Annotated in this window: 51 protein-coding genes (1 of these 51 only partly in view); 21 read left to right on the forward strand and 30 right to left on the reverse strand. The window is 66.8% G+C overall.

Annotated elements, in window-relative coordinates; genetic code table 11:
• Positions 1-190 precede the first annotated feature (190 nt).
• Positions 191-1,807, forward strand: coding sequence for an exonuclease domain-containing protein (locus CYJ10_RS23130; protein WP_101683942.1), 1,617 nt, complete (start codon positions 191-193; stop codon positions 1,805-1,807).
• Between the two features lie 137 nt (positions 1,808-1,944).
• Positions 1,945-2,361: a hypothetical protein gene (locus CYJ10_RS23135; RefSeq protein WP_101683800.1), complete on the forward strand. Its 417-nt coding sequence runs from the start codon at positions 1,945-1,947 to the stop codon at positions 2,359-2,361.
• Positions 2,362-2,422: 61 nt separating this feature from the next.
• Here the strand turns inward: CYJ10_RS23135 and CYJ10_RS23140 are convergent, their stop codons facing one another.
• The 7 genes from CYJ10_RS23140 to CYJ10_RS23170 all read right to left on the reverse strand — a co-directional run bounded on the left by CYJ10_RS23140 (position 2,423) and on the right by CYJ10_RS23170 (position 11,333).
• On the reverse strand, positions 2,423-3,412 hold the full coding sequence (locus tag CYJ10_RS23140; protein WP_101683801.1) for a Bug family tripartite tricarboxylate transporter substrate binding protein: 990 nt from the start codon (positions 3,410-3,412) through the stop codon (positions 2,423-2,425).
• A 140-nt stretch (positions 3,413-3,552) separates the two neighbouring features.
• Positions 3,553-4,539 (reverse strand): Bug family tripartite tricarboxylate transporter substrate binding protein, encoded by a 987-nt coding sequence (locus CYJ10_RS23145; protein ID WP_101683802.1) that lies wholly within the window; start codon positions 4,537-4,539, stop codon positions 3,553-3,555.
• Positions 4,536-5,861 (reverse strand): DUF1254 domain-containing protein, encoded by a 1,326-nt coding sequence (locus CYJ10_RS23150; RefSeq protein WP_101683803.1) that lies wholly within the window; start codon positions 5,859-5,861, stop codon positions 4,536-4,538. Before CYJ10_RS23150 ends, CYJ10_RS23145 begins: the two co-directional genes overlap by 4 nt.
• Positions 5,862-5,917: 56 nt before the next feature.
• Positions 5,918-7,249, reverse strand: coding sequence for a DUF1254 domain-containing protein (locus tag CYJ10_RS23155; protein ID WP_101683943.1), 1,332 nt, complete (start codon positions 7,247-7,249; stop codon positions 5,918-5,920).
• 32 nt (positions 7,250-7,281) lie between these two features.
• Positions 7,282-8,277: a Bug family tripartite tricarboxylate transporter substrate binding protein gene (locus tag CYJ10_RS23160; RefSeq protein ID WP_101683804.1), complete on the reverse strand. Its 996-nt coding sequence runs from the start codon at positions 8,275-8,277 to the stop codon at positions 7,282-7,284.
• A 34-nt stretch (positions 8,278-8,311) separates the two neighbouring features.
• Positions 8,312-10,450 (reverse strand): acetate--CoA ligase family protein, encoded by a 2,139-nt coding sequence (locus CYJ10_RS23165; protein ID WP_101683805.1) that lies wholly within the window; start codon positions 10,448-10,450, stop codon positions 8,312-8,314.
• Positions 10,451-10,526: 76 nt separating this feature from the next.
• Positions 10,527-11,333, reverse strand: a complete 807-nt coding sequence (locus CYJ10_RS23170) for an IclR family transcriptional regulator (RefSeq protein ID WP_101683944.1) — start codon at positions 11,331-11,333, stop codon at positions 10,527-10,529.
• 170 nt (positions 11,334-11,503) lie between these two features.
• Here CYJ10_RS23170 and CYJ10_RS23175 point away from each other — a divergent pair, with 170 nt between their 5' ends.
• The 3 genes from CYJ10_RS23175 to CYJ10_RS23185 all read left to right on the forward strand — a co-directional run bounded on the left by CYJ10_RS23175 (position 11,504) and on the right by CYJ10_RS23185 (position 14,120).
• Complete coding sequence (locus tag CYJ10_RS23175; RefSeq protein WP_101683806.1) at positions 11,504-12,187, forward strand: TetR/AcrR family transcriptional regulator; 684 nt, start codon at positions 11,504-11,506, stop codon at positions 12,185-12,187.
• 116 nt (positions 12,188-12,303) lie between these two features.
• A complete protein-coding gene (locus CYJ10_RS23180) occupies positions 12,304-13,302 on the forward strand; it encodes a Bug family tripartite tricarboxylate transporter substrate binding protein (RefSeq protein WP_101683807.1) in 999 nt (332 codons plus the stop codon).
• Between the two features lie 143 nt (positions 13,303-13,445).
• Positions 13,446-14,120, forward strand: a complete 675-nt coding sequence (locus CYJ10_RS23185) for a histidine phosphatase family protein (RefSeq protein ID WP_101683808.1) — start codon at positions 13,446-13,448, stop codon at positions 14,118-14,120.
• 12 nt (positions 14,121-14,132) lie between these two features.
• Here the strand turns inward: CYJ10_RS23185 and CYJ10_RS23190 are convergent, their stop codons facing one another.
• The gene (locus CYJ10_RS23190) at positions 14,133-14,759 is read right to left on the reverse strand and encodes a LysE family translocator (protein ID WP_101683809.1); all 627 of its coding nucleotides are present in this window, start codon (positions 14,757-14,759) and stop codon (positions 14,133-14,135) included.
• Positions 14,760-14,950: 191 nt separating this feature from the next.
• Here CYJ10_RS23190 and CYJ10_RS23195 point away from each other — a divergent pair, with 191 nt between their 5' ends.
• Complete coding sequence (locus CYJ10_RS23195) at positions 14,951-17,119, forward strand: alpha/beta hydrolase domain-containing protein (RefSeq protein WP_101683810.1); 2,169 nt, start codon at positions 14,951-14,953, stop codon at positions 17,117-17,119.
• Positions 17,120-17,153: 34 nt separating this feature from the next.
• Here the strand turns inward: CYJ10_RS23195 and CYJ10_RS23200 are convergent, their stop codons facing one another.
• Both CYJ10_RS23200 and CYJ10_RS23205 read right to left on the reverse strand, forming a co-directional pair.
• On the reverse strand, positions 17,154-17,435 hold the full coding sequence (locus CYJ10_RS23200; protein ID WP_101683811.1) for a DUF7696 family protein: 282 nt from the start codon (positions 17,433-17,435) through the stop codon (positions 17,154-17,156).
• 277 nt (positions 17,436-17,712) lie between these two features.
• Entirely contained in the window at positions 17,713-18,339 is a 627-nt protein-coding gene (locus tag CYJ10_RS23205) for a copper resistance protein CopQ (protein ID WP_101683812.1), read from the reverse strand.
• A 301-nt stretch (positions 18,340-18,640) separates the two neighbouring features.
• Between CYJ10_RS23205 and CYJ10_RS23210 the strand changes: the two genes are divergently transcribed.
• Together CYJ10_RS23210 and CYJ10_RS23215 are read left to right on the forward strand one after the other, a co-directional pair.
• The gene (locus CYJ10_RS23210; RefSeq protein ID WP_101683813.1) at positions 18,641-20,932 is read left to right on the forward strand and encodes a mechanosensitive ion channel family protein; all 2,292 of its coding nucleotides are present in this window, start codon (positions 18,641-18,643) and stop codon (positions 20,930-20,932) included.
• Positions 20,933-21,317: 385 nt separating this feature from the next.
• Complete coding sequence (locus tag CYJ10_RS23215; protein WP_101683814.1) at positions 21,318-22,469, forward strand: helix-turn-helix transcriptional regulator; 1,152 nt, start codon at positions 21,318-21,320, stop codon at positions 22,467-22,469.
• A 54-nt stretch (positions 22,470-22,523) separates the two neighbouring features.
• Here the strand turns inward: CYJ10_RS23215 and CYJ10_RS23220 are convergent, their stop codons facing one another.
• The 4 genes from CYJ10_RS23220 to CYJ10_RS23235 all read right to left on the reverse strand — a co-directional run bounded on the left by CYJ10_RS23220 (position 22,524) and on the right by CYJ10_RS23235 (position 29,196).
• A complete protein-coding gene (locus tag CYJ10_RS23220) occupies positions 22,524-24,062 on the reverse strand; it encodes a SpoVR family protein (RefSeq protein WP_101683945.1) in 1,539 nt (512 codons plus the stop codon).
• Positions 24,063-24,126: 64 nt separating this feature from the next.
• Positions 24,127-25,404 (reverse strand): YeaH/YhbH family protein, encoded by a 1,278-nt coding sequence (locus CYJ10_RS23225; RefSeq protein WP_101683815.1) that lies wholly within the window; start codon positions 25,402-25,404, stop codon positions 24,127-24,129.
• Between the two features lie 72 nt (positions 25,405-25,476).
• Entirely contained in the window at positions 25,477-27,399 is a 1,923-nt protein-coding gene (locus CYJ10_RS23230) for a PrkA family serine protein kinase (protein ID WP_101683816.1), read from the reverse strand.
• A gap of 882 nt (positions 27,400-28,281) precedes the next feature.
• Positions 28,282-29,196: an SDR family NAD(P)-dependent oxidoreductase gene (locus CYJ10_RS23235; protein WP_101683817.1), complete on the reverse strand. Its 915-nt coding sequence runs from the start codon at positions 29,194-29,196 to the stop codon at positions 28,282-28,284.
• Between the two features lie 135 nt (positions 29,197-29,331).
• Here CYJ10_RS23235 and CYJ10_RS23240 point away from each other — a divergent pair, with 135 nt between their 5' ends.
• Positions 29,332-30,234: a LysR substrate-binding domain-containing protein gene (locus tag CYJ10_RS23240; RefSeq protein WP_101683818.1), complete on the forward strand. Its 903-nt coding sequence runs from the start codon at positions 29,332-29,334 to the stop codon at positions 30,232-30,234.
• A gap of 65 nt (positions 30,235-30,299) precedes the next feature.
• Here CYJ10_RS23240 and CYJ10_RS23245 read toward each other — a convergent pair whose 3' ends face one another.
• Positions 30,300-31,304 (reverse strand): tripartite tricarboxylate transporter substrate-binding protein, encoded by a 1,005-nt coding sequence (locus CYJ10_RS23245; protein WP_101683819.1) that lies wholly within the window; start codon positions 31,302-31,304, stop codon positions 30,300-30,302.
• Between the two features lie 265 nt (positions 31,305-31,569).
• Between CYJ10_RS23245 and CYJ10_RS23250 the strand changes: the two genes are divergently transcribed.
• Genes CYJ10_RS23250 through CYJ10_RS23260 form a run of 3 tightly spaced genes read left to right on the forward strand, consistent with a single transcriptional unit; the run spans position 31,570 to position 35,038 of the window.
• Complete coding sequence (locus tag CYJ10_RS23250) at positions 31,570-32,739, forward strand: acyl-CoA dehydrogenase family protein (protein WP_101683820.1); 1,170 nt, start codon at positions 31,570-31,572, stop codon at positions 32,737-32,739.
• 22 nt (positions 32,740-32,761) lie between these two features.
• Complete coding sequence (locus CYJ10_RS23255) at positions 32,762-34,135, forward strand: MmgE/PrpD family protein (protein WP_101683821.1); 1,374 nt, start codon at positions 32,762-32,764, stop codon at positions 34,133-34,135.
• A gap of 42 nt (positions 34,136-34,177) precedes the next feature.
• Positions 34,178-35,038, forward strand: a complete 861-nt coding sequence (locus CYJ10_RS23260) for an FAS1-like dehydratase domain-containing protein (RefSeq protein ID WP_101683822.1) — start codon at positions 34,178-34,180, stop codon at positions 35,036-35,038.
• 7 nt (positions 35,039-35,045) lie between these two features.
• On the opposite strand, the gene CYJ10_RS23265 is transcribed toward CYJ10_RS23260, so the two are convergent.
• From CYJ10_RS23265 to CYJ10_RS23295, 7 genes are all read right to left on the reverse strand, one after another.
• Complete coding sequence (locus CYJ10_RS23265; protein ID WP_101683823.1) at positions 35,046-36,452, reverse strand: DUF1996 domain-containing protein; 1,407 nt, start codon at positions 36,450-36,452, stop codon at positions 35,046-35,048.
• Positions 36,453-36,577: 125 nt separating this feature from the next.
• Positions 36,578-38,119: an acetolactate synthase large subunit gene (locus CYJ10_RS23270; protein ID WP_101683946.1), complete on the reverse strand. Its 1,542-nt coding sequence runs from the start codon at positions 38,117-38,119 to the stop codon at positions 36,578-36,580.
• A gap of 45 nt (positions 38,120-38,164) precedes the next feature.
• On the reverse strand, positions 38,165-38,914 hold the full coding sequence (locus tag CYJ10_RS23275) for a GntR family transcriptional regulator (protein ID WP_101683824.1): 750 nt from the start codon (positions 38,912-38,914) through the stop codon (positions 38,165-38,167).
• 159 nt (positions 38,915-39,073) lie between these two features.
• Positions 39,074-40,033: a VirK/YbjX family protein gene (locus tag CYJ10_RS23280; protein WP_257993484.1), complete on the reverse strand. Its 960-nt coding sequence runs from the start codon at positions 40,031-40,033 to the stop codon at positions 39,074-39,076.
• Positions 40,034-40,424: 391 nt separating this feature from the next.
• Positions 40,425-40,628 carry a CsbD family protein gene (locus CYJ10_RS23285; RefSeq protein WP_061956917.1) on the reverse strand — a complete coding sequence of 68 codons (204 nt, stop codon included), beginning with the start codon at positions 40,626-40,628 and terminating at the stop codon, positions 40,425-40,427.
• A gap of 117 nt (positions 40,629-40,745) precedes the next feature.
• Positions 40,746-41,318 carry a hypothetical protein gene (locus CYJ10_RS23290; protein WP_101683947.1) on the reverse strand — a complete coding sequence of 191 codons (573 nt, stop codon included), beginning with the start codon at positions 41,316-41,318 and terminating at the stop codon, positions 40,746-40,748.
• A gap of 290 nt (positions 41,319-41,608) precedes the next feature.
• Complete coding sequence (locus tag CYJ10_RS23295) at positions 41,609-42,382, reverse strand: substrate-binding domain-containing protein (RefSeq protein ID WP_101683826.1); 774 nt, start codon at positions 42,380-42,382, stop codon at positions 41,609-41,611.
• 225 nt (positions 42,383-42,607) lie between these two features.
• Here CYJ10_RS23295 and CYJ10_RS23300 point away from each other — a divergent pair, with 225 nt between their 5' ends.
• On the forward strand, positions 42,608-43,216 hold the full coding sequence (locus CYJ10_RS23300; protein ID WP_101683827.1) for a TetR/AcrR family transcriptional regulator: 609 nt from the start codon (positions 42,608-42,610) through the stop codon (positions 43,214-43,216).
• A gap of 92 nt (positions 43,217-43,308) precedes the next feature.
• The gene (locus CYJ10_RS23305; RefSeq protein WP_101683828.1) at positions 43,309-44,571 is read left to right on the forward strand and encodes a YbfB/YjiJ family MFS transporter; all 1,263 of its coding nucleotides are present in this window, start codon (positions 43,309-43,311) and stop codon (positions 44,569-44,571) included.
• Positions 44,572-44,586: 15 nt separating this feature from the next.
• Here CYJ10_RS23305 and CYJ10_RS23310 read toward each other — a convergent pair whose 3' ends face one another.
• The 6 genes from CYJ10_RS23310 to CYJ10_RS23335 form a co-directional block, all read right to left on the reverse strand.
• Entirely contained in the window at positions 44,587-45,027 is a 441-nt protein-coding gene (locus CYJ10_RS23310) for a MarR family winged helix-turn-helix transcriptional regulator (protein ID WP_101683829.1), read from the reverse strand.
• 115 nt (positions 45,028-45,142) lie between these two features.
• Complete coding sequence (locus CYJ10_RS23315; protein WP_101683830.1) at positions 45,143-45,901, reverse strand: DUF4410 domain-containing protein; 759 nt, start codon at positions 45,899-45,901, stop codon at positions 45,143-45,145.
• Positions 45,902-46,009: 108 nt separating this feature from the next.
• Positions 46,010-47,317, reverse strand: coding sequence for an ATP-binding protein (locus tag CYJ10_RS23320; protein WP_101683948.1), 1,308 nt, complete (start codon positions 47,315-47,317; stop codon positions 46,010-46,012).
• Positions 47,317-48,030 (reverse strand): response regulator, encoded by a 714-nt coding sequence (locus tag CYJ10_RS23325; RefSeq protein WP_101683831.1) that lies wholly within the window; start codon positions 48,028-48,030, stop codon positions 47,317-47,319. The genes CYJ10_RS23320 and CYJ10_RS23325 overlap by 1 nt, the downstream gene beginning before the upstream one ends.
• Before the next feature lie 84 nt (positions 48,031-48,114).
• Positions 48,115-48,426, reverse strand: a complete 312-nt coding sequence (locus tag CYJ10_RS23330; RefSeq protein WP_101683832.1) for a hypothetical protein — start codon at positions 48,424-48,426, stop codon at positions 48,115-48,117.
• 82 nt (positions 48,427-48,508) lie between these two features.
• A complete protein-coding gene (locus CYJ10_RS23335; protein WP_101683833.1) occupies positions 48,509-49,432 on the reverse strand; it encodes a hypothetical protein in 924 nt (307 codons plus the stop codon).
• Positions 49,433-49,675: 243 nt separating this feature from the next.
• Here CYJ10_RS23335 and CYJ10_RS23340 point away from each other — a divergent pair, with 243 nt between their 5' ends.
• The gene (locus CYJ10_RS23340; RefSeq protein ID WP_101683834.1) at positions 49,676-50,602 is read left to right on the forward strand and encodes a LysR family transcriptional regulator; all 927 of its coding nucleotides are present in this window, start codon (positions 49,676-49,678) and stop codon (positions 50,600-50,602) included.
• Here the strand turns inward: CYJ10_RS23340 and madM are convergent, their stop codons facing one another.
• Both madM and madL read right to left on the reverse strand, forming a co-directional pair.
• Positions 50,603-51,385 carry a malonate transporter subunit MadM gene (gene madM, locus CYJ10_RS23345; protein ID WP_180863034.1) on the reverse strand — a complete coding sequence of 261 codons (783 nt, stop codon included), beginning with the start codon at positions 51,383-51,385 and terminating at the stop codon, positions 50,603-50,605.
• 14 nt (positions 51,386-51,399) lie between these two features.
• Positions 51,400-51,795 (reverse strand): malonate transporter subunit MadL, encoded by a 396-nt coding sequence (madL, locus tag CYJ10_RS23350; RefSeq protein ID WP_101683836.1) that lies wholly within the window; start codon positions 51,793-51,795, stop codon positions 51,400-51,402.
• Positions 51,796-52,048: 253 nt separating this feature from the next.
• On the opposite strand from madL, the gene mdcA reads away from it, so the two are divergent.
• The 6 genes in view from mdcA to CYJ10_RS23380 are tightly spaced (at most 1 nt apart) and all read left to right on the forward strand, a layout consistent with a single transcriptional unit that may run on beyond the window.
• A complete protein-coding gene (gene mdcA, locus CYJ10_RS23355; protein ID WP_101683837.1) occupies positions 52,049-53,707 on the forward strand; it encodes a malonate decarboxylase subunit alpha in 1,659 nt (552 codons plus the stop codon).
• Positions 53,707-54,618 (forward strand): triphosphoribosyl-dephospho-CoA synthase, encoded by a 912-nt coding sequence (locus CYJ10_RS23360; RefSeq protein ID WP_101683838.1) that lies wholly within the window; start codon positions 53,707-53,709, stop codon positions 54,616-54,618. Before mdcA ends, CYJ10_RS23360 begins: the two co-directional genes overlap by 1 nt.
• Positions 54,618-54,926, forward strand: a complete 309-nt coding sequence (locus CYJ10_RS23365) for a malonate decarboxylase subunit delta (RefSeq protein WP_101683839.1) — start codon at positions 54,618-54,620, stop codon at positions 54,924-54,926. Before CYJ10_RS23360 ends, CYJ10_RS23365 begins: the two co-directional genes overlap by 1 nt.
• Positions 54,923-55,777: a biotin-independent malonate decarboxylase subunit beta gene (locus tag CYJ10_RS23370; protein ID WP_101683840.1), complete on the forward strand. Its 855-nt coding sequence runs from the start codon at positions 54,923-54,925 to the stop codon at positions 55,775-55,777. Before CYJ10_RS23365 ends, CYJ10_RS23370 begins: the two co-directional genes overlap by 4 nt.
• Entirely contained in the window at positions 55,774-56,616 is an 843-nt protein-coding gene (mdcE, locus tag CYJ10_RS23375; RefSeq protein WP_219621503.1) for a biotin-independent malonate decarboxylase subunit gamma, read from the forward strand. The genes CYJ10_RS23370 and mdcE overlap by 4 nt, the downstream gene beginning before the upstream one ends.
• Before the next feature lies 1 nt (position 56,617).
• Positions 56,618-56,637, forward strand: the start of a protein-coding gene (locus CYJ10_RS23380) for a malonate decarboxylase holo-ACP synthase (protein WP_101683841.1). Its footprint extends 640 nt past the window's final position; 20 of the gene's 660 nt are visible here — the first part of the coding sequence; it begins with the start codon at positions 56,618-56,620; the stop codon falls past the right edge of the window.

Below are 56,637 nucleotides of genomic sequence, written 5' to 3' on the forward strand. Positions count from 1 at the left end.
ACTTTTTTCTGCCGGTCAGCGCTGCAAACCTCGCAACCCCAACCCCCTGCTGACCCCGCAACCCTTGTCGCTGCTGCGTTTGCAGCGCGGTTCGTGTTGCGAGGGGGCGAATATTAGATGGGATTCGACAGGTGCGCAAGGGGTTTCGCAAAAGAAATTTCCGATCCCGTAGAATCGCCGGATGACGACGATGCCGGAACCGCCCACCTATCTCCCCGAACGCCTGGCCAGCCGGGACGCGGGGGCGCTTGATGCCCTTGCGCTGGCCACCGCCCTGGCCCGCCCCATTGCCTTTGTAGATCTGGAGACCACGGGGCCCGATGCCCAGCGCGACCGGATCACCGAGATCGGCGTCGTCGAAGTGGGCCCCGACGGCATCCACGAGTGGGACACCCTTGTCGACCCCCAGACCAGCATCCCCCCGTTTATCCAGGGGATGACCGGGATCACCGACGCCATGGTGCGCGGGCAGCCCACTTTCGCGTCGATCGCCGAACTATTGGCCGAACGGCTACAGGGCCGGCTGTTCGTCGCCCACAATGCCCGCTTCGACTACGGCTTCCTGAAGAATGAGTTCCGGCGCGCCGGTGTGACGTTTCGTGCCGATGTCCTGTGCACCCTGCGGCTGTCCCGTTCCCTGTTCCCCTCGGTGGAGCGCCATGGGCTCGACGCCCTGATCGCCCGCTTCAACCTGATACCCAAGGGCCGCCACCGCGCGCTGGCCGATGCCGAGTTGCTCTGGCAGTTCTGGCAGAAGATCCACGACCTCTATTCCGTCGATCTGGTGGAGTCGGCCGTCAAGACGCTGGTCAAGCATGCCAGCCTGCCCGCTGGCCTGAGCGAGACGGCGTTGGACGATGTCCCGGACCGGCCCGGCGTCTACCTGTTCCATGGCGACGACGATGCCCTGCTATATATAGGCAAGAGCATCCACTTGCGGCAGCGCATTCGCGCCCATTTTTCCGGCGATCACACCAATCCAAAGGAAATGCGCATCGCACGCGCGGTCCGGCGTGTCGATTGGCGCGAGACCGGTGGCGAGATTGGCGCCCTCTTGTTGGAGGCGCATCTCGTCAAGACACTGCGGCCGCTGCACAACCATCAGCTACGCCACAACGACGAGCTGTTCGCGTGGGAAATGGTCGATGGCCTGCCAGCCCCGCGTCTGCGCTCGGACCGGCAGGTCGACTTCAGCCGCCATCCCCGGCTCCATGGTGTGTTTCCGAGCCGTGCCACGGCCAAGGCACGTCTGCGCGCGCTGGCCGAAGACCATCAGCTTTGCCTGGTCACGCTGATGCTCGAACCCACGGCCCGTCGCGGCAACCCCTGCTTTGCGCGCCAGATCCACCGATGCGCGGGCGCCTGCACCGGTCATGAATCGCGCGCCGATCATCGCGTGCGCACGCTGGCCGCGCTCGAAGCACTGACGTTAGCGCCATGGCCGTTCGACGGGGCGATTGCCTGGCGCGAAGGCGAGCAGCCCGACCAGCCCTGGCATGTGATCGAGGACTGGTGCTACCTGGGCTCGGCGCGAACGCTGGCCGAAGCCGAAGGGCTGACCGCCCTGCCGGCTCGCTTCGATATGAATACCTATCAGATCCTGGCGCCACACCTGGCCAGCCTCAGGGCGACGGCGGTGCCGCTGGCCTCGGCGCGTCCGTTCGTGCTGACGGCGCAGGTCACGCCGATCACGCCGATCACGACGAGGATCGCCACGACCGGCGAGACCGAGCCGGCGGCAACGCCGCGCGCCACGCTCAGGCGCACGGTACCGGCGACGGACGTACAGTCTTCACTCTTTGGCTAAAGGGGATTGGGACGACCAAGGCGGCGACCGCCATTGGCAAGCGTTTAGTGCGGCGGCACGCATAAGCGCGTTGCCAGCGCTCCGCCGGGTCGGCTAGTCTCCGACAGGAGGGATTGCACCCGCGAGATGGAGCCGCCATGCCTGCTTCGCCCCGACCTGCCGCCTGCCGGGCCTTCCTGCTGGCTACCGGCGCCATTGCCCTGGTCGCCGCATGCGCCAACATCGAGACCAGCACCATGCAGCGCATCTTCGATTCGTGGAAGGGCGTACCCGTCGAGCAGGCCAAGGCACAGTGGGGACCGCCCCAATCGGTGCAAGCCGTGCCTGGCGGCACCGCCTATGTCTGGACGGACGAAATTCCCGTCGCCCGCGCGCCGGGCAGCGGCCCGCGCGACGCCGGGCTGGAGCCGCCGGCCAGGGTGGCCCAGTGCCAGCGCAAGCTGGTGGCCGGCCCCGATGGCAACGTCAGCCGCGGCGAATGGAGTGGCAGCGCGTGCTGCACCCAGAGTCTGATCGGCACCTGTGCCGGACTGGCGCGCAAGGCCACAGGCTGATCGCCGCCACCCCGCCTCGCCGTTGCCCCTGGGCCGATCAGCCATTCCGTCGATCAGCCGGTCAGTCGATCTTCGCGCCCGACATCTTGACGGCCTGCCCCCAGCGCTTCTGCTCGTTGACGATGGTTGCCGCAAAGGCTTCCGGCGACTGCCATGCCGGCTCGGCGCCCTGCGCTTCAAACTTGGCCTTGGTGTCGGGGTCAGCCAGCACGGTGCGCAGCGCGGCCGACAGCTTGTCGACGATTTCCTTGGGCGTGCCAGCCGGCGCCAGCACACCGTAGAAGCCCACCACCTCGAAACCCTTCAGGCCCGATTCCTCCATGGTCGGCACGTCAGGCAGCGCCGGCGAGCGCTTGCCCGACGTCACCGCCAGCGCGCGCACCTTGCCCGTCTTGATGTGCTGGGTGAACAGCGGAATCGAATCGGCCATCATCTGGGCCTGGCCGCCCATCACGTCGGTCAGCGCCGGCGCACTGCCCTTGTACGGAATATGGACGATGAACGTGCCCGACGCCTGCTTGAACAGCTCGGGCATCAGGTGCGAAATGCCGCCATTGCCGCCCGACGCAAAATTGAGCTTGCCCGGGTTGGCCTTGGCGTAGGCGATGAACTCCTTCAGGTTTTTGGCCGGCACGTTGTTGTTGACGACCATCACCAGCGGAATCAGCGCCGTACGTGCCACAGGCGCGAAATCCTTCGGCATGCTGTAGGGCAGCTTCGGGTAGAGCGATCCGTTGATCGCCATCTGGCCAGTATTGGCGATCAGCAGCGTATAGCCGTCGGGCGCGGCCTTGGCCACGTTGTCCGACCCGATATTGCCGGCGGCCCCCGCCTTGTAGTCGAGCACGACGGTCTGGCCCAGGATCGGCTGCAGCTTCTCCGACAGGATGCGTGCGTGGGTATCGACCGGCCCGCCAGGCGGAAAGCCCACCACCATGCGAATCGGCTTGTCCGGCCAGGCGGCCTGCACGGCGCCGGCGGCCAGTGCCAGCGGGGTAAGGACCATGGCGGCCAGCACATGCCGGGCGCGGCGGGTAGCGAACAACGTCATTTCTCTCTCCGGATGCGGCCCCGCTCTATGCGGCGGGGACCTTCCCGGTATTGTGACGTTTTTATGACATTCTTGTGAAGCGCTTTTGCCGCTGGATGCTGGTCGCACAGCGACCGCGCGCTGGCCGCCGTCCTTCCGCCCTACTCCAGCACGATGCCGCGCGCCTTGATCAGCGCGCCCCATTTCTTTACCTCGCCATCGATGAAGCCGGCAAAGTCCGCGCTGGTGCCCGGCGACGGCTGCAGCCCCAGCGCCAGCAGCTTCTGGTGGATCTGCGGGTCGGCCAGCGCCTGGCTCGCATCGCGATTGATCTGCTGCACGATGGCCGGCGGCGTGCCAGCGGGGGCCACGACGCCGAACCAGCCGTAGCCCACCACGCCGGGCACACCCTGCTCGGCAAATGTGGGCGCATCGGGATAGACAGGCGTGCGCGCGTCGGCGGCCACCGCAATCACGCGCAGCTTGCCCGCCTGGATGAACGGCAGCGCGGTCGTGATCGCCGTCAGGGTGGCATCGACGCGGCCCGCCAGCAGCTCGGTATAGGCCGTGGCATCGCCCCGGTAATGGACGTTGAGCGCCTTGAACCCCGACTGCGCGGCAAACAGCTCGGCCGTCAGATGCGGCCCCGAGCCAATGCCCGGCGACGCGAACGTGACGCCCTCCGGCTTCTGCCTGGCCATCTTCACAAAGTCCGCCACGGTCTTGACCGGCGAACTGGCGTTGACGATCAGGAACACCGGCCCCAGCACGCGCGGCCCCACGGCAACAAAATCCTTGTGGATATCGAACCGCTGCGACAGGCCAGCGGCCGTATTGATGGCGAACGGCGCCGCCGCCCACAGCAGCGTGTAGCCATCGGCCGGTGCGTGCGCCACCGTCTCGCTGGCCACGCGCGTGCCGGCGCCCGGCTTGTTCTCGACCACCACCTGCTGGCCGTACTTGCGGCTCAGCGCCTCGGCCAGCACGCGGGCCGACGTATCGTTCGATCCGCCAGGGCCATAGGGCGACACCAGCCGCACCGGCTTGCCCGGCCAGGTGTTGCTGGTATTGCCGAAGGCGTGCGGCACGACGCCGGCCAGCGCCATCGCGCCCAGCAGGCGGCGGCGCGTCAGTTGCGATGGGGTCATGATGCCTCCCTGACCCGCTCGATGGCGGGATAGCGATAGGTGCGATCAAGGTGCGCCGGCTGGGGCACGTACAGGCGCAGGGCCACATAGAATGCCCCGGCCGGCGCCGGCAGCCAGTTGCCGTGCAGTGCCCGATCCCGCGGGGGCTGCGCCGACAGGTACAGCGTCAGGCTGCCATCGGCGCCACGCTTCAGCGACGGGGACCTGTCGCCCAGCGAGTAGCGCGCCAGTGCATTCGGCACCAGCATGCAGTCGCCCTTGTCGTACATGGTGAGCGACCAGAACGCGCCCACGCGCGGCAGGTTGTCGGCCGCGAAGTGCAACCGGTAGGCGTGACCGCCTTCCAGCGGTGCGCCGTCGGCACACCGGTCGGCCATCACATACATGGCCTCCTGCACGCCCAGCGCGCCAATATAGTTGCGCGCCACCAGCGCACGCTGCAGGTAGTGGGTGCCATACGATTCGCGCACGTCCACCGACATCGCCCAGCCGCCGCCCATGTCCGATGCCTGCGGCTCGGCCAGGTCGGCCAGCACGTCCTGCAGCGCCGTGCCCAGCACCTCGACCTGCGCCGGCGTGGGCGCGAGCCCCTTGCCGATGCCGGCTTCGGCGAAACGCGCCACCATGTCGGCTTCGGCCTGCGGCGGCGGGTTGTCCGCCAGCATCTGGTTGACCACGTCGGCAAAGCGCTGCGGATCGCCCAGATGCTCGCGCGGCTGCATGGCGACATCGAAGGCGTACGCAGCCGGTTCTCCGTCGAGCCGCTTCAGCGCGATGGCGTCCTGCAACGCGTGGCCGGCGGCCAGGTCGGCATCGCCGTCCACCAGCAGCCGGCCGATCATCCACACCGCGTTGGTCGGGCACGGCACGGCCTGCATGCCGGCCGGCACCGCGCCATGCCAGTCGGGCCCGTGCAGCAGAAACCGGCCCGCGTCGGTGCCGGTGGTGCGGCTGCCCAGGTAGCCGAACGGATTGGTATAGAAATCGAGCAGGCCCAGCACGTAGTAGCGGCCGGCGAAATCGGGCACTTCCAGCACCACGGGCTCGCGCGACAGATCCAGCCACGCATTGGTGTACAGCGTGTCGTTGTTCGGCGTGACCACCTGGCGATGCTGCGGCCCCAGCAACTCGCGCGTGTGGATCAGGTGATTGACCCAGCGCAGCGAGGAATCGGGGCCGTCGCCGGCAAACTGGCCGGCCCGGTTGCGGCGCGGGCAGGTGGCCGCGCGCATGCGGGCCATCTCATAGAGCGGCAGCGTGTAGATCACGGCTTCGCGCGCAAGCTGCAGGCTGGCGCTGGTGGCGGTGCTGGTTTCGGGCATGGGCTGGTGTCTCCTTTCTCTCTTATATATATAGGGCTGCGTGTGCCGCGCCGGTCTCAGCCGATCCGGCGCACGGCGGGAATCGTGTACTGGCCGGCGATGAAGCCGGCGGACGGGTGGTACAGCCGCAGGATCAGGTAGAACGGGCCATCGGGCGCGGGCAGCCAGTTGGCATCGTCGGCCGGCCTGGCATGGCCGATGGGAATCACCAGCGTGCCGTCCGGCTCCATGCGCAGACCCGGGGTGCGGTCGCCCACTGCATAGCGGCCGATCTCGTTGGCCGAGAAATAGCGGTCTTCGCCGTAGAGCGAGACCGACCAGAACGCTTCGGCCGGCGGCAGCATGCCGGGCGCGAAGCGCAGTTCATACCGGTGCTGGCCGTGCAGCGGCGCGCCGTCGGCATCGAAATCGGCCATCGCGTAGACCGCCTCGTCAGCGCGCAGCGCGCCCAGCCCCTTCATTGCCGTGCAGGCGCGCAGCAGCCAGTCGTCGCCATAGATGCCCAGCCGCATGCTGTAGCCCCACGCCTTGTGCCCCTGGCTGCGGGTATGGGCTTCGATCAGCGCCATGCCCTGCGCGTACGCGCTGCGCAAGCCATTGACGATCGACGGCCGCAGCGCGGCCACCTCCGCGTCGTCCTCAAGCCGCAGGCCCACCTTGCGCAGCAGCGTGAACAGGCCTTGTTCCTGCGCGCTGGGCGGAAAATCGCGCATCGCGCGGAACAGGTTCTGGAAGAAGTCCACGCCGGCGTCGCCGGTGTCCTGCCACTGCGCCACGCTGGCCGGCCGTGCCGGCCCGGCGCTCTGCGCCACCTGGAAGCCCTGCTCGAATGCGTTGGCGCGCGCCAGGTCGTCTGGGCCGGTCACCAGCACGCGGCCGATGATCCAGACCAGCGTGGTCGGCGCCTCCACCACGTGGACGCCACTGCCGCGCTGGCCCGGCCCGACGATCTCGACGTTCGCGCCTTCGCGCGGCACGTTGCGCGGCCCCAGGTTGGCGAAGTTGTTGGTGTGGGCGTCCAGCAGCTCGACCACGTAGTAGCGGTCGGCGTCGGGCAGCGCTGGCACGTGGATCGTGACGGGGCCGTCGGCCAGGTTGAGCCAGCCGCAGAAATAGAGCAGGTCGTTGGCCGGCGTGACGATGTCGCGGTCTTCGTGCGTCCACTGGCGCGCGCTGGCCGACAGCATGTTCATCGGCGCGCGGCCATAGCGCGTGGGGGCATCCACCGACGTCTGCAGCCGGCAGGTGCGCAGGGTCTCGATCAGCGGGTAGCCGTAGATCACCAGCGGCAACGCGGCGGCGGCCACCAGGGCCTCCTGCGGGCTGGCGTGAACGGGCGAAGCCAGGGCGGAAGGGTCGGAAGGGTGAGGGAACGCGGGATGGTTCATGGCGATGGTCAGGGTGAATGGGGATGACGGGTTCATTCCAGCGTGGCGCCGCTCGATTTGACGAGCGCGGCCCACGCCCGCGCGTCGTCGCGCATCTGGTTCGTGAACTGCGGGCGCGACACGGGCTCGTAACGCATGCCCATCGCCGCGATCTGCGCTTGCAGCGCGCTGTCCTGCATGGCTTCGTGCATCGCGCTTTCCAGCCGGTCGACGATGGCCGGCGGCGTTTTGGCCGGCGCGAACAGCGCGTACCAGCTATCCACGCGGAACGCGATGCCGGATTCGGCGAACGTCGGCACATCGGGCAACGCGGCCGACCGCTCGGAGCCCGACACGGCCAGCGCACGCACCTTGCCGCCGCGAATCAACGGCAAGGTGCCGGCCAGATCGGACATGGCAATGGGCACCGTGCCGCCCATCACGTCGTTCAGCATCGGCGCCACGCCCTTGTACGGCACGTGCCGCAGGTGGATGCCGGCGGACACGTTCAGGCTTTCGCCCGCCAGATGCCCGCCGGAGCCCTGGCCCCAGGAGCCATAGGCCAGATCCGCGCCCGGCTGCTTCGCCATGGCAATCAGCGCGCGTACGTCATGCGCCGGGAAGGCCGGATTGGCCACCAGCACATTGCCGCCATACGCGATGCGGCCGATGGGCACGAAGTCGCGCAGCGGGTCATAGGCCAGCTTGGGAAAGATCGCCGGGGCAATGGCGTGCGTGGCCGAAATGCCCAGCAGGATCGTGTAGCCATCGGGCGCGGCGCGTGCCACCTGTGCCGCGCCGATCGTGCCCGTGGCGCCGGCCACGTTCTCGACGACCACCGTGCCCTTGAGCACTGTCGACAGGCGCGCGGCCACCATGCGCCCCACCACATCGGTGCCGCCGCCGGGCGGAAATGGCACCACCAGCCGGATTGGCTTGCTGGGATACGCGTCCGCGGCCACCGCCACGGGCAACGTCATCCCGCCAGCCACGCCTGCCGCCAGGCACAACGCCAGGGCGTGCCGCATCCTGCGAATCGCTGATCGCATGGTCTGTCTCCGTATGGATTGGATAGCCGCTGCGTCAGCGCAGCGTGATCACGGCGTCGGCCGCCGCCAGCCCATCGGGGCCGACGATGAACGGGTTGATTTCAAGGGTGTCGAGCCGGTCGCCCATCGCGGCAGCCGCGCGCGATACGTTCACCAGCACGTCGGCCACCGCATCGAGGTCGATGGCGGGATGGCCACGGTGCCCGGTGCACAGCGCGGCGGCGCGGCTCTGCGTCAGCATGGCGCGAGCGCGCTGGCGCGACAGGGGCGCCAGCCCGAACGCCATCTGCCGGAAGATCTCCACGGCCGTGCCGCCGATGCCGGCCAGCGCCACCAGGCCGAACACCGGATCGCGCCGCACCCCGACCATGATCTCGCCCCAGCCGCGTGCCATGCGGGCGACGATGGCGCCCTCGAACGGCACAGCCTGACCGCCGGTATCGCGCGCCTGCGACGCGGCCTGGCGCACCTGGCCGAATGCGGCGCGCACGGCGTCGGCATCGCGCAGGTTCAGCACAACGCCGCCGATGTCGCTCTTGTGCAGGATATGGCGCGAGCAGATCTTGACGGCCACGGGGTAGCCGATCGATTCGGCCAGGTCCACGGCGGCTTCGGCGTTCCGGGCCACGCCGTGCGGCACCACCGGCACGCCGGCATCGGCCAGCCATGCCATGGCCTCGGCTTCCGATAGCGCAGCGGCGTCGGGCGGCAGGGCTGGCGAGGGGACGGGCAAGTCCGGCGCGCGGTTGTCGTCAGATACGGCCGCTTCCATCGCCGCCGCCTTCGCCAGCGCGGCCACGGCTTCCATCGTATGCGCGGGCTCGCGGAACACCAGACAGCCACGCGCCTCGAGCCAGGCGCGCTTGTCGTCGTCCATCACGCCCGAGATCAGCAACGGTGCGGCGTGGCGCTCGGCTTCCAGCGCGGACACGGTGTCCTGCAGCACTGGCCACAGGCGCGGCGCATTGACGCCGCCGGCCAGGAATGCCGCCACCGCGCCGTACTGGCCGCAGCGCGCCACGTTGGCCAGCGCATCGACAAACACCTGCGGCTGCGCCACCACCTGGCCGGTGACGTCGATGGGATTGGCAGTGCTGGCAAACGGAATGGCCGTGCGCAGCGCCTGCGCGGCGGCATCCGGCATCGGTGGCAACGGCAGGCCCAGCGTCTCGGCACTGTCGGCCATCATGATGCCCACCCCGCCCGAGACCGTGACGATGGCCACGGGGGCCACCGCATCGGCGGCCAGGCCCGACGGCGATTGCCATTGCGCGGGCCGGCGCCCGCGCGCCAGCGTATAGCCGAGCCGGAAGAACGCTTCGAGCGTATGCGCGCGATGCACGCCGTATTCGTCGAACACCGCCTGGTACACGGCGTCCTCGCCAGCCAGGCTGGCCGTGTGTGACTGCGCGGCACTGGCGCCCGCCGCCGTGGTGCCCACCTTGGCAATCACCACGGGCTTGCCGGCCGCGCGGGCGGCAGCCAGCGCGCGGCGCAAGCGCATGCCGTCGCGTGCACCTTCGATATAGGCCAGGATCACTTGCGTCTGCGGATCGTTGGCCAGCCATTCGATCACGTCGGCCACCTGCAGCCCGGCCTCGTTGCCCGTGGTCACCCAATGACTCAGGCCCAGCCCCGCCTCGCGCGCCAGCGCAAACGCATACGCGCCGAACGCGCCGCTCTGGCTGACCAGCCCCACGTGGCCGACCGGCGGCACGCCACTGAGCGGAATCGGCGAGAACGTGGCGAACATGCGCTCGCGCAGGTTCATCGCGCCCAGGCAGTTGGGGCCCAGCAGCTGCACGCCGTGGGCGTGGGCCTGCGTGGCCAGTGCGTGTTGCAGGGCGTCGCCGCCGCTGACTTCGGCAAAGCCGGACGTGAACACCACGGCCGCCCGCGTGCCGGCCTGGCCCAGTTGCGCCATCACGTCGGGCGCGGCGGGTGCCGGCACGGCCACGATGGCCAGATCCACGCGCTCGCCGATGTCGGCCACGGACGCATAGGCGCGCAGCCCCTGCACGGTATCGGCGCCGGGATTGACCGGAAACACGCGGCCGCCGTAGCCGAGTTCGCCAAGCAGGCGAATCGGCACGCCGCCCACCTTCTCGGGCTGCGTCGATGCACCGATCACCGCGATCGATCGCGGGCACAACAAGGGCTGCAGGTCCAGCATGGTGTCTCCGTTGATGACACCGCGGTACGTGCCACGGCGTTCTGTCGTGCGGGCAATCCGGGCCCGCGCCCGGCGGCTAGCGTCCCACGCCGGCCATGTTCTCGATGGCGCGCACCATCTCGCGCAGCAGCGGCGCCACGCGCTTTTCCATCATCCCGCGCCTGACGCGCAGCCCCGGCAGCGCGCAGTTGAACAGCAGCGGCCGGTTCAGGTACGTAATGCGCGAATACACGCCCACGCCATGGATGTCCTCGCCGGCATCGCCTTCATTGAGCGTGAAGCCGCGCTTGGGGTAGTGCGCCACGTTGTGGCAGACGGTTTCGTAGCACACGCCAAATTCCTGCGGGCGCTCGGTGCGCGCCCGCATCATCAGCTTCTCGAACTCGCCCTTCGACAGCGTGCAGAGGAAGGCCCGCCCCATCGCCGTGGTCAGCACCGAGCGCACCGCGCCCACGGCCGGCCGCGCGGACGTCCCCTCCATGTGCGTGCACGACTCCAGATACGTCACGTCCAGCCGGTGCGCCACGCCCATCGACACCGCGCCCTCCACCTGGTTGGCCAGCGCCTGCATCAGCGGGCGCGCCAGATGACGCACCTGCAGGCCGGCCAGGTAGGGGTAGCCCAGCGCCAGCACCTGCGCCCCCACGAAGTACTTGTCGAGCTTGGGGTCCCAGTCGAGATAGCCCAGCTCAAACAGCGTGCGGCAGATGCGCGACACCGTGGCGCGTGGCAACTGCAGCCGCTGCGACAGTTCGCCATTGCCCAGCGGGCGCGGATCGTCGATGAAGCAGCGCAGCAGCGCGAACCCCTTGGCCAGCAGCCCGCCAAACGAGGGATCTTCGCAGCGGCGTTCGGAAATGAATTGTTCGACCGGGGTGTTCATGGGCATGTCGTCTCCTGGATTCCAGTGTGGGCGTCGATCCGGCATCGTGTCAAAAAGCGGAACGAATTTCCATATATTGGAAATACCGTGCGTAAACCCCGACTTGACGGTCCGCGCGGCCGAATCGTAAGGTGCAAAACCGAATCCGAATTCGCATACGGAAAATCGTCATGCAAGCTATTTCCCCAGGTAACGAAACCACCACTTCCGCATCGGGCTTCCCCCATGTCGACACGTCGTCGATCCTGCAACCGCCGCGTCAGCGCCGGGCGCGGGAGACCGAGCAGGCGCTGCTGACCGCCGGGCGCCAGTTGCTGGCCGAACGCGATTTCGCGGCCGTGTCGGTGGCCCAGATCGCAGCGGCATGCCAGGTGTCGGTGGGCGCCTTCTACGGCAGGTTCCGCGACAAGATGGCCTTCTTCGACGCACTGCGCGCGTCGGTGATGGAGGAATCCGATGCGTCGGTGGCCCGCTACATGGCCGAGCATCGCTGGCAGGAAGCACCGGCCGCCCAGATCATCGACAAGACCATGCGCTTCATGGTCAACGGCTGCCGCAACAACCGTGGCGTGATTCGTGCATCACTCAAGCACGCCACCACCCATCCCGAGCAGTGGCTGCCGCACCAGAAAAACGGACAGGAGTTGATCGACCGGCTTGTGATCCTGCTGGTGCCGCGGCTGTCCGGCCCGGCCGCGGAAGCCGAACTGCGCGTGCGATTTGCCATGCAGATGGTGTTCGGGATGCTGGTCAACGCCGTGCTGAACAATCCCGGGCCGCTGCATCTGGACGACGAGCGCCTGCCCGGCGAAATGGCGCGCATGGTCAGCCGCTACCTGGGCATCGAAGCCTGACGGGGCCGGCCCGCCCTCACCGCTTTCCCTCGCTTCATCCGTCCAACCGCCCGCATCAGCCGCAGCCATAGCGGCATGTCTGGGAGCAGACCGGGCACAAAAAGAGGAGACACACCATGAAGCAATCCACGCTGCCGCGCCGGCGGTGGGCGGCACGCGTTGCCTGCGCGGCGATGTCGCTGTGGCCGCTGGCCGCGCTTGCGCAGGGCGACTACCCCACCAAACCGATTCGCCTTGTGGTGCCTTATCCGGCAGGCGGGCTGACCGATACCCTGGCGCGCCAGGTGGCCGACGGGCTGTCCAAACGGCTGGGCCAGACAGTGGTGGTGGAAAACAAGAGCGGCGCCGGTGGCATTATCGGCACCGATTTCGTCGCCAAGTCGGCACCCGACGGCTACACGCTGCTGATGACCATTCCGGGGCCGATCACCGCCAATCTGGCGCTCTACAAGAAGCTGCCCTACGACCCGCGCACCGACCTGCGTCCGGTCTCGGACGTGGCGATGGCCCGCACGGTGCTGGCCGTCAACAGCGGCGTGCCGGTCAAGACCGTCAACGAGCTGATCACCTACGCGAAGAAAGAGCCGGGCAAGCTGCGCATGGGATCGTGGGGGCCGGGCACGCAGCCGCACACCATCCAGGCCTACATGGACAAGACCTACGACGTGGACATCCTGCATGTGCCTTATCGCGGCGAAGGTCCGATGGTGACCGACCTGCTGGCCGGCCAGGTCAACGTGACGATCGGTTCGGTCACCACGCTGCGCCAGCACATCGCCACCGGCAAGCTGCGTCCGCTGGCCGTGGCCGGCACCACGCGTGCCAGGGCCTTGCCCGACGTGCCGACGTTCGCGGAAGCGGGCTATGGCGACGCGGCCTACAAGATCGTTGGCCCGACCACGCTGCTGGCGCCGGCGAAGACGCCCGACGCCATCGTCGAACGCCTGGGACGCGAAGTGGCGTCGCTGGTCAAGACGCCGGAGATGCAGGCCAAGATCGACGAGATGGGCGCCGAGCCGATGGGCAACACTCCGGCCGAGGCCGAACGCGCCTACAAGGCGTACCTGCCGGTGGTACTGAAGCTGACGGCCGATACCGGCGTGACGCTCGACTGACTTCGGTCCTTTCCCCGCTGCACGCCGACGTTGCACGGCATGCAGCGAAACCATGGCCGTCATGAATTCCTGCGGGTCTTGCTGGGCCCGCAGGCATCGTCCGACTAGAATCGCGCCATATCCTCTCTGCAGATGCCCACATCATGGCCACGCTCTTCCTGGTCCGTCACGGCCAAGCCTCGTTTGGCGCCGCCAACTACGATTGCCTGTCTGACGTCGGCCGCCAGCAGGCGCGCTGGCTTGGCGAGTATTTCAAAGGTCGGGATATCGCGTTCAAGCGCGTGGTGGCCGGGTCGCTGGTCCGCCAGCAGGACACCGCCACGGAAATCCTGAACGGCATGGGCGCCGCCGGAACGACGGTGGACACGCACGCGGGCCTGAACGAATACGACGGCGAAGCGCTCTACCGCAGCTTCACCAATGGGGCCGATCACCGCGCCCATCAGAACGGCGACTACCAGGATTACTGGCGCACTTTCCGCGCGGCATTCGCGGCATGGACGCAGGACCAGCTCAACGGCATGCCCGAAAGCTGGGGAGCGTTCGGGGCGCGCATGCAGGCCGCCCTGTCCACGGCCACGGAAGGCGCGGCACGCGAGGACGCGCTACTGGTGGTCAGTTCCGGCGGCGCCATTGGCCGGGCCATCGCAGACCTGCTCGGCGCGCCCACGCAGACCGCCATCGAACTGAACCTGCAGTTCCGCAACACCGGCTTCTGCGAACTGATCGTCGGACGTGGCACGCAGCGCCTGCTGAGCTTCAACAACGTGCCGCACCTGGAACACCCCGAGCGGCGCCGCGCCATCACGTTCGCCTGACCGGCACTGCCCCTAGCGCTGCGACAGCGCCAGCTTGCCGGCCAGCGCCAGGAATACCGTTCCCGCAAACCAGTTCACGGCGCGCTGCACGCGTGCCGAACGCATCAGCACGCGACCGAACAGGCCCGAGAACCACGCGATGGATCCAAACACCAGCAGCGTGGCCACGATGAAGGCGAAGCCCAGCACCATGATCTGCAGCGCCACGTGACCCTGTTTCGCGTTGACGAACTGCGGCAGGAACGCCAGGAAGAAGATCACCACCTTGGGATTGGTCAGGTTCATGACCACGCCGCGCAGATACATGTTCTTGACCGGACGCGCGGCGGCTGCGTCCTTGCCGATGTCGCCCACCGGCGCGCGAAACGCCTGCCACGCCAGGTAGACCAGATAGAGCGCGCCCACGACCTTCAGCACGGTGAACGCCACCACCGACGCCGCCAGCAGCGCGGCCAGACCCACGGCCACCACGGCCGTATGCACCAGCAGCCCCGTACACAAACCCAGCACCACGGTCAGCCCCGCACGCGTGCCGTGCATCGCCGATTGCAACAGGACGAAGATATTGTCAGGGCCCGGCGCCAGGCTCAACAGGACGGCGATCCCCAGGAAAGGCAGCAGCGTTTCTAGCGGTGGCATGCGGGCGCTCCGTGAAATGTGAGACGCCATGGTAGCCCACGGCCTGCCCGCAGGCGAGCCACCGCTTTTCTGCAGGATCGATCAATCCATTCAAACAATCAATTTATCAGCACAATCCTGGCGGCCTATATTCGAGTCGCCTCCCGCGCATGACGGGACGGTCAATCGAAAACAAAGACGAGGAGACATCGATGGAAGCACGTGCACATGGGCGGCACGCGGCGGCGCTCGCCCTTGCGGCAACGGTAACGTTGCTCGCGGGCTGCGGCGGCAGCGACGACAATGGCAACGGTGGCAGCAATGCCGGTAACAGCGGCACCGGCACGCCGGCTGCCCGCACGCCGGCCGTGACACTGAAGATCACCGGCACGCAGGACTTCACCGGCACCTATGGCAGCGTGGGCCAGTACGAGCAGGTCACCGGCACCGTCAGCGGCGAAGTCGATCCGAAGGACCCGAAGAACGCCATCATCCAGGACCTGGCGCTGGCACCGGTCAACGCCAACGGCATGGTCGAATACGCCGCCGACTTCGTCATGCTCAAGCCGAAGGACATGAGCAAGGCCAGCGGCGTGCTGCGCTACGACGCGCCGAATCGCGGCAACATCCTGACGATGCCCAACCCGACCGCCACGCCCAGCGACGCGGTCTATCTGGAACGCGGCTACGTGCTGCTCTATTCGGCCTGGCAGGGCGACGTGCCCAAGTCCACCGCGGCGCGCCTGACCGTGACCGTACCGGTGGCGAAGAATGCCGACGGCACGTCGATTACCGGCACCTATCGCTCCGAACTGGTGCCCACCACCGCCACCCCGATGATGTCCCTGCCCGGCGGCGTGTTCAACGGCACGATGCTGCCCTACGCGCCCGCCAGCCTCGACAACACACAGCCCGGCTATTCGCTGACCCGGCGCATCAACGAGACCGATCCACGCGTGGCCATCCCGGCCAGCGACTGGAAGTTCGCCAAATGCGACGCCGGCAATCCGTTCCCGGGCACGGCCGACGCCGCCAACGTCTGTCTGCGCGGAGGCTTCGATCCGCAATACCTGTACGAGCTGGTCTACGTGGCCAAGGACCCCAAGGTCATGGGCGTGGGCCTGGCCGCGCTGCGCGATACGGTCAGCTTCTTCCGCAACAAGCCCGTGGATAGCGCCGGCACGCCGAATCCGCTGGCCGGCCGCATCCGGTACGCCATTGGGCAGGGCACGTCGCAGTCGGGCAACGCCATGAAGACGTTCCTGCACCTGGGCTTCAACCAGGCGCTGGACGGCTCGAAGGTGTTCGACGGCATCTACGCCCATGTGGCCGCGCGGCAAACCAATATCAATACGCGCTTTGCAGTGCCCGGCGGCGGTGGCGGCCTGCGCACCGATCACACGGCGTTCGGGCAGACCGCGCCGCGCGGGCTCGATACGAACTACGTGGACGATATTTCGGGCAAGACCGGCGGCGTGATGGCGCGATGCTCGGCCAGCAGCACCTGCCCGAAGTTCTTCCTTGGATTGTCGGGCACCGAGTTCTGGCAGTTGCAGGGCTCGCCGGTGCTGACCGACGCCAACGGCTTCCGCGACCTGAAGCAGCCCGACAACGTCCGCATCTATTACTACACGGGCACCCAGCACGGCGGCGCGGGTGGCGCCAGCAGTATCGCGTTCGCTCCCACGCGCAACGTCTATCCGGCCGGCACGGTGATCCACCACAACGACACCTTCCGCGCGTTGTTCATCGATCTTGAGGACTGGGTGGTCAAGGACACGGCGCCGCCCGCAAGCCAGGTGCCGGCGTTGGCCGACGGCACGCTGGTGCGCCCCGCCAGCCTGACGCTGCCGGCGATGAAGGGCACGAGCTGGCCGGTGTCCGGCGTGTCGACGACGATTCCCGACTTCCAGTACCTGGCGCGCTACAACGGCTACCCGCTGCTGGATTTCGGCCCGCAGTATCGGCGCGAGGATGAATCGGGCATCGCCTCGATCCTGCCGCCCGCCTATCTGAACCGCGACTACGCAATCCTGGTGCCGCAGACCGATCCGTCGACCGGCATTCCGCGTGCAGGCATCCATAGCGTGGAAGCCCGCGCGCCGATCGGCACCAGCCTGGAGTTCAACTACGTGGCCACGGCGGGCATGGTCGACCTGTCCAACCTGACCGGTTCGTTCGTTCCGTTCCACAAGACCGAGGCGGCGCGGGTTGCCGCTGGCGATGGGCGCCCGTCGCTGGAATCGCTCTATACCAACCAGGCCGGCTATGTGGCGTCCGTGACCACGGCGGCCAACGATCTGGTGGCGCAGCGCTTCCTGCTGCAACGCGATGCCGACGCGATCATCGCCCGCGCGGTGGCAAACCCGGTGCTGCCCTAAGGCGGTTCGGGCCGGGTGGCGGGGGTGGCGATGCCTATATCAGGCGCGCGATCGCCTCTGCCCGGATCGATTCGGCCTTGGCCTTCAGGCGCAGCGCGATGTCGGCGCCGCGCTCGGTGGCCACGCGTTCGATAAAGGCGGACCGCAGCACGTCGTTCAGCGTGGCGACGTGCGACGCTTCGCAAAACATCTTCCACGCCATGGGCTGACCGCTGTACTCGTCACGGCGGCGCAGCATCGCGGTGTCGATGGCGGCGGCGATCGCGGCATCGTGCACGATCACGGCTTCGGGGTGGGCGGCAAGGGTCTGGAACATGATGGTCTCCCGGTCGGCTAGTCTGGCGCTGCGTTTCAAATCGTGTGCTCCGATCCGGATCTGCAAACGACATGCCAATATCGGCACGCCAGTGCCATCCCCATACCCGCGTTTCAATTGGCTGCCGGCCAGGCCGCGCCGCAGCGGGGTTCCGGGAATCCTTACCCCACTTCAGACGGGCGCAGCCAGCTCCTGGCAACGGCTGCCAGCGGCCATTCCCCAAACAAAAAAGGCGTTACGGGTTACGTAACGCCTTGCTCGTTTCGGGTAACAGTCATCATGCACGCGCGCCGTCGAGGTACGGGTCGAACGTGCGGGCCGGCGTTGCCGAGACACCCACGTTATCGAGGCCGGCGACGAAGCGGGCACCATCGGTGTACGGGTCTGCATTGCGGGCGCCGTCCAGGTACGGGTCGGTGGCACGTCCGGGCGCTGCCGAGACGCCGGCCTTGTCGAGTCCGGCTACCGTGCGGGCACCGTCGGTGTACGGGTCTGCGTTGCGGGCGCCATCCAGGTACGGGTCGAACGTGCGTCCGGGCGCTGCCGAGACGCCTGCCTTGTCGAGGCCGGCGACGAAGCGGGCACCATCGGTGTACGGGTCTGCGTTGCGGGCGCCGTCCAGGTACGGGTCAAACGTGCGTCCGGGCGCTGCCGAGACGCCTGCCTTGTCGAGACCCGCTACCGTGCGGGCACCTTCCGTGAACGTATCGAGCTTGCCGACGCGGGCGCCATCGCTGAAAACGTCGTGCGTGCGGAATTCATAACCGTACTTGTCGGCCGAAACCGTGGTGCGGAACGTGTAGCCATACTTGTCTGCCGATACCGTTTCTGCCTGCGCGGCGCCCAGGGCGGCCAGCGACAGAACCAGGGTCGAAGCGATCTTGAGGGCGGTGGTCTTGGTCATGATTTCTCTCCGTAAAAGATTTTGCAGATTTATTCAGTTTGTATGAATGGTCCCGGTTCGCGGTGCCGCTGCTTGCTTCTTGTTGTCGCTGCGTTGCGCGCCGTCCATGAACAGAACTATAGACCTGGCACCCCCTGCGAAAGTGATGCATTCACGGACAAGTTGTTCAGTTTTTTTGAATTTAGGGAACTTGCCATAAAGCGCCGTCAAGCCGACGTGCTACCGACAGCCTGCTGCAATGCGCTACAGTGACGCGCATGCTGGCTAACTGACGGCGACCCATACCGCCCGCGTTCCTTACATGCACAGCTCGCGCCCCCCTTTCCTGGCCTGGTTCCAGGCCATCCTGCTGATGCTGGTCCTGAGTGGTCCGGCCTTCGGCGCAGGTTCGCCGCTGCTCAATGCCATCAAGCCCGCCGCCGACAAACCGGCATCGGCGCCCGCCGCCAGCGAAGCGCTGGCCAAATCGCTCGACCAGGTCATTGGCACGCTGCAGAGCGACGCCGAGCGGCAGGCGCTGCTGACGCAACTGCAGACCCTGCGCCGGGGCCTGGATGCCTCTGCCCCGGCTGCAGCCGCCAGCGCGCCGTCCCCCGGGCTGATCGGCGCGGTGGCACAAGCACTGCAGGACATCGACGACACCCCGCACAGCAATCGCGGCCCCTGGCAATACTGGCGCTGGCGCATCCACTTTGCCGGCGAGGAATTGCGCGAGGCCATCACGATTGGCCATACGCGCGCCGCGCTGGAATCGTGGCGCGAATTCGGCATCGTGCTGGCCGGCTGGGCGCTGACGGGCTGGCTGCTGTTCGAGCTTTCGCGCCGGCTGCACCGTAACCGGCTGCGTCGGGCGCGGCCCACCCCGTTGCCGGTGGTGCCGTCCTGGGTGGATGTCGGCATCTATTTCCTGCGCCGGATCGGGCCGTGGATCGTTGCATTCGCGCTCACGGTGCTGCTGGCCTACAAGGTCTTCGGCCGTACGCCCGCCAGCATGGGGGCCGTGCTGGTGGCCTATGCCATCGTGGCCGGCGCGCTGATGTCGGCGGTCTGCCAGGTCATCTTTGCGCTGTTCCAGTCCGGCCACCGCTCGCACGCGGTGCGCGACCTGCTCAAGCATTCGCCGATCCTGCTGTTCGTCACCGGCGCCCTGGCCGCGCTGGGCGAAGCCAATACCGATGCCCGGGTGATTGCCGCGCTGGGCGTGAACCTGTCGGCGCTGGTCAGCACGTTCGCCAATATCCTGGCCGCCGTGCTGATTGGCGTCTTTACCGTGCGGTTCCGCCGGGCCATCGGGCAACTGATCGCTTTCCGCCCCTTTGCCGTCCGCCAGGAACATCCGGCTTTGATGGAGTTGTTGCGCATGGCCGGCCAGGCCTGGTACCTGCCCATGCTGGCGGTGGTGGGGGCATCGGTCATCGGCACCGTCATGGCCACCGGGCGGGCCGACGAATTCCTGCGCCGCGCCGTGGTCACCGTGGCGCTGTTCGTGGGCGCCATCCTGCTGACGCTGGTGGCGGGCCGGTCGCCCAAGGCTGCGGTACGGGCGCCACGGCTGCGCGACCGCCGGCGCTCGGCCTACCTGCGGCGCTTCGGCCGCTTCGGGGTGGCCCTGGTCCGCGTGGTCATCTGGCTGACGTTTCTGGAACTCAACGCGCGCATCTGGGGCACTTCGCTGATGATGCTGGCCGACTCGACCGTGCTGGGGCGCCATATCACGCGGTCCGTGCTCAGTGTGATTGGCGTGGTGCTGCTGGCCTGGCTGATCTGGCTACTGATCGACACGGCCATCACCCAGTCGCTGTCGCCCACCAACAATCGCGCCGCGCAGCCGAGCCTGCGCGCCAAGACCATCCTCCCGCTCGTGCGTAACGCGTCGTTCGTGGCCCTGCTGGTGGTAGCGATGATTGCGGTGCTGGCCAACCTGGGCGTCAATGTCACGCCGCTGCTGGCCGGCGCCGGCGTGGTGGGGCTGGCCATCGGCTTCGGCGCGCAGAGTCTGGTGCAGGATCTGATCACCGGGCTCTTCATCGTGATCGAGGACTCGATCGCCATTGGCGACTCCATCGAACTGCCCGACCATGCGGGCGTGGTCGAAGGCATGACGATCCGCACGCTGCGACTGCGCGATGGCAAGGGCGCCCTGCATACGCTGCCCTACAGCCAGATCAAGGCCGTCAAGAACCTGTCGCGCGACTACGCCTTTGCGGTGTTCAGCGTTTCCATCGCCTATCAGAGCGACTTCGATCGCGCCCTCGAAATCATCCGCGAGACCGGCGCCGAGGTGGCCCGCGACCACCGCTACGCCCGCAACCTGATGTCCGGACTGGACATCCTGGGCCTGGACCGCTTCGATCCGAACGGCCAGGTGGTGCTGGCGCAGTTCAAGACCCGACCGCTGACGCAGGCCGAAATCTCGCGCGCCTTCAACGTCCGGCTCAAGCGCAACTTCGACGCCGAAGGCATCCGCATGGCGGCCCCGTACGTGACCGTGCAGGTCGACGGCGGCAACAACCCGGCCGCCGCCGAAGCCGCCATTTCCGCCGCGGCCGGCGCGGGCGCCGAATTAGTCACCTCGGCGAAGGGCAAGGCTTAGGTTGGCGACACGAATGTGAAGACCAGGGCGCCCCGTTGGGGCGTTGTCGCTTTTGCGCAATGGCGGCGCGTGAACTTAGCCGCGAATCGTTTGAAATACGTGGGTCACCGCATTACTATCTCGCGAACTTCAGCAATCCGCCGCGGCCACCCGCCGCGTGCCCGGATGCCGGAAACGCAGGCGTGGCGCCGGAAACGGCGCGTACACCCCTCCCTTGGCGGGATATTCCGGCACCCTGCTTTTGCAGGATCATCGTCGTACACATTGCCGAGTCCACGCGCTCCCAGTCATTCCGGCCAGGCACTGTGATTACATACAAAAGAATGACCGCGCCTCGACGCAGCGGTCTTGAGGAAAAAGGCGTTTGCCACCGGGGAAAAAAGAAATGGGCGAACACTTGTCTGCCGACGACGTCTTCTATCGTCTGGTCGATTGCATCTACGAATCCGCCATGGACGTGGCGGCCATGCCTGCGGCGCTTGATCTGTTTTCCGATTACACCTGTTCCGCCAGCCCGAGCTACCTGATTTGGGACAAGCTCGCCGGCCAGGCGCGTCTGGGTGTCACGCCGCACGGCTGCTTTACCAGCAGCAGCACCATGCCCGAAAGCATGCGGGCGCTGCCTTCGCATGCCGCACTGGCAACCACTGCCGACGCCGGCATGCTGCCGGGCCCGGACCCCGAGGGCGCCATGCCCTTCGACTGCAATGGGCTGGCCCATGGCATCCGCCTCTTCGACACGCACGATGTCTGTGTCTGGATGAGTGCAACCCCCGGTTGCGACGGCTGCGCCTCGTTCGATTGCAACCGGCGCGTGGCGCAGGTCATGCCGCACTGGGCACGCGCCGCGCGCATGCAGCATCGCAATTTCGAGCTCAGCGGCCTGGCGTCGATGGGACTGGCCGGGCTGGACACGCTCGATTTCGGTGTGATGGTGTTGCAGGCCGATATGCGGGTGCGCTACGCCAACAGCTGGGCCGAGGCCCTGGTGCAGGCCGACTCCAATCTGGCCCTCGACAACGGCGTGCTTTGCGCGCACCCCGAATCGCTGCAATCGGTACTGACCAGGCTGCTCGACAGCGCCGTGCACGGCGGCCGCCATGGCGGCGCGGCGGCGGGATCGTGGATGCATATCACCTCGGGCGGCCAGCCGGTGCCGATCATCGTCATGCCGCTGGTATCGCGCCAGCCGGTGGAAGGCCCGTGGCAGCTGCCGATGGCCATGATGCTGCTGGGCAATTCCGAATCGCGCTCGGTGCTCGACGCCGGCGTGCTGACGTCGCTGTTCGGCCTGTCGCGCAAGGAGAGCATCATCGCCATCCGCCTGGCGGCCGGCGAAACGCTCAACGAAATTGCCGAGCGCGAATTCCTGTCGCCGCACACGGTACGCGTGCATATCCGCGACACGCTGCGCAAGACCGGCACGCACCGCCAGTCCGAACTGGTGCGTCTGCTGCACCTGCTGCCGGGCGTGGATCTGGAACGCGCGGGCGCATGCTCGCCGGCCCGGCCGCGTGGCCAGGCCCGGTCCCGATAACATCCTCCTGTGGATTGCACCCCCGCCTGACGGCGGGGGTCGCGTCAATGACCGCTAGGCCGCCTTGCGCTGCAATTGGTGGCGGCGCTCCGGCTTGCACTCGTACTTGAGTTCGCGCCGGCCATCCTCGTACACCACTTCCAGCCGCACCGTAAAGCCCCACAGCCGCGTGACGTGGCGAATCACCTCGTCAAAGTTCTGCGCCAGCGGACGGCGATCCTGCTGCAGATGGCGCAGCATCAGCGAGCGGTCTCCGCCGATATCGACATTGGTCACCTGGATATTCGGCTCCATGTTCGACAGGTCGTACTGGGTGGCCAGCAGCCGGCGGATCTCGCGATAGCCTTCGTCGTCGTGAATGGCCGTCACCCGCAGCTTGCCCTCGCGGTCGTCGTCCAGCACCGAGAACAGCTTCAGCTCGCGAATCACGCGCGGCGACAGGAACTGCAGCAGGAAACTCTCGTCCTTGAAGTTGCGCATCGCAAAGTCCAGCGTCTGGCGCCAGTCGCTGCCGGCGATCTCGGGGGCCCAGCGCCTGTCTTCCTCGGTCGGGTTCTCGCACATGCGGCGCAGGTCCTGGAACATCAGGAACCCCACCGTGTACGGATTCAGGCCGCTGTAGTACGGGCTGTGGTACGGCGGCTGGTAGATGACGTTGGTATGCGCCTGCAGCAGTTCGAGCATGAACGCATCGTTGACCAGCTTTTCCTCGTACAGCTGGTTGATGATGGTGTAGTGCCAGAACGTGGCCCAGCCCTCGTTCATGACCTTGGTCTGCCGCTGCGGATAGAAGTACTGGGCGATCTTGCGCACGATGCGCACGATCTCGCGCTGCCACGGTTGCAGCTTCGGCGCGTTCTTCTCGATGAAGTACAGCAGGTTCTCCTGCGGCTCGGGCGGGAAGGTCACCTCGTACTCGGCAGCCTCTTCCTCCTCGCGCAACGCATGCGGGCGATGCTTCGGCAGCGTGCGCCACAGGTCGTTGACCTGCATCTGCAGATAGTTCTCGCGTTCTGCCTGGCGCGCCTGCTCTTCGGTGATCGACAGCTTCTTGGGCCGCTTGTAGCGGTCCACGCCGTAGTTCTGCAGTGCGTGGCAGGAGTCCAGCAGCATTTCCACTTCCTGCTCGCCATAGCGCTGCTCGCACTCGGCCACGTAGTTCTTGGCGAACAGCAGGTAGTCGATGATCGCGTCCGCGTTGGTCCAGGTGCGGAACAGGTAGTTGCCCTTGAAGAACGAATTGTGGCCGTAGCAGGCGTGCGCGATGGTCAGCGCCTGCATGGGCATCGTGTTCTCCTCCATCAGGTACGCAATGCACGGGTTGGAGTTGATCACGATCTCGTAGGCCAGCCCCATGTAGCCGCGCTGGTAGCCGCGCTCCGACGCCAGGAAGTGCTTGCCGTACGACCAGTGGCTGTAGCCGACCGGCAGGCCCGCCGACGCATAGGCGTCGAGCATCTGCTCGGCCGTAATGATTTCGATCTGGTTGGGATAGGTGTCCAGCCCGAACTCGCCGGCGATACGGGCGATTTCACGGTCATAGCGCTGGATCAGCTCGAAGGTCCACTCCGAGCCCGTGGAAAGATAGGCCATAGACTTCCCCAGTGACATGCCGGCCCGCGCCGCGCGCAGCACCGGTTTGCTGCCGAATACCCTGCTACCTGCCGGCCGGCCAGGCCGCGCGCTTCTGGAACAGGTCGTGCAACACGGGATAAATCTCGTCCGCACCGATGATGCGCTGCATCGCAAAGTGCTCGAACTGACTCTTCACCGTGAGGTACTCCTCCCAGAGATTCTGCGGCTCTTCCGAAGCCACTTCCACATACGCGTAGTACTGCACCAGCGGCAGGATCGACTCGCGCAGCAGCCGCCCGCACAGTTCGGAATCGCCCGCCCAGTTGTCGCCGTCCGACGCCTGGGCGCAATAGATATTCCACTGGCTCGGCGGATAGCGGTCGTGAATCACTTCCACCATCAGCTTCAGCGCGCTCGAAACGACGGTACCACCGGACTCCCGCGAATGGAAGAAATCTTCCTCCTCCACCTCCTTGGCCACCGTGTGATGGCGAATGAACACCACATCGATGCGTTCGTAGTTCCGTTTCAGGAACAGGTACAGCAGCATGAAGAAGCGCTTGGCCAGATCCTTGCGGCTTTCGTCCATCGACCCGGACACGTCCATCAAGCAGAACATCACGGCTTGCGCCTGCGGCCGCTTCTTGAGCACGCGATTGTTGTAGCGCAGGTCCAGCTTCTCGATGAACGGCACGCGATCCACCTGCGCGCGCAGGTGGCGCATCTTTTCCATCAGCGCCTCGGCCACCGGCGAGTACGGTCCTTCCTTTTCAAGCTCCTCGTTGTACTCGATCTCGAGTTCGTGCAGCCGCTTCATGTAGGGGCTGGACAGCGCGATACGCCGCCCCAGCGAACTGCGCATGGTGCGCAGGATCGACAGGTTCGATGGCGTGCCGTCGATCGAGAAGCCGGCGCGCACCTTGCGCACTTCGGCAATCTTGGCAAGGTGACGCTTGGCCAGATCCGGCAGCGCCATGTCCTCGAAGAAGAAGTTGAGAAAGTCCTCGCGCGACAGGGTAAAGACGAAGTCGTCCTCCCCTTCCCCGCTATCGCTGGCACGTGACCCTGTGCCGCCGCTGCCCTGCTGCTGGCGGTCGAAGCTGTCACCCCGGACGAACTTCTTGTTGCCTGGGTGAATCCATTCCCGCTTGCCGCCCTGGCCGTGGTGGAAGATCGGCTCGGAGATGTCCTTGACCGGTATGGACACCTGGCCGCTCTGCTCGATGTCCATGATTTTCCGGCCGGACACCGCCTTCGCCACCGCTTGCCGGATCTGCTCGCGATAGCGTTTGATGAAGCGTTGCTTGTTGACGGCGCTCTTGTTGCCGCCGTTCTCGCGCCGATCGATGACCGTGCCCATAAGCCGTCCGTTTGCCCTGGAAAGAGGCGCCCGTGCAGGCGCGCCGTGGAAAAAGACCGCGTCCGGCGCAGGCTACGAAGATTTCCTGACGCGCAGATACCACTCCACCAAAAGTCGGACCTGCTTGGGTGTATAGCCTTTCTCAACCATGCGATTGATGAAGTTCTCGTGCTTTTCCTGATCCTCGCGCGACGACTTGGCATTGAACGAGATCACCGGCAGCAGGTCTTCCGTGGTGGAGAACATGCGCTTTTCGATCACCATCCGCAGCTTTTCGTAGCTGGTCCAGACCGGATTCTTGCCCCCGTTGTTGGCACGGGCCCGCAGCACGAAATTGACGATCTCGTTGCGGAAGTCCTTCGGGTTCGAGATACCAGCCGGCTTTTCCACCTTCTCCAGTTCGTCGTTGAGCGCATTGCGGTCCAGGATCTCGCCGGTATTCGGATCGCGATATTCCTGGTCCTGAATCCACAGGTCGGCAAACACCACGTAGCGGTCGAAGATGTTCTGGCCGTACTCGGAATACGACTCCAGGTACGCCGTCTGAATCTCCTTGCCGATGAACTCCACGTAAGGCGTGGTCAGGTACTCCTTGATATACGACATCAACTTGGCTTCCTGCTCCGGCGGGAACTGCTCGCGCTCGATCTGCTGTTCGAGCACGTACAGCAGATGCACCGGATTGGCCGCCACCTCGGTATTGTCGAAGTTGAACACCTTCGACAGCACCTTGAACGCGAAGCGCGTGGACAGGCCGTTCATGCCTTCGTCGATGCCCGCGTAGTCGCGGTACTCCTGATACGACTTCGCCTTCGGATCCACGTCCTTGAGGCTCTCGCCGTCGTAGACACGCATCTTCGAGAAGACGTTCGAGTTTTCCGGATCCTTGATCCGTGTGAGCACGGCGAACTGCGCCATCATCTTCAGCGTGTTCGGCGCGTTGGGCGCCGCCGACAGCGAACTGCTGCGCAGCAGCTTGTCGTAGATCTTCACCTCGTCGGACACGCGCAGGCAGTAAGGCACCTTGACGATATAGATCCGGTCAAGGAAAGCCTCGTTGTTCTTGTCCGCCTTGAACGTCTGCCATTCGGCCTCGTTCGAGTGCGCCAGGATGACGCCATCGAACGGAATCGCGCCGAAGCCCTCCGTGCCCTTGTAGTTGCCTTCCTGCGTGGCGGTCAGCAGCGGGTGCAGCACCTTGATCGGCGCCTTGAACATTTCCACGAACTCGAGCAGGCCACGGTTGGCCAGGCACAGGCCGCCGGAATACGAATAGGCATCCGGATCGTCCTGCGGAAAGTCTTCGAGCTTGCGGATGTCGACCTTGCCGACCAGCGACGAAATGTCCTGATTGTTCTCGTCGCCCGGCTCGGTCTTCGAGATGGCGATCTGCGCCAGCACCGACGGGCGCAGCTTTACCACGCGGAACCTGGTGATATCCCCATTGAACTCGTGCAGCCGCTTGACGGCCCATGGCGACGGAATGGTATTCAGGTAGCGCACCGGAATGCCATAGTCCTCCTCCATGATCTTGCCGTCCTCTTCCGCGGAGAAGAGTCCAAGCGGCGATTCATGGATGGGCGAACCCTTGAGCGCATAGATGGGAATCTCTTCCATCAGCGCCTTGAGCTTCTCGGCCAGCGACGACTTGCCGCCCCCGGGAGGCCCAAGCAGGTACAGAATCTGTTTGCGTTCTTCCAGGCCCTGTGCCGCGTGCTTGAAGAAGGAGACGATCTGCTCGATCGTGTCTTCCATCCCGTAGAAGTCGCGGAACGCCGGGTAGACCCGGATAACCTTGTTGAAGAACAGTCGGGACAGGCGCGGATCGTGGTGGGTATCCACCAGTTCAGGCTGTCCGATAGCGGCGAGCATGCGTTCGGCGGCGGTCGCGTAGGCAGCAGGATCCTTCTTGCAGATCTCCAGGTATTCCTGGATGCTGTATTCCTCTTCCTTGCGAGCTTCGAAGCGCGTGGCGTAGTGGCCAAAAATGTCCATACCTCACTCCCGTCAGAGTCCCACGTCCGAGGCGAAGGTAGTTCTACTCCCCTAAGGCTTCGCGGCAACTTTGCTTTTCCGCCACCCCGGCTTGGTGGTGTTGCCAAGTTGCGAAGTCTTTACTTCATCATAGTCAAATAACGGCGAACGTGAATCCGGAGTTGACCGCGTGTTGCCTGTCCGTTCAGTCGTTGCGATGCACGCTCATGACATGCACGCACTGCGACTGGACACTCGCTTCATCACCCCGCTGCGACGGGCCATCGACCATGCTTGTGACACACATTACACCTTTCACGTGCGTCCTGCACAGCGTGTTGTGTAACGACCGATCAAATCCAGAAACATCTGACACACGCTGTCGGCCATGGTCCTACACCTTGCTTCCACTGTGGATGGATAACGTTTCGCCCGACATCGTGCAAATGCATGATTTGCACCGCATTTCGCATATCGACCTGCGCCATTTCCACTAGAAGGTGCCGTACGTCAGCCCACGCATCGCACTTGTCTGTTTCGCACAGACACCCGATGCGAGCCCTGCGCGCATCATGGCCGCTTCCTGCATCACGCTGCGACCACGCCTGCGACGACGCGCCGCACCCATCAGCACTGTCGGACCGAGAGTGCCAGTCGGCAGACGCGCGACCAACCCGGCCGCGCGCATGCACCGCTTTAGCGTGGAAACCGGACCCGAATCGCACAGTCCGAGTGCGCGAGGCCGCCATGAACGGGGGATGAGCAGAATGCGTGCCACGCACGCGCGAATTGCTGCACCGCAGCGCGTGGCAGAGAAATCGGGAAAGGGGAAAGCCGGGAAAGCGAGGAAAGAAGGCAAGGGCGAAGGCAGGGGCGAGCGCCCCTGGCCTGTATTCAGACCGCTCAGATCGGGTCCCAGTTGATGACGTCGGGCGATCGATCCAGCTTGAAGAAGCTCGAGCGCATCGCCGGCATGGCGATCTCGGCGACGGTCTCCGGCGTCCAGCCCTCGCTGGTATGCACCGACCGCACCGGACGCGGCTGGCTCATCAGCATGATTTCATTGGCGCGCACGGCAAAGATCTGGCCGTTCACCTCGCTGGCCGCGTCGCTGGCCAGGAACACCGCCACCGGCGCAATCTTGCCGGCCTCCATCTTTTGCAGACGCTGCACGCGGGCCTTCTCCTCGGGCGTTTCGGCCGGGATCGAGCTGGTCATGCGGCTCCAGGCAAATGGTGCGATGCAGTTGGAACGCACGTTGAAGCGCGCCATATCCAGCGCAATGGATTTGGACAGCGCGGCAATGCCGAGCTTGGCGGCCGAATAGTTGGCCTGGCCCAGGTTGCCGATCAGCCCCGACGTCGACGTCATGTGAACGTACGCGCCGCTTTCCTGGTCCTTGAAATAGTTGGCGGCCGCGCGGCTGACGAAGAACGTGCCATGCAGGTGCACGTCGATCACCGAGCGCCACTCCTCCTCGTTCATCTTGAAGAACATGCGGTCGCGCAGGTTGCCGGCGTTGTTGACCACGGCGTCGATGCGGCCGAAACTGTCGAGCGCGCACTGGACGATGGCATTGGCGCCCGCCCAGGTGGACACGCTGTCGGTGTTGGCCACGGCCTCGCCGCCGGCCGCGCGGATTTCCTCCACCACACGCTGCGCCGGCCCGGTGTCGCCGCCTTCCCCGCTCATCGATACGCCCAGGTCGTTCGCCACCACGCGCGCACCGGCCGCGGCCATGCCCAGCGCGATTCCCCGGCCGATGCCGCCGCCCGCGCCCGTCACCACCACGACCTTGCCTGCCATCATTCCACTCATCTTCAACTCCTTGCGTGCGAGATTGCCGGGTTCCGGAACGTCACCCGTTCTATTGCCAACGCGGATACGATAAATTGTCGGCGGAGTTTCTGGAATTCACGAATTGCAAAAGTGGGCTTCACGCTCGCTGAACCCATGCACTACGACCTGACCGACCTGCGCCTCTTTCTCAACGTTGGCGAGACCGAGAACCTGACCCGCGCTGCAGAACGCAGCTTCCTGTCGCTGCCCGCCGCCAGCACCCGCATCAAGCAGCTGGAAGAGTCCTTCCAGACCCAGTTGCTGATCCGCCAGGTCAAGGGGGTACGCCTGACGCCTGCCGGCGACGAACTGCTGCGCCATGCCCGCGAGGTGTTCCGCCAGCTGGAATGCCTGCATGCGGACCTGCGCCCCTACGCCAAGGGCGTCAAGGGCCGCGTGAGGCTGCTGGCCAATACCACGGCCACCAATTCGTTCCTGGCAAACGGGCTGTCGCGCTTCCTGTCCGAAAATCCCGATGTCGACGTGGAACTGGAAGAACACCTGTCCGCTGACATCGTCTCGGCGGTCGGCACCGGCGCCGCCGACCTGGGCATCGTGGCCGGGGAAGTTGCCACGGCCGATCTGGACACCATGCAGCTTTGCAGCGACGAACTGATCGTCATCGCCCCGGTCAACCATCCGCTGCCGGCCTTCAAGGCGCTGCATTTCGCCGACCTGCTCGATACCTGCCGCTTCGTCGGCCTGAACCAGTCGTCGGCCATCCAGTCGTTCCTGGATCGTATTGCCAGCGGCATGGGCAAGCGCATCAGCCTGCGCATCCAGGTGGGCAGTTTCGACGCCGTGTGCCGCATGGTCGAGGCCGGTGCGGGCATCGCCATCGTGCCCAATAGCTGCGCACGGCGCTACGCCAGCCGCAAGGTGCTGCGCTTCATCCGGCTCGAAGACGACTGGGCGCGGCGCGAACTGCGCCTGGTGCGCCGGCCCGGCCGCGAGCTGCCGCAGTTCGCGGAAACCCTGATCCGGTATCTGGCCGACGCGGCGCGAGAGCCGGTGTAGGTTGTTTTATGGGCGTACTCCCCTCTCCCACAACGCGGGAGAGGGGAGACAACCCTCAGTCCTTATCAATCCGCGCTCACCCCCGCAGCCTTGATGATCGGCGACCATTTGTCGATCTCCGACGCCAGCCAGCTGTGCAGGCCTTCCGGCGTCTGCTTGTCCGCCGGCACGATCACCGCGCCCAGATCCTTCATGCGCGCCACCACGGCCGGGTCCTTCAGCGCCGTGCGCAGCGCGCCATTGAGCTTGTCGATCACGGCCGGCGGCGTGTTCTTCGGTGCATAGACGCCGTGCCAGACCTTCACCTCGAAGCCCTTGAGCCCGCCCTCGCGCAGGGTGGGTGCGTCGGGCAGCGCCGGAATGCGTTCGGCCGTGGTCACGCCGTACAACTTGACCTTGCCCGATTTGATATGCGGCAGCGTCTGTGTGGTCTGGTCGCAGAGGATATCCACCTGGCCGCCCAGCAGCGCGGTCAGCGCAGGGGCCGTGCCTTGGTAAGGAATGGTCTGCAGATCCACGCCAATCGCCTTCTGGAACAACATGCCGCACAGCTGCGACACGGCGCCCAGGCCGGCGTTGGCCAGGTTCACCTTGCTCTGGTTCTGCTTGATATAGCTGACCAGCTCCGGCAGCGTATTGGCCGGCAGGTCATGGCGGCCCAGCAGCGTCATCGGCACGTCGGCCACCTGGCCCACGAACGAAAAATCGGTCAGCGGCTTGTACGGCAGCTTCGAGTACAGCGCCGGGGCCGTGGCCATGCCGTTGTGGTGGATCAGGATCGTATAGCCGTCAGGCGCGGACTTGGCCACGTAGGCGGCCGATACGGTGCCGCCGGCGCCGAGCCGGTTTTCCACCACCACGCTCTGCCCCAGCGATTTCGACATGGCCGCCGCCACCGAGCGCGCCACCACGTCGGTAGGCCCACCGGCCGCGAACGGCACGACCATCGTGATGGGCCGCGACGGATAGGCGTCCGCCGCCCGTGCGATGTTTGGCGCCGCAACGGCCACGGCGGCCACCGCCAGTGCGGCCCAGGTCACGGTTGCTGAAAGTTGCCGGTAGAACGTCATTCACTGCCTCCTGTCTGGTCTGCGCGCATGACGCGCGTCTGGTTGTCCTGGAATCGTGAGCCGCAGGGTGCAAGCATTGGACGCGGCACACAATTCCGATTTGCCGAAGGGAGGACACGGCCCCGGAAAAGCCACGGGATTACCCTGAGCCGATCCCTGAGGCCATCCCTAAGCCGGGCAGAAGCCGCGCTTCAGCAAATGCGAATGTTGCGGCCGCGCCGGCTCGGGAATAATGGCCTCACCCCCGACATAGACGGACATTGCCATGCACGCTGCACAGGACCAAGACCAGATTTACCCCGAAATCCGCGAGGCCGTACGCGACCTCTGCCTGCAGTTCGACTCCGCGTACTGGCAGCGCATCGAGGAACACAACGGCTTCCCCGAGGAATTCGTGCAGGCGCTGACCCAGGCCGGCTGGCTGTCCGCGCTGATCCCCGAGGCCTACGGCGGCTCGGGCCTGCCGCTGACCGCCGCGTCGGTCATCATGGAAGAGATCAACCGCAACGGCGGCAATTCCGGCGCCTGCCACGGCCAGATGTACGTGATGGGCTGCCTGCTGCGCCACGGCTCCGACGCGCAGAAGCAACGCTGGCTGCCCGGCATCGCCTCGGGCGAACTGCGCATGCAGTCGATGGCCGTGACCGAGCCCACCACCGGCACGGACACCACCAAGCTCAAGACCACGGCCGTGCGGCGTGGCGACAAGTACGTGATCAACGGCCAGAAGGTGTGGATCTCGCGCGTGCAGCACTCCGACCTGATGCTGCTGCTGGCGCGCACCACGCCGCTGGATCAGGTGAAGAAGAAGTCCGAAGGGCTGTCGGTGTTCGTGGTGGACCTGCGCGAAGCCATCGGCAACGGCCTGACGGTCCAGCCGATCCGCAACATGGTCAATCACGAGACCAACGAGCTGTTCTTCGACAACCTGGAAATCCCCGCCGAGAACCTGATCGGCGAGGAAGGCCGCGGCCTCAAGTACATCCTCGACGGCCTGAACGCCGAACGCATCCTGATTGCCGCCGAATGCATCGGCGACGGCTACTGGTTCGTGGAGCGTGCCAGCGGCTATGCGCGCGAACGCATCGTGTTCGACCGCCCGATCGGCCAGAACCAGGGCGTGCAGTTCCCGATCGCCCGGTCCTACGTCAACGTGGAAGCGGCCAGCCTGATGCGCTACAAGGCGGCGCAGCTGTTCGACGCCGGCAAGCCGTGCGGCAAGGAAGCCAACATGGCCAAGCTGCTGGCGGCCGACGCATCGTGGGAGGCCGCCAACGTCTGCCTGCAGACGCACGGCGGCTTCGGCTTTGCCGCCGAATACGACATCGAGCGCAAGTTCCGCGAAACGCGCCTGTACCAGGTGGCGCCGATCTCCACGAACCTGATCCTGTCCTACGTGGCCGAGCACGTGCTCGAACTGCCGCGTTCGTTCTGACCGCCCGACGCCAACGCCGAACATGCCCAACGAAACCTATCCGACGCGCCAGCTCTGCGAGTTCCTGGCGCAACTGAAGCTCTCCGACGTCCCCGCGCCCGTCGTCGAACGCACCAAGGACCTGTTTCTCGACTGGATCGCCTCCGCCATCGCCGGCAAGGACGCGCCGGCCATCCGCCGCATCCAGGAATTTGCCGCCGCCATGGGGCCGCAGTCGGGCGATGCCGAGGTCTTTGTCGACCGCCGCCGCACGTCGCCCTACTTTGCCGCGCTGATCAACGGTGCGTCGTCGCACGTGGTGGAACAGGACGACGTCCACAACGGATCGGTGCTGCACCCGGCCGCCGTGGTGTTCCCGGCCGTGGTGGCCGCCGCGCAGGCCGAAGGCAAGACCGGCGCCGAAGTGCTGCTGGCCTCGATCGCCGGCTACGAGGCCGGCATCCGCATCGGCGAATTCATGGGCCGCTCGCACTACCGCGTGTTCCATACCACCGGCACGGTCGGCACGCTGGCCGCCGCGGCCGCCGTTGCCAAGCTGTACGGCCTGGACGCCGAGGGCATCAACCAGGCGCTGGGCTCGGCCGGCACGCAGGCGGCTGGACTGTGGGAATTCCTGCGCGATGCAGCGGACTCCAAGCAGCTCCATACCGCCAAGGCCGCCGCCGATGGCCTGCAGTCGGCCTGGCTGGCCCGCGCTGGCTTTACCGGTGCGAAGCAGATTCTCGAAGGCGCGCAAGGCATGGCGGCCGGCATGTCCAGCGACGCCAACCCCGCCGCGCTGACCGACGGGCTCGGCACACGCTGGGCCACGGCCGAAACGTCGTTCAAGTTCTTTGCCTCGTGCCGCCACACGCACCCGGCCGCCGATGCGCTGAAGGCGCTGATGCAGCGCGAAGGGCTGCAGGCCGAACAGGTCGACGCCGTGACCGCACACGTGCACCAGGGTGCCATCGACGTGCTGGGCCCGGTGGTCAATCCGGTGACGATCCATCAGGCCAAGTTCTCGATGGGCACCGTGCTGGGCCTGGTGGCCGTGCATACGCATGCCGGCCTGGGCGAATTCGAGCAGCACGCGCTGCAGGACCCACGCATCGCGGCGTTCTGCAACAAGGTGACGATGGCGCTGGACGACGAGATCAACGCCGCCTATCCGCGCCAGTGGATTGGCCGCGTGACGGTGCGCACCACCGATGGCCGCTCGCTGGAGGCGCGCGTCGATGTGCCCAAGGGCGATCCGGACAACACGCTGTCGCGTCCGGAACTCGAAGCCAAGGCGATCCAGCTGGGCGCGTTCCGCCACGGCGCCAGCGAGGCCGAGATGCGCACCATCATCGACCGCGTGTGGCATCTGGACCAGCAGGCCAACGTCAACGACTGGCTGCCGACGTCGCGCTAGTCGCTTACCGATTCGCCAACCGCCAACCGATTACCCATCGCCATGACCACCCTTACGCTAGAACAACTGCGCGAATGGATCGGCCGTTCGGAGTCGCGCACCGAGACGCTCGCGGCCGAGCCGGTCCAGGCGCTAGCGGCCACCTTCGATCTCGATGGCGCCGCCATCGCCAGCCAACCCCTGCCCCCGCTGTGGCACTGGCTGTACTTCCTGCCCCGTGCCCCGCAGCACACGCTGGGGCAGGACGGCCATCCCACGCTGGGCGGGTTCCTGCCGCCCGTGCCGTTGCCGCGCCGCATGTGGGCGGGCAGCGACCTGTCCTTCCACCGTGGCCTGCGGGTCGGTGACACGGTCACGCGGACGTCGACCATCACCGACGTCCAGCACAAGGCCGGCCGCACCGGCGAGCTGTATTTTGTGTCGGTCGATCACGTGTTCACGGTGGGCCGCGAAACGGCGCTGACCGAGCGGCACGACATCGTCTACCGCGCCATGCCGCCGAAGGGGCAGCCGCAGCCACCGCGCCCGGCGCTGGCACAGACCGCGCAGTTCGGCCGCACGCTGCAGGCGGACCCGGCGCTGCTGTTCCGCTTCTCCGCGCTGACGTTCAACGCCCACCGCATCCACTACGACCTGGACTACGTGCGCGACGTGGAAGGCTATCCCGGCCTGATCGTGCATGGCCCGCTGCAGGCCATGCTGATGCTGGAACTGCTGCGCCACGAACGCCCCGGCGCACGCGTGAAGCGCTTCGGCTTTCGCGGGCTGGCGCCGCTGTTCCACCAGGATACGGTGGCCGTGGGCGGCGCCGACGACGCCGGCACGCCGGGCAAGGTGCTGCTGTGGACCGGCGACAATGCCGGCGGCCAGGCCATGTCCGGCTGGGCCGAGACGGAAGCCTGAGCCTGGCCTAATAGTTGAGCGGATTCAGGGTCATCATCAGCTGAAGCGGCGGGTTGTCGGCGTCGCGGCTGCCGAATTCGTAGATGCGGTCGCCGTTGCCGCGCAGGCAGAACGCGATGGTGTCCTTGCCTTCCGCGATGGCTTCGTTGATGGCCTTGCTCACCTTGAACGTGCGGTACTGGATCGCATTGTCCAGGTACATGTCGGTCATGGTGCCCTGGCAGGGCGGCGCATTGTTGGCCGTGATCGTGTCCTCGGTCCAGTCCGTCGACACCCGGTACAGGCGGATGATGGCAGCCGTCTTGTCGGTGGTGTTGCCGCCGTACACCCGCAACTGGTAGTCGGGCGTGAAGCGCGCCGGCACGTTGACCGCGCCCTGCGGGATGCGGAACTTCATGTAGATCATCGCCTCCGTCGCGGTACCCCCGGGACGATGGGCGTACAGCGACAGATCGTTGCCATAGTTCTTGTCCGCCGTGTCACCGCCGCGTACCGTGGCGTCGCCAAGCGGCTCGCTGTACGCGTAGGGCACCTGCTTGTTGCAGAGCCGGCCGGCGTTCAGGCAATAGTCGGCCATGTAGCGCAGCGACTCCTCGCGCCATCCGTTGAAGAAATCGGCGTGCGCGGTATAGAGCGTGCCCCAGTTCTGCGCCACCACCCTGCCCAGCGCGTCGAGCGTGGGGTCCATCGACAGCCGGGCCTCGGTCAGGTCCGTGACCTGCCCGATCCTGTAGGCCAGGTTGAAGTTCACCTCGGGGATGTGGATCGGATGGGTGGTCGGGCAGACGCCCTGCTTGTCCGGATACACCACGTTCTCGATCACGCCTTTTACCGGCGCCAGGTTCCTGCCGTCCCAGCAGGTCGGGAAGTAGATGCCGATGTTGAACTGGGTACCCTTCTCCGGATCGGGCACGCAGTTGGTGGGAATCGTGTTGGTATAGCCGCGCCCGGTGCAGAGGAACGAGATCCTCGGATTGGGCAGCGCGCCGTTGTGGTCGCCGGCCAGCATCCGCAAGCCCGCCGGCAGCGGTTCCACGCGCACGCGCCGCGACGACGGGATGGCCTCGTTCGTGTAGTAGGTCTTCTGATACTTGGGCGGCACCATCGTGCCATCGGGCAGCTTCAGCGCGGGGGCCCAGTACGCTGTGGTGTCGGCCGCGTTCTCGCACGTCGTGCCGTGTTCCGTGCGCAGCGTCTCCGGCGTCGACAAGGCGTTGGCCGTGGTGTTGCCGAGAAAGTCGTGGGTCATGGCGATCCCGGGCCTGCCCGGGTAGACGATCGGATCGTCCGCCAGCGTGTGAGAGTACTCGCAGATGACCGTGGCATCGGCATTGGCCACTGTTTGCGCGGCCACGCCGCCCGTCATCGCCAGGCCGCAGCAAAGCGCGGCCAATCGCAGTCCCGATACCATCATGATGTGCCCCCTTGGACGAAGTACGCAGGGTCATGCTGCTGCGCGCCCGTCCGGGGGGCAATGGAACATCATGGATCAGCCACGGCCCATGCCGGGGCCGGGCTGTGGTCGGGTGACAGGCCCGCTCAGATCACCAGTTCGATCAGGAACGGTCCCTTGCGCTGGTTGGCCTGCTGGAACAGGTCGTTGAAGGTGTCCATGTTGTCGGCGCGTGCCGCCTCGACGCCCATGCCGTTGGCCATCTTGACCCAGTCCAGGTCCGGATTGCCGATGTCCAGCATGTCCATCGCGGTCTTGCCGGGGTTGGCACCGACGCCGGCCAGTTCGCCCAGCAGGATGGCGTACTTGCGGTTGGCCAGCAGCACGATGGTGACATCGAGCTTTTCGCGCGCCATGGTCCACAGCGATTGCAGCGTGTACATGCCCGATCCGTCGGCCTGCAGCGCCACCACGCGGCGGTCCGGCGCGGCGATGGCGGCACCCGTTGCCAGCGGCAGCCCGGCGCCGATCGCGCCGCCGGTCAGCTGCAGCCAGTCGTGCGGCGCGGCGTGGACGGTGCCCGGATAGAACGCGCGGCCAAAGCTCACGCTTTCCTCCACCACCACGGCGTGCTCGGGCAGCAGCGCGGTCAGCGACTGGGCCACCGATTCGGACGTGATCGCACCCCTGGCCGCTGCCACGGGCATCGCCGCCGACGCGGGCAGCTGCGCGTTGCGCGCGCCCAGTTCATCGACCAGGCGCGTCAATGCTTCGCCAAGGTCTTCCTCGGCGCGGGCCAGCACATGGATCGTCGCATCCTCGGGATACGGGCGCGGCGACTTGCCGGGATAGGCGAAGAACGTGACCGGGGGCGGCGCGCCCACCAGGATCACGTTGCGAATGCCGGCCAGCTTCTGGCGCGCGGCGTCGCCCGAGTACGGAATCCGGTCGATCGCCAGCCGGCCCCGGCCACGCGTCACACGCGCGTTCGACATAGGCGTGATCAGGCGTGCATCGGTGGCTGCCGCGATGCGGTGGGCATCGGCCAGTGCGCCTTCGCGCAGCGCGCTGCCGGCCAGCACGATCAGCGTGGGCTGGCCGCTGCGCAGCATGCGCGCGGCATTCTGCACGGCGTCCGGCGACACCTTCGGCACGGCCAGCGGGGGCAGCGGCGCGGCCACCTGGCCGCCCTCATCCCAGCACACGTCGGACGGCAGGATCAGGCTGGCCACGCCACCCGGCGCGCTGCGTGCCGCCTGCACGGCCACGGCGGCATCGGCACCCACCGACGCGGCGTGGGTAGCGGTGCGCGTCCATACCGATACGGGCCGCGCCCAGCCTTCGGTATCGGCCGTCAGCGGCGCATCCAGCGGGCGGTGGTACGTGGCCTGGTCGCCAATGATGTTGACGATCGGCGTCTGCGCGCGGCGCGCGTTGTGCAGGTTCGCCAGGCCGTTGGCCAGGCCGGGGCCGCAATGCAGCAGCGTGGCGGCAGGCTTGTCGGCCATCCGCGCATAGCCATCGGCGGCGCCGGTGACCACGCCCTCGAACAGGCCCAGCACGCAGCGCATGCCGGGGATGCGGTCCAGGGCGGCCACAAAGTGCATCTCGCTCGTGCCGGGGTTGGCAAAGCAGGTATCCACGCCGCAGGCCAGCAGCGTCTTCACCAGGCTTTCTGCGCCGTTCATCTTGTCTTGTGTCTCCATCTTGGGTTCCGTGCGGGTTGGCGGTTGTCAGCAACGATTGGCGAGCAGGTCGAAATCCAGGCAGACGTACTCGGTGGGAAATTCGATACGCGCGTAATAGACGATCACATCGTCGACGCAGGCAAAGCGGCGCAGTTCGGCCACGGGCGCGCCCACGGCCAGTTCCAGCGCGCCGGCGCACTCCGCGCCAGCCGGCACGATGGACAGGCGCTGGCGGGCGGCATTGACCTTGACGCCGGGAAAGCGGTCGAGCACGGGCACCGAAGCGCCCTGGCGGAATGCCTCTGGCTCGCGCGCAAACACATCGGCGGCGATATAGACCTCGCCCACCGCGAAGGGCCGGCCTTCCAGACGGTGCGCGCGGCGCAGGAAGTGGTAGGCGTCGGCTCGCCGGGCATCGCATGGCATGCCCAGATCCTCGGGCAGATCGACGTCCGCGGTGGATTCCACCATGGCTTCGGTGGATAGCTGGTCACCCACCGCAACGGCCTGGTCCCAGCTGACCGGCAACGCCAGCGGGCGGCGCGGGCGGCCCGCGGCTTTCACGAAGGTGCCGCGCCCGCGCGATCGCGCCACGAGTCCTTCGGCATCGAGCTGGGAAATGGCGTGATGCATCGTCATCCGCGCCACGCCGTACTGGCGGCACAGGGCATCGAGCGATGGCAGCTGCTCGCCCTGGCGCCACGCGCCGCTTTCGATCTGGCGGCGGAATATCGTGGCGAGCTGCAGGTAGACGGGCTCGCGGCTGCGGGAGAGAAGGTCGGTGGCGTCCGGCATCGGGGGCGACTTGGCGCGGCCGGCCGGCGCATGACCGCGCCGGCGCTTCAGGCCGATACCGGACTCTATTAAAAGTCTAGCTGGCTAGACTACTAGGGTTTACGCCCCGCCCGTTCCACCCTGCGGGCCGGGCGTGCCTGATCGCGGCGACGACGCAACTCAGGCCGCTGGAATGGCCACCAGCGCAAACCCGTCGTTGCTCGCCGCCTCGGCCTCCGGACGCAGGCCCAGGGCGACCGCGTGGCGGATCGATGCCGCCAGCGCCTGCTTGCGGCGCCAGGCCGAACGCTTCTTCGATGCCACTTCCGAAATGTCGCGCTCGGGCTGCTGCACCGGCACGTCGAAATCCCCGTTGGGCAACGCCGTGCCGTGGTATTCCGTCCAGAAGCTCTCGTAGTCCGCCTGAATCTCGCGCGGTCGGTGGCGCTGGCGCCCCACGTGGTTGGAACGCGATACCGCCACGACACGGCATGCGCCGACCTGGCTGGCCAGCGCCAGCAGGGCCTGCATGAGGGCGTCCTTGGGCCGGAGTCCTTCGCACGCCTTGGTGGCGGCGCGAATCCAGTCCAGGCTGGCGTGATGCATCGGACCTTGCAACCCACCTATATAGAGTTCCACGCCATCGGCGGCGCGCCGCAGGTAGAAACTCAGTTGCGCCAGGCTGGCCCCCGTTTCGTTGTCGATCCAGTAGAGCCCGAGTTCGCCTTCCTTGGGATTCGGCCCGGCGTCGGTCAGCCGCAACGTGTAGCGGCCATCGCCGAAAGTCCAGTCCAGCCCGCCGCGCAGATAGATACGGTCGCAGACGCAAACCGGCAGCGCCTCGCGCATGACCGCAAAGTGCTCCAGTACCATCCGGGCGCGTTCGCCAAACCCAAGCCCATAGGCGCCGAGCGGCCGAAACGGCTTTTCCAGCATGAGCGGACGCGCGGCGATCACACGCTGCAGCAGCGCGCACGACGCGGCAGCGCGCAGCCACGGCTGGGCGGCACTGCGCCGGACGGCGGAAAGCGCTACCAGCTTGATGCGGCGCGACAGCCATTTGCGACTGCCCGCTGGATAGCAAAATGCTGAAACCGAAGCGACTGTGCCGAGATAGCGCACATAATCGCCCGGCAGCACGTAAAGGAATCCCCCTGCGTGAGCCTGAAGGCCCTGCAGACATGAAACTGGTCCATGCACGACTGACTGCTCCCCTGTTTGGCGTGCCGGCCTTTCTTCGAGACCTGATCACGCAATGACGACCCTCGCCGTCGCGACCGAACGCCGGTGCGACGCGGCCGACCCGCCCTTGTTGGATGTATTCGTGGGGAGACGGGACCGGCTGTAATAATCGGTAACGCGTTGAAATATTATGCGTTGACGCTGTTACAAATTATCGACAGTCGTGCAACAAAGCGGGCTCGCTACGGCTGCCGGCAGCAAAAAAGCGGAGCCCGGAGGCTCCGCCTTGATCGTCACGCGTGTCCGCGCATGACGCGTGTCCGGCCTTTGGGGGCCGGGGCGCGCTGGCTTACCAGCGGGTGTCCCGTTCCCAGGCCTTCATCTCTTCTTCCGCCCGTTCCTTCGTATAGCCGTAGCGTTCCTGGATCCGGCCGGCCAGCTGGTCACGCTTGCCGTTGATGACGGTGATGTCGTCGTCGGTCAGCTTGCCCCACTTTTCCTTGATCTTGCCCTTGGCCTGATCCCATTTACCTTCGATCTGGTCCCAGTTCATATCTGGCTCCTTCGTGTGTCAGTGGACTGTGGATCATCTGCGTCGCGGCGATACCTGCGTGCCAGTCCGCGTTGCCCGCGTCACCCGGGCATTCCCGGGCGACATTTCCAGGCGGTATTACTTGGCGTACTTGGCCCTCACGTTGGCCTGGCACTTGTCCTTGGCGTCACCGGACATCGCATCGCACTTTTCCTTGTCGGCCTTGTAGGCAGCCTCGGTCGTGTCCTTGCGGGCGTCGGCGCGGGCCTCGGCCACGTCAGTGCTGGTACCGGTGGCGGCGGCCTTGTCGACCTTGGCATCGCCCAGGGCACGTTCGTGCGAAGCCTTGGCCTCCTTCACGCACACGTCCTTGTCGTTGCCCTTCTTGTCGTCACACATTTCCTTGGCCACGTCATAGTCGCGGTCGGCCTTGGTCTTCATGGCCTTGGCGTGGGCCTTCTCGGTCCCATCGCGCTTGGCTTCGGCGTTGGCCTTCGCCACGTCATGGTCGCGCTTGGCCTCGGCCTTGCAGACGTCCTTGGCATTGCCGGACATCCCGTCACATTTGCTCTTGGCCGTCTTGTAGTCGGCATCGGCCTGCTTCACGGCGACGTCATAGTCCGCTTTCGAGCCAGCCTGCGCATAGGCCATGCCCATCGGCGCGGCCACCATCAACGAACATACTGCTGCACTCAGCCACTTCTTTGCGATCATGTCGTGCTCCTTTTCTTTGAGGTGGAATACCTGTCAGGCCCGGCAATCTCCGCGCTGCAAGCGACTGGATTGCGTTGTGGCCCTGCTGTAGTTGCAGGTTATGTTTTGCCACCCCGCCGAAGCAGAAGACCACTGCTGAAACATTCGTAAGACAATTCCCACAACATCACATTTGCTTAACGCAAGCGGCAAGATACGGCCGCACGATCTGGCGGCCACCCAATGAAAAAGGGCCGGCAAAAGCCGGCCCCGGGCAATGACCACAGCCCTTAAAAACGGTGTCGAAATCAGTGCGGCACGGAATCGAGACCGGTTTCCTTCACCACGGCCTGCGCGGTGGGCGCCGCCATGTATTCCAGCAGTGCCTTCGCCTCGGCAGGATGGTCGGCCTTGACCGGCACGCCGCCGGCAAAGCGCGTAATGGATTGCACCTCCTCGGGGATGCGGCCGGCAAACGTCACACCCGGCACAGGTAGCAGTTCGGCCACCTGCTGGAAGCCGATCTCGTACTGGCCATTGGCCACCGTCGACGCTACCGGGATCTTTTCCACCTTCTTCGCCTTCGCCGCCAGTTCCGGTGCGCCAAGCTTCGCGAACAGTTCGCGCTCCACATAGACGCCGCTGGCGCTGTCCGAATACGCAATCGACTTCGCCTGCACCAAGGTCTGGCGCAAGGCTTCGACAGTGCGGATATCGGGCACCGTCGCGCCCTGGCGCACCACCATGCCGATGCGCGAGTCCGCCAGTTCCACGCGCGACTGGGGGTCGACCACGCCCTTCTTGATCAGGTCGTCCAATGCATAGCCCACCATGATGACGACATCGGCATGTTCGCCGCGCGCCAGCCGGTTCGGAATCGCCTCCGGCGACTTGCCCATCGACGGGCCATGTTCGGTGTCGAGTCGGGCACCGTGCTGCGCCGCGAAGTCGGGCGCCAGCTTCTGGTACGCGGCCGTGAATCCGCCGGAAATCATCACGTGGAGATCGGGGGCCTGCGCATGGGCGCCCGGCGCCAGCAGCATTGCCGCGGCAGCGCCCGCCGCCATCCAGCTCTTGATCATGTTCTTCTGTCTCCTTGTGGGTCACGCGGTGCCCGGACCGCAGACTATAGGGACGCCAGGGCACCACAGCCAAGTCACAATCCGAGAAGACCACTTCACGAATTGTGAAGGGACGGCGTGCCGGGCCTTCAGCCGATGGTCGCAGAGCGGGGCTTGCGTTTTGTATCGGTCGATCTATAATCGCCTTCACGGTTTCATACAGATCGATACAAAACGAGATCCACCATGGCACGACCTCGACAATTCGACGCGGACGCGGCGCTGTCCGCCGCCCAGGCAACGTTCTGGGCCAAGGGCTATCACGCCACGTCCACGCGCGAACTCACCCAGGCGATGGGCCTGACCCAGCCAAGCCTCTACAACGCGTTTGGCGACAAGCGGCAACTGTTCATGCAGGCGCTGGACGACTACCTGAGCCGCACGCTGCGCGAGCGCATTGCGCGCATCGAGGCCAGTTATCCGCCGGCACAGGCGCTCGTGCAGTTCTTTGCCGAAAGCGTGGAACGCGGGGCCACCGAACTGCCGCACCGAGGCTGCATGCTGATCAACACGGCACTGGAAGCCTCGAACGAAGACCCCGAACTCAAGGCCGCCGTGGCGCTGGAGCTGTCGCTGCTGCGTGCCTTCTTTGCACGGGCGATCCGCGCGGCCCAGGCCGAAGGCACCATCGCGGCTGCCCACGACCCCGACGACGCCGCGGCCATGCTGCTGTCGCTGCAGGTAGGCATGCGCGTGCTCTCACGCGTCATGCCAGACCGCGCCCTGCTGGAGGCTTCGGTGCGACCCGCGCTGGCGTCGCTGGGCCTGCAGGCGACAGACGTCCCGCCGGTCTAGGCCCGCCCACTCCCGCTGTTTTCGATACGCTCCGCGCGGCCTTCCGCCGCGTGGCGGAGACGTTCGCCCCGACATTCGCGAAGGAAAGAACCATGTCACAAGATGCCCCCGCCGCCGCACCCGTTCCCGGCGCGCTGCCCGACAGTCGATCGCTAGACGCGCGCGCCCTCCATGCAGCATTTGCCGGCCTGTGCGCCAGCCTCGTGGCCATCGGTCTGGCCCGTTTCGCCTACACGCCGCTGATTCCGTCGCTGATCCAGGCGCACTGGTTCAGCGCGTCCGATACGGTTACGCTGGGCGCCGCCAACTTTGCCGGCTATCTGGCCGGTGCGCTGCTGGGGCGCCCGCTGGCCGCGCGCCTGTCCAACCGTCACGCATTACGCTGGCTGATGGTGGCCGTCACGGCGGCGTTCTTTGCCTGCGCGTTTCCGTTGTCGGTCGGCTGGTTCTTTGTGTGGCGCTTTCTGTCCGGCCTGTCGGGCGGCGCGATCATGGTGCTGGTGGCCACGGCCATCCTGCCGCATATCCCGCCCGCGCGGCGCGCCTTTGTCAGCGGCATGATCTTCCTCGGGCTGGGTATCGGCATCGCCGCATCCGGCACGCTGGTGCCGGAGCTGCTCAAGCTCGGCCTGCGCACCACATGGTTCGGCCTTGGCGTCGTGGCGCTGCTGCTCACCGTGCTGAGCTGGGCGGGCTGGCCCGCCACCGACACGCCACCGGGCATGCCAGCGGCCACCACGGCGGGCCACCATGCCGCCGACGGAGCGCTGGCATCGCATCGGCGCGCCCTGCGCGTGATCTATATCCAGTACGCGGCCAATGCGCTGGGGCTTGTGCCGGCGATGATGCTGCTGGTCGACTATGTGGCACGCGGACTGGGCCAAGGCGCCTCGGTTGGCGCGGGATACTGGGTGCTGTACGGCATCGCAGCGATTGCCGGCCCGGTGGTCAGCAGCTGGCTGGGCGGCCGGTTGGGCTTCGGCAAGGGCTACCGTATCGCCATGGTGTTGCAGGGGCTGGCGGTGGGCCTGCTGGCGCTGTCTCACCACACGGCGGCGCTGTGGGCCGCCACCATCGTGCTCGGCGCCTTTACCCCCGGCATCGTGCCGATGGTACTGGGCCGCGTGCAGGACCTGCTGCCGCACGACCCCGCGGCGCAACGCGCCGCCTGGAGCCGCGCCACGGCGTCGTTCGCGCTGTTCCAGGCGCTGGGCGGCTACGGCTACGCCTGGCTGTTCTCGCATACCCACGAGAACTACACGCTGATCTTCACGTGCGGCGCGATGGCCATGGCCGTGGCATTCGTCGCGGACTTCACCGTGCTCCATGGGGCGCCGGCGCGCGCCCAGGCTTGAAGCCGGACGGCGGCCTCAGCTGCCGTCCGCGAACTTCTGCAGCAGGCGCATGAACTCGTTGAACTCGGCCTCGGAAAAATTGCGCAGGCGATGATTGAGCACTTCCGGCGCGATATGGGGCAGCTGCGCCGCCACGTCCCGGCCCTTGTCGGTCAGGATCAGGTGGATGACGCGACGGTCCTCGTCGCTGCGCTGCCGTTGCAGCAGGCCCTTGTTTTCGAGCTTGTCCAGCATGCGCGTCATCAGGCCCGTGTCGATGCCCAGCAGCCGGCTGACCTCCAGCGGCGTGCTGGCCATCCCGCGCATCAGCGACAGCAGGATGCCCATCTGCTGGGCGGTAATGTCCAGCGGGCGCAGCGCGGCATCCATCTCCATGAGCAGGCTGTTGCGTGCCCGGTTGAGGTGAAAGCCGACACTTTGCGTTAGCTGGAAGTTTTCGCGTGTGTAGTGTTTCACGGCATTTCAGGCAAATCAGGAAATGCCAATGTATCTGAGGCGTCAGAAAAAGAAAAGGACACCCGAGGGTGTCCTTTCGTTGCTGAACGTTGCCAACCGTTTCAGATCGGACGATTCAGATACGTGCGGCGCCGCCCGGATGGGCCAGCACGGCCATCACCTGCTTGACCACGGCGTCGCCCACGCGCTGCGCTTCGCCGCCAACGCTATCGCGGCGGTATTCGGTCGCCCCATGCACGCCGGCGCTCGCCGCCACCGACGTGGCCACATGGCTGGCCGCCGCGCCCACGCCGGCCATTTCGGCCACGCCGGGCATATGGCCGCTATCGGCATTGGTGTCGAACAGCGCCAGCGGAATCGGCTGTGCATGGGCCGGCTGGTACAGCACCTGGACCGATGCCGACACATCGCTCTTGCCCGCGCCCAGACCAATCATCGTGCGACGGCGCTGCTTGCCTTCGTCGATCTTGTCGAAGCGGCCTTCCACGATCAGCGCGTTGGCATCGGTGGGCACCGGGCCATCGATGCGCACGGCGTGCAGGCCTTTGGCCTGAAGCTGACGGACGATCTCGTCGGCCGTGGCGTTACGCGCGGCCAGCGCGGCCTGGGTTTCGCTGTCGGCACCGTCGCCCGAAGCCATGGCCTTGATCCGGTGCATCATCGTGTTGTCGACCTTGACCTGGCTGGCGCTCACGTCGAAGCCGCGCACATAGACCACATCGGCCTGCACGTGCGCCACTGACGCCGGCACCGAGGCTTCGGAGATCATCGTCGTGGCCGACGCGCCGCCGGCCATCATCATTGATGCCGCCGCCACGGCGGCGATGGTCAGTTGCTTGGCGGTGCGCGAAAGAGCCTGGAAAGTGGTCGTCATGATGGAGGTCCTTGCTGGGGTTTCGATTGGCACCGGACATCGGCGCCGGCAGACCCAGTATTGGACGAAGCCACGCAACAGGCCAGGCGAGAACTATTTCATCCCATGTCATGCCGGCAGCGACACCACCACCTCCAGGCCGCCGCCCTCGCGCTCACGAAACGACAGCGCGCCGCCGTGCAGCCGCGCAATGCGGTCGACAATGGCCAGCCCCAGGCCCGTGCCGCCTTCTCCGCGCGTGTTGCTGCCCCGGCTGAAGGGTGCGCGCAACTGCTCCATATCCGCCGCGCCAAGGCCCGTGCCGCGATCGCAGATCGCCACATGGGCCTGCTGGCTGTCCTGCCAGGTGCGTACGAAAAGGCCCGTCTTGCCGTACTTGATGGCGTTCTGCATCAGGTTCATCAGCATCCGCAGCATGCTGGTGGGCCGATACACCACGGGACGCAGCGGTCCCAGGTCGAGCTCGAATTCGTGCCCCAGGCCCGCGAAATCGGCCGCCAGCTGGCTCACCAGTGCATTGAGATCGCCCGGAAGCGGGGCCTCTTTCTCACCGCTGCCCGCGTAGTCCATGAACTGCTGCAGGATCATGTCGATGTGATCGAGATACCCTTCCACCGATGCCACGAAGGCGTCGTCCGTGCCACGCGGCAGCGTCATCGCCATGGCCAGGCGCAGCTTGGTCAGCGGCGTGCGGATGTCGTGTGAGACACCCGCCAGCATCAGCGCCCGCGTCTTCTCGGCCTGGCGCAGCGCCTCGGTCATGTCGTTGAAGGCACGACTGACTTCAGCGATTTCGGTGGGGCCGTTGGTCGGCAGCGCATCGGGCATCTCGCCCGCATGGATGCGGTTGGCCGCCTGCGCCAGGTCTTGCAGCGGCCGGTTGATATGGCGCTGAAGCAGGTAGCCGGTCAGCGCCGCCAGCAGGCCAAGCGCCGCCGACAGCGCAATCGCCGCGGTGATGCCGCTGGCCTGTGCATCGGTCGTCATCGGCAGCGCAATCCACGTGGGCGATCCGGCGGCATGCACCTGGATCCAGAGCTTTTCGTCGTCGTCCCCGCCCTGCCAGCGCACATCGGTATCGCGCGACAGATCGCGCCGCAACGCCCGCATGAACACGTCGCGCTGCCAGGTGCGGAACGGGTGGGCCGCATCGGCGCCGGGCGGATCGTCTGGCGGTGGCTCACTCTGGCCACCCATGCGCGCCACGGCCGCGTGGGCCTCGCCGGCGGGCATGGTGCCCAGCGCGCGGTCCATCAGCATGACGTAGTGCGAAAACACGGCGGCGGCCCGCTCCACGCGCGGACGCTGCACATAGTGCAGCAGCACGAACAGCGAGCAGGCCTGCGTCAGGAAGACCAGGATCACCAGCAGGACGATGTTGCGCGCCAGCAGCGAGCGCGGCAGCACGCGGCGCATCATGCGTCCACACCCGCCACCAGCATGTAGCCGACACCCCAGACGGTCTTGATGAAGCGTGGCTTGGCCGGATCTTCCTCGACGATCTGGCGCAGCCGCAGGATCTGCACATCGATGCTGCGGTCCAGCGCGTCGTGGTCGCGGCCCCGGGCGCGCGCCAGCAGGTTCTCGCGGCTGACAGCCCGGTTGGGCGACGAGCCCAGCGCATGCAGCAACAGCATCTGGGCCGAGTGAACTTCCACGGGCGCCCCGCCTCGCGTCAGCGTCTGCTTGCCCACATCGAAGCGGAATTCCCCGAAACTCAGCGTCTGGCTGGTCACCGTCGGGTCACCCGCGGCGATCTTCTGGCGCCGCAGCAGCGCGCGAATGCGCGCCACCAGTTCGTCGGGCAGGAACGGCTTGGCCAGGTAGTCGTCGGCGCCGGTATTCAGGCCCACCACGCGGTCGGCCGGGTCGCCCTTTGCCGTCAGCATCAGGATGGGCAGCGTCTGGCCTTCGGCCCGCAGCCGGCGGCAGATCGTGAGCCCGTCCTCGGGTTCCATCATCAGGTCCAGCACCAGCAGGTCGTAGGGTTCGCGCTGCAGGTAGCGGTTAAGCTGCTTGCCGTCGGCCACGGCCCGCACGTGGAAGCCATGGCCGCTCAGAAAGCGCTGCAGCATGTTGCGCAGCTCGGCCTCGTCGTCGAGCACGATGATGCGGTGTCCCTCGTCCATGCCGTCCCTCCGGTTCTTATGTTTCTGATCCTGGACTGACTTGCCTCTCGGGGTTGCCCCTGGTGTTGCCTTGATGTTGCTTCATCAACGCGACCGCATGCGCTGGGCCATGAACGCATCGATCTGCGGCAGCGTCAAGTAGCCCACGTGGTGCGTATCCATCTCGTCGAAGTGCCGTGCCACCATCGGCATCCCGGCCTGCGCCTGTTCGCGCGTCAGCTTGCCGTCACGCGTGGTATTGGCGTTGGCGAAACGGGTCTGCAACTGCGACAGCACCTGCTCGGTACGTTCCATGCGGTTTTCACCGCCACCGCCACCGCCACCACCCGCCAGGCCTTGCGCGCTGGCCCCTGCAGAAACAATACACAAGATCATTACCGTGATCATCTTCTTCATGATGCAACTCCGTTGATTTGCCGGCGCCCGACGTACTGCCACTGGCCGACGAGGTTGAAATTCGTTGGTGCGACCGGGCCGGTCAGGCGTAATGCGCCGGCACCCAGACGCGGCCCACCCAGTGGCCCGGCACCAGCACCGCCACCCGCGCCGGCGCCACATAGACCGGCGGCGGCACCACCACGACGGGCGCCACGCGCACCGGCGGGAGCGGGGTCACCACCACGGGCGCCGGCACCACCACCGGCGGCGGCGGCAGCACAGCCGGCGCAGGCGCCACCACGGTCACGGGCGGAAGCGGCGGCACCACCACCGGCACTGGCGTCACCACGGCCACCGGCGGGGGCGGCGGCACGTAGACCGGTGCGGCACCCACCACCACCGTGGTGCCGGTGCTGACCGTCGACCCGTGGTAGACGGTGCTGCCGCCACCAGTCGTCACCACGCCCGGGGCCACGCGGGTGGCGCTGCCGGAATGGTTGACGCTGCCGCCATAGCTGTTGCTGACGGTGCCAGACCGATTACACGTGTTGCCAGCGCAGTTCGTCGCCGCCGAATGGTTCCAGCTGTTGCCGTTGCCGCCGGTCACGGTGCCCGACGAGTTGTACTGCCCCGGGCCGTCGCGCGTCACACTGCCGTTGGTACTGGCCGTGCGGCCGTTCGAGCCGGTCACGTCGCCGCTATGGCTGCAGGTGCCGCCCGCGCAGTTGGTGCTGCCGTCGTGCTGCACCGAACGACCGTTCGGTCCGACCGCCGTGCCGGCGTTCGAGAACTGGCCCGGTGCGTTGCGCGTCACGGTGCCGGTGTTGGTGGCCACGCCGCCCCAGGGGCCAACTGCGCCACCGGCGTGCGAGCAGCTGCCACCGCCGCAGGACATGGCATGGCCACCGCTGAATTCGCCGCGCGGCGTGTAGGCATTGAAGTGGCCACCGCTCCAGGCGAAGGCCGAGGCATTGGCAAGCAGCATCAGCGATCCGGCTGCGGCAATCAGGAGGCGGTTGGCCATGGTGTGTGTCCTTTCGGTTCGATTCGTTTGACGCGTGGTGTTGCGTCGACGGGCTGAACTCTAGGATGCGGACCGCTGGTTGTCGCGCTGCCATTCATGTCGGGATATGTCACGCCGGGCCGGTGAAACCGGGCGACATAATTGGCCAATGGCAACGCCCCGCCACGTGCGTCATGCACATCGCCGGCCCGTTGTGCGATCATCGTGGTCTGTCCCGCCTTCCGTACTCCCGTCCCCAAAGCCATGCCCGAACGCATCAGCGAAGACATCACGTTCCGCAAGCTCGAAGCGCTGCTCGCGTTCATGGACACGGGCAACCTGGCCAAGGCCGCCGAGGTGCTCGAAGTCAGCACTGTCAGCGTGCATCGGGCCCTGCATTCGCTGGAAGAAGGATTGCGCTGCGCCCTGTTCCGTCACGAGGGCCGCAACCTGCTGCCCACCGAGGCGGCCCACGTGCTGGCCGATGTGGCGCGCGATGTGCTCAAGACCATGGCCGATGGCGTGCGGGTGACACGCGAGGCCGCCGGCTATTCGGCGGACCAGCTCAAGATCGGGTCGCTCTATTCGCTGACGATTCGGACCGTGCCGCAGGTGGTGATCGGCATCAAGATGCGCCGCCCCGAACTGCAGACCGAGCTGGTGCTGGGCTCCAACGCCGACCTGCTCGACAAGCTGCGCCACGGCACCATCGACGCCACGCTGATGGGGCTGCCCGAGCCCAGTGCCGAGATCGAATCGATCCCGATGTTCGAGGACGACATCTTCTTTGCCACGCCGGCCGACTCGCACTACGCCAAGCTGCCCGCCGTGGATCTGCGACAGTGCCGCGACGAGCCGTTCGTATCGCTGGGTGACGGGTTCGTGACATCGAGCGGCTTTGCCGAGGCCTTCCGCATTGCCGACTTCACGCCCAATGTGGTGATGAAGGTGGGCGACATCTTCTCGCTGATGAACCTCGTGGGCGGCGGCATCGGCTACTCGCTGCTGCCGGGCCGCGTGCGCGACGTGTTCGCGCGCAACGTGGCCTTCGTGCCGCTGACGGCCGACTACGGCATGAAGCAGACCATCGGGCTCAGCTTCCTGCGCCGCCGCGAGCGCGACCCCAACCTGCTGGCGCTGGCGGCGGTCTGCCGCATGCTGACGCAGGCGGGCGGCCGCGCGCCCTGCTGATCAGCCCCCGACAATCGCCTTGGTGGCCAGGTACAGCACCGATGGCCCCAGCAGGCAGCCCAGCCCGGTGTGGAACGTGGCCACCAGCGCCCCATAGGGCACCAGCCGGCGGTCCGTGGCCGCCAGCCCCGCAGATACCCCGCTGACCGTGCCGGCCAGCCCGCCGAACACCATGGCGGCGCGCGGGTTGTTCAGGCCCAGGAAGCCGGCCGCGAACGGCGTGCCGACCATCACGATGATGGCCTTGATCAGCCCGGTGGCAATCGACAGCGCGATCACGTCCGAGCTGGCGCCGAGCGCCGCGCCGGTCACCGGACCGACGATATAGGTCACCGCGCCCGCGCCGATGGTCGTCATGCTGACGGCATCGCTGTAGCCGAACGCCCGCGCCACCAGCGCGCCGACGACGAATGGCACCACGGTGCCCAGCAGCAGCGACACGGCGCCCACCATGCCCGCCTTGCGCGCCTCGCGCACCTGTACCTCGAAGGCCGTGGCGACGATGGCGAAGTCGCGCAGCATGGCGCCGCCCATCAGGCCGACGCCCGAGAACAGCGCGAAATCGGCCAGGCCCTTTTCCTTGCCGGTGACCACGCCACCGTAGTACGCCAGCGCCAGGCCGATCATGATGGCGATGGCCGACGCATGCAGGCGCCCTTTCGTCAGCCGCTTTGAAATCTGCGAGGACACCCACATCACGATGCCAACCGTGGCGAAGGCCGTTACCAGGCCGTTGTGGAGCAGGACGTTGTCGAACATCATGGCCGGAGCAGCAATAGTCATGGCGGTCTCCTGGCTTAGTGCGAAACGGCTTCGGCCGGCAGCGGCGGCAGCGGCTCGTGATCGCCGGTGCGGCTGAGCAGCGCGATCAGGCAGGCGCAGGCGCCCGCCGCCAGGAAGGCCGCAAGCACGGCTACCGGGCCGCCGCGCAGCGCGGCCACCACATTCTGCTGGGCCGCCATGGCCACCACCACAGGGATGTACATCGCGCCCCAGAAGCCCACGCCGGCCTCGGTCTCCTTCGGCATCAGGCCGCGGTCATGCAGGTAGAGCCGGATGAATATCAGCAGCAGCATGGCGATGCCCACCCCGCCCACATTCGATTTGACGCCGATGGCGGCGCCCAGCAGGTCGCCCAGGTAAAGGCCCACCAGGTGGCAGATGGCCAGTAGCGCGGTTCCGTAGATGATCATGATTGTCTCCAGTTGGTGTTGTAGGCGCCGCATCCCCGGGGGTGCGGACATTTGCAGACAACTCTAGGAATCGCGCCGCCCGGCATCAATCAACCAGCGGCGCACGATCGTTACGGTCCGGTTAATCGTCCCGTTACCCCAGGATCAAGGGTTTAGTTACGCCCGCCGTAACGGTCCGTCGCCGACGTTGATTGTTCGTCCGCCGCCGCGTGGCCTATCTTTGCCGTAACGACCGCAGCACACCGGAGACGTCATGCTGAATCCGATACCGGAACGACAATGGGACACGCGCCGCACCGAGAAGCGGCGCCGCCAGGACCTGGGCGCGAAGATCGCCACGGGCAAGGTGGTGCCCACCGGCGACATCGTGCGCTTTCTCGAAACCATCACCGCGCCCGGCGACCGCGTGGTGCTGGAGGGCAACAACCAGAAGCAGGCCGATTTCCTGTCGCGCGCGCTGGCCGAAGCCGATCCGTCGCACGTGCATGACCTGCACATGATCATCCCGAGCGTGAGCCGGGTGGAACACCTGGACCTGTTCGAGCGCGGCATCGCCCGCAAGCTCGACTTTGCCTACGCGGGCGCCCAGAGCGTGCGGATCTCGCAGTTCCTGGAAGACGGGCTGCTAGAAGTGGGCGCCATCCACACCTATATCGAGCTGTATTCGCGGCTCTATGTCGACCTGACGCCGCAAATCGTGCTCACGGCCGGCTACAAGGCCGACCGCGACGGCAATCTGTACACCGGCCCCAGCACCGAGGATTCGCCGGCCCTGGTGGAAGCCGCCGCGTTCCGCGACGGCATCGTGATCGCCCAGGTCAACGAGATCGTCGACGACCCGGCCGACCTGCCGCGCGTGGACATCCCGGGCTCCTGGATCGATTACGTGGTGCAGTCCGACAAGCCGTTCTTCTGCGAACCGCTGTTCACGCGCGACCCGCGCCTGATCAAGCCGGTACACATCCTGATGGCGATGATGGCCATCCGCGGCATCTACGAGCGCCATAACGTCCAGTCGCTGAATCACGGCATCGGCTTCAACACCGCCGCCATCGAACTGATCCTGCCCACCTACGGCGAGCAGCTGGGCCTGAAGGGCAAGATCTGCAAGTACTGGACGCTGAATCCGCACCCGACGTTGATCCCGGCCATCGAATCCGGCTGGGTGGAAAGCGTGCACAGCTTCGGCAGCGAACTTGGCATGGAAGACTACGTGGCCGCGCGGCCCGACGTGTTCTTCACCGGCCGCGACGGCAGCATGCGCTCGAACCGCGCGCTGTGCCAGCTGGCCGGCCAGTACGCGGTGGACCTGTTCATCGGCTCCACGCTGCAGATCGACGGCGACGGCCATTCGTCGACGGTCACGCGCGGCCGGCTGTCCGGCTTCGGTGGCGCGCCGAACATGGGCCACAACCCCGGCGGCCGCCGCCACGCCACGCCCGCTTGGCTGGACCTGATCGAAACCGACGACCCGCTGGCCCGGGGCCGCAAGCTTGTGGTGCAGATGGTGGAAACGTTCCAGGCCGGCGGCAAGCCGACCTTCGTGGAATCGATGGATGCGGTGCAGGTGGCCAAGGACAGCGGCATGCCGCTGGCGCCGGTCATGATCTACGGCGACGACGTCACGCACGTGCTGACCGAGGAAGGCATCGCCTACCTGTACAAGGCACGCTCGCTCGAAGAGCGGCGCCGCATGATTGCCGCCGTGGCCGGCGTCACGCCGATCGGCATGCGGCACGATCCGGCCACCACGCGCCAGATGCGCAGCGACGGCCTGATCGCGCTGCCCGAAGACCTGGGCGTGCATCGCGCGCAGGCCACGCGATCGCTGCTGGCCGCGCGCAGCATGGCCGACCTGGTGGAATGGTCGGGCGGCCTCTATAACCCGCCCGCCCGCTTCAGGAGCTGGTAATGGCCGCGCTTGCCCCCCTTCCATCGGCCGCATATCCCGACTTCGCGCCGTCCGGCCTGGCAGGCGCCATCGGTGACCTGGCCGTGGCCGTGCTGGTGGACGAAGCCACGCTGGCCCCCAAGCCCGGCCTGGTGGACGCACGCGGCAACGGCGCCCACGCCGACATGACGCTGTCGCTGATGATCGCCTCGGCGCACAGCCTGGGCGACCACTTCGCGGCCATGGCGCTGGCCGGTCAGCAGGCGCGCCGGATCGACGTGGCGCTGCGCGAGCGGCTTGGCGCGCTGGGCCGCGAAGCCGAGGCCACCATGCTGCGTGCCACCGGCGGCGTCAACACGCATCGCGGCGCGATCTGGGCGCTGGGCCTGCTGGCCGGTGCGGCGGGCTGGCTGGGCAAGACGCGCGACGCCGTGCCCAACGCCAAGGCCATCGCGCAGATGGCCGCCGTGATCGCCCGCCTGACCGACCGCCATCGCCCGGTTCACACCGGCAACAAGGGCGAACTGGCACGTGCCGCCTACGGGGTGGGCGGCGCGCGCGAGCAGGCCGAGGCCGGCTTTCCGCACGTGATGGGCATCGGGCTGCCGATGCTGCGCGAGGCCCGCGCACGCGGCGATGCCGAGCCCACGGCGCAGGTCAACGCGCTGCTGGCCATCATGGCGCGGCTCGACGACACCTGCGTGCTGGCACGCGCCGGCCGTGCCGGACTGGCTGATGTGCAGGCCGGCGCCGAAGCCGTGCTCGACGCCGGCGGCATCGGCACGCTCACCGGGCGCCGGCGCCTGCATGAACTCGAAGCGGCGATGCACGCACGCCATGCGTCGCCGGGCGGCAGCGCCGACCTGCTGGCCGCCACCCTCTTTCTTGATCGGCTTGGCGGGCTTTCGGCCACGCCCTCTGGAGAACACTGATGGAACAGCTTCGTTTTGAATACGCCGCCGGCGCGCCCGCCTCGCACCGCGTGCTGGTGGGCGTGGTGGGCTCGGGCGACCTGGAAGTCATCATCGAACCGGGCGAAGCGGGCAAGACCTCGATCGATGTGACCACGTCGATCAACGGATACGGCCGCGTCTGGGATGCCCAGCTCAACCGCGTGTTCAGTGCCGAACCGCGCGCGGCGATGAAGATCCGCATCCACGACTTCGGCGCCACGCCCGGTGTGGTGGGCATGCGCCTGGCCGAAGCCTTTGAAGCCCTCGACGGCAAGGAGCCGACATGACCCGCGCCGCCATGCTCTCACGCGACAGCTTTGTCGAACTCGGCGCACGCGAACGCGCCCGGGCCCTGCTGGACCCGGGCACCTTCCGCGAACTGGCCGGCCCGTTCGATGGCCTGACCTCGCCGTGGCTGGAACGCCAGGGCGTGGTGCCGCAGGGCGACGACGGCGTGATCGTCGCCAAGGGCCGTATCGACGGGAAGCCCGCCGTGATCCTGGCCATCGAAGGCGCGTTCCAGGGCGGTAGCCTGGGCGAAGTGGGCGGTGCCAAGATCGCCGGCGCGCTGGAACTGGCCGCCGACGACAACCGCCGCGGCGTGCCCACGCGTGCCGTCATCCTGTTCGAGACCGGTGGTGTGCGCCTGCAGGAGGCCAACCTCGGGCTGGCCGCGATTGCCGAGATCCACGCCGGCATCGTAGACCTGCGTCGCTACCAGCCCGTGATCGGCGTCATCGCGGGCCAGGTGGGCTGCTTCGGCGGCATGTCGATTGCCGCCGGCCTGTGCAGCGCCCTGGTGGTCACGCGCGAGGCGCGCCTGGGCCTGAACGGCCCGGCCGTGATCGAGCAGGAGGCCGGCGTGGGCGAATACGATTCGCGCGATCGTCCGTTCATCTGGGGTCTGACCGGCGGCGAGCAACGCCACGCCACGGGCCTGGCCGACCGCTATGTCGACGACGACGCGGCCGAGATCCGCGACGTCGTGGCCGCGCTGGCCACCGCACCCGTGCAGGACACCGCACGCAGCGAGCGCTACGCCGACTATCTGCAACGCATCGCCGCCTACACGGCCGGCGATACCGTCCATCAACCGGACCCGGCCGCCGTGCGCCGCCTGTATGGAGAACGTCAATGAGCGCCACGCCCGCACAACCTGCACAAGCCGCCATGAGCCGGGGCGAGACCTGGCTGGCCGCCCTGAGCGGCAACGCCCCCCGGCTGCCCGGCTATCCGGCATCGGTGCAAGTGGCCGACGTGGAAACCGCCGGCCGCGCCGCGCGGCTGATCGCGGTGGTGCCCGATGCCGCCAGCCCCTTCCCACGCGCCCGCCAGGGCGAAGTAGGCCTGCTCGAAGGCTGGTCGCTGGCGCGCGCCGTGCATGACGCCGTGGCCGCCGACCGCGATCGTCCGGTCAAGCGCGCCATCGTCGCCGTTGTCGACACACCCAGCCAGGCCTATGGCCGCCGCGAGGAGGCCTTCGGCATTCACCAGGCCCTGGCCAGCGCGGCTGCCGCCTATGCCACGGCGCGACTGCAGGGGCATCCCGTGATCGCGCTGCTGGTGGGCAAGGCGATGTCGGGGGCCTTCCTGGCGCACGGCTACCAGGCCAACCGCATCCTGGCGCTGCGCGATCCGGGCGTACAGGTTCACGCGATGGGCAAGGAAGCCGCCGCCCGCATCACGCTGCGCAGTGTCGAAGACCTGGAGGCGTTTGCCGCCACCGTGCCGCCGATGGCCTACGACCTCAACAACTACGCCACGCTGGGCCTGCTCTGGCGCACCGTCGCCGTACAGGAGGCCGCGGCGCCCACCGCGCAGGACCTGGCCGCTGTGCAGGGCCAGCTTGCCGAGGCGCTGGCCGACATCGACGCCGACCCGCAGCGCGACCTGCGCGGCCGGCAGCAAGGCCAGAACCGCAGCGCCACGCGGCAGGCCCGCGCGCTGCTGGCCAGCCAGTGGCAGGACCGCGACTGACATGCGCCTGCGACCGCACGA

The organism is Cupriavidus pauculus, from assembly GCF_002858765.1.
GTDB lineage: Bacteria > Pseudomonadota > Gammaproteobacteria > Burkholderiales > Burkholderiaceae > Cupriavidus > Cupriavidus pauculus_B.

Bases quoted from the DNA above. Each gene is read 5' to 3' on its own strand.
- CYJ10_RS23130 (WP_101683942.1), top strand. From the start codon at position 191: ATGCCGGAACCGCCCACCTATCTCCCCGAACGCCTGGCCAGCCGGGAC.
- CYJ10_RS23135 (WP_101683800.1), top strand. From the start codon at position 1,945: ATGCCTGCTTCGCCCCGACCTGCCGCCTGCCGGGCCTTCCTGCTGGCT.
- CYJ10_RS23140 (WP_101683801.1), bottom strand. From the start codon at position 3,412: ATGACGTTGTTCGCTACCCGCCGCGCCCGGCATGTGCTGGCCGCCATG.
- CYJ10_RS23145 (WP_101683802.1), bottom strand. From the start codon at position 4,539: ATGACCCCATCGCAACTGACGCGCCGCCGCCTGCTGGGCGCGATGGCG.
- CYJ10_RS23150 (WP_101683803.1), bottom strand. From the start codon at position 5,861: ATGCCCGAAACCAGCACCGCCACCAGCGCCAGCCTGCAGCTTGCGCGC.
- CYJ10_RS23155 (WP_101683943.1), bottom strand. From the start codon at position 7,249: ATGAACCATCCCGCGTTCCCTCACCCTTCCGACCCTTCCGCCCTGGCT.
- CYJ10_RS23160 (WP_101683804.1), bottom strand. From the start codon at position 8,277: ATGCGATCAGCGATTCGCAGGATGCGGCACGCCCTGGCGTTGTGCCTG.
- CYJ10_RS23165 (WP_101683805.1), bottom strand. From the start codon at position 10,450: ATGCTGGACCTGCAGCCCTTGTTGTGCCCGCGATCGATCGCGGTGATC.
- CYJ10_RS23170 (WP_101683944.1), bottom strand. From the start codon at position 11,333: ATGAACACCCCGGTCGAACAATTCATTTCCGAACGCCGCTGCGAAGAT.
- CYJ10_RS23175 (WP_101683806.1), top strand. From the start codon at position 11,504: ATGCAAGCTATTTCCCCAGGTAACGAAACCACCACTTCCGCATCGGGC.
- CYJ10_RS23180 (WP_101683807.1), top strand. From the start codon at position 12,304: ATGAAGCAATCCACGCTGCCGCGCCGGCGGTGGGCGGCACGCGTTGCC.
- CYJ10_RS23185 (WP_101683808.1), top strand. From the start codon at position 13,446: ATGGCCACGCTCTTCCTGGTCCGTCACGGCCAAGCCTCGTTTGGCGCC.
- CYJ10_RS23190 (WP_101683809.1), bottom strand. From the start codon at position 14,759: ATGCCACCGCTAGAAACGCTGCTGCCTTTCCTGGGGATCGCCGTCCTG.
- CYJ10_RS23195 (WP_101683810.1), top strand. From the start codon at position 14,951: ATGGAAGCACGTGCACATGGGCGGCACGCGGCGGCGCTCGCCCTTGCG.
- CYJ10_RS23200 (WP_101683811.1), bottom strand. From the start codon at position 17,435: ATGTTCCAGACCCTTGCCGCCCACCCCGAAGCCGTGATCGTGCACGAT.
- CYJ10_RS23205 (WP_101683812.1), bottom strand. From the start codon at position 18,339: ATGACCAAGACCACCGCCCTCAAGATCGCTTCGACCCTGGTTCTGTCG.
- CYJ10_RS23210 (WP_101683813.1), top strand. From the start codon at position 18,641: ATGCACAGCTCGCGCCCCCCTTTCCTGGCCTGGTTCCAGGCCATCCTG.
- CYJ10_RS23215 (WP_101683814.1), top strand. From the start codon at position 21,318: ATGGGCGAACACTTGTCTGCCGACGACGTCTTCTATCGTCTGGTCGAT.
- CYJ10_RS23220 (WP_101683945.1), bottom strand. From the start codon at position 24,062: ATGGCCTATCTTTCCACGGGCTCGGAGTGGACCTTCGAGCTGATCCAG.
- CYJ10_RS23225 (WP_101683815.1), bottom strand. From the start codon at position 25,404: ATGGGCACGGTCATCGATCGGCGCGAGAACGGCGGCAACAAGAGCGCC.
- CYJ10_RS23230 (WP_101683816.1), bottom strand. From the start codon at position 27,399: ATGGACATTTTTGGCCACTACGCCACGCGCTTCGAAGCTCGCAAGGAA.
- CYJ10_RS23235 (WP_101683817.1), bottom strand. From the start codon at position 29,196: ATGAGTGGAATGATGGCAGGCAAGGTCGTGGTGGTGACGGGCGCGGGC.
- CYJ10_RS23240 (WP_101683818.1), top strand. From the start codon at position 29,332: ATGCACTACGACCTGACCGACCTGCGCCTCTTTCTCAACGTTGGCGAG.
- CYJ10_RS23245 (WP_101683819.1), bottom strand. From the start codon at position 31,304: ATGACGTTCTACCGGCAACTTTCAGCAACCGTGACCTGGGCCGCACTG.
- CYJ10_RS23250 (WP_101683820.1), top strand. From the start codon at position 31,570: ATGCACGCTGCACAGGACCAAGACCAGATTTACCCCGAAATCCGCGAG.
- CYJ10_RS23255 (WP_101683821.1), top strand. From the start codon at position 32,762: ATGCCCAACGAAACCTATCCGACGCGCCAGCTCTGCGAGTTCCTGGCG.
- CYJ10_RS23260 (WP_101683822.1), top strand. From the start codon at position 34,178: ATGACCACCCTTACGCTAGAACAACTGCGCGAATGGATCGGCCGTTCG.
- CYJ10_RS23265 (WP_101683823.1), bottom strand. From the start codon at position 36,452: ATGATGGTATCGGGACTGCGATTGGCCGCGCTTTGCTGCGGCCTGGCG.
- CYJ10_RS23270 (WP_101683946.1), bottom strand. From the start codon at position 38,119: ATGAACGGCGCAGAAAGCCTGGTGAAGACGCTGCTGGCCTGCGGCGTG.
- CYJ10_RS23275 (WP_101683824.1), bottom strand. From the start codon at position 38,914: ATGCCGGACGCCACCGACCTTCTCTCCCGCAGCCGCGAGCCCGTCTAC.
- CYJ10_RS23285 (WP_061956917.1), bottom strand. From the start codon at position 40,628: ATGAACTGGGACCAGATCGAAGGTAAATGGGATCAGGCCAAGGGCAAG.
- CYJ10_RS23295 (WP_101683826.1), bottom strand. From the start codon at position 42,382: ATGATCAAGAGCTGGATGGCGGCGGGCGCTGCCGCGGCAATGCTGCTG.
- CYJ10_RS23300 (WP_101683827.1), top strand. From the start codon at position 42,608: ATGGCACGACCTCGACAATTCGACGCGGACGCGGCGCTGTCCGCCGCC.
- CYJ10_RS23305 (WP_101683828.1), top strand. From the start codon at position 43,309: ATGTCACAAGATGCCCCCGCCGCCGCACCCGTTCCCGGCGCGCTGCCC.
- CYJ10_RS23315 (WP_101683830.1), bottom strand. From the start codon at position 45,901: ATGACGACCACTTTCCAGGCTCTTTCGCGCACCGCCAAGCAACTGACC.
- CYJ10_RS23320 (WP_101683948.1), bottom strand. From the start codon at position 47,317: ATGCGCCGCGTGCTGCCGCGCTCGCTGCTGGCGCGCAACATCGTCCTG.
- CYJ10_RS23325 (WP_101683831.1), bottom strand. From the start codon at position 48,030: ATGGACGAGGGACACCGCATCATCGTGCTCGACGACGAGGCCGAGCTG.
- CYJ10_RS23330 (WP_101683832.1), bottom strand. From the start codon at position 48,426: ATGAAGAAGATGATCACGGTAATGATCTTGTGTATTGTTTCTGCAGGG.
- CYJ10_RS23335 (WP_101683833.1), bottom strand. From the start codon at position 49,432: ATGGCCAACCGCCTCCTGATTGCCGCAGCCGGATCGCTGATGCTGCTT.
- CYJ10_RS23340 (WP_101683834.1), top strand. From the start codon at position 49,676: ATGCCCGAACGCATCAGCGAAGACATCACGTTCCGCAAGCTCGAAGCG.
- madM (WP_180863034.1), bottom strand. From the start codon at position 51,385: ATGACTATTGCTGCTCCGGCCATGATGTTCGACAACGTCCTGCTCCAC.
- madL (WP_101683836.1), bottom strand. From the start codon at position 51,795: ATGATCATCTACGGAACCGCGCTACTGGCCATCTGCCACCTGGTGGGC.
- mdcA (WP_101683837.1), top strand. From the start codon at position 52,049: ATGCTGAATCCGATACCGGAACGACAATGGGACACGCGCCGCACCGAG.
- CYJ10_RS23360 (WP_101683838.1), top strand. From the start codon at position 53,707: ATGGCCGCGCTTGCCCCCCTTCCATCGGCCGCATATCCCGACTTCGCG.
- CYJ10_RS23365 (WP_101683839.1), top strand. From the start codon at position 54,618: ATGGAACAGCTTCGTTTTGAATACGCCGCCGGCGCGCCCGCCTCGCAC.
- CYJ10_RS23370 (WP_101683840.1), top strand. From the start codon at position 54,923: ATGACCCGCGCCGCCATGCTCTCACGCGACAGCTTTGTCGAACTCGGC.
- mdcE (WP_219621503.1), top strand. From the start codon at position 55,774: ATGAGCGCCACGCCCGCACAACCTGCACAAGCCGCCATGAGCCGGGGC.